This window comes from Rhodococcus sp. P4_F3_2 (assembly GCF_056401335.1).
The window spans coordinates 1-56,320 of the sequence record NZ_JBFUJN010000024.1 but is presented as its reverse complement, the minus strand read 5'-3'; the positions used below and the strand labels follow the sequence as shown (position 1 = coordinate 56,320).

Below are 56,320 nucleotides of genomic sequence, written 5' to 3'. Positions count from 1 at the left end.
TTCCAGTCGGGAAACTTGGTGCTGCCGAACTTGATCCACTCGCCCTCGAATCGATCTGCGCCGTTTGCTCCGCGGTCGTCGACGAGGTACTCGCCTCGATTGAGGTGCTTGTGGTGCGAGAGGATCAGACGTTTGTACGCGACGCTGCCCTCCTCCATGCCGAGGTGCTCTTGGACCCACAGAACCTTGTCGTGCCAGGCTGTGGCGTTCTTCCACGGCGCTGTCGAGAGGATGTAGGTGTCGAACTGCTGCGCCAGTTGGTGGTAGGCGTCGATAGCACCGTCGAGAGGATCCATGCGAGAGAAGATGTGCGGCGCTTCGTCGAGGTCGTTCTTGTACTTATCCCGGACGCCGTCGGTCAGGCGATCGATGCCCGACTGGAAGTTGACCAAGGTGTTGTCGAGATCGATGTAGAGAATCTTTTTGGAAGCCGGCATGGGAACCCTCTCTGGAGACTTTCTGAGTGCGAAAAGAGTCCAGTTTTACGCAACTGGACTGAGATCAGTGAATTCTTCCCCCGGATCACAATCGCACGGGGGTCTGACAGAGTTGATCTCGCGGTCTGAAGTCTTGTCGTGGAAGATGCCGCCGAGGGGTGCTGCCAGGCGAAACTGCTCCAAACGAATGTAAGTACCTTCACCTTCGGCGGGCGCGAAGAAGTAGACGAGCGCCACGAAGAGTCCGATGCCGATCAGGGTTGCGAAGGTAGTCATGGACATATGATCAACTCGACTGGTATTGAGTTACATAGCCAAGTTGTCGATACTGGACTGCATGATGACTCGAGTTCTCGGTGCCCGTTCGCTTGCGCGCGATCTGGGGTCCTGGCAGGAAGAGTCCGGACGCAGGCCTGCGTACCGTGCGCTCGCCGACGGTATCCGCCTGCTCGTGCACGACGGTCGCGTTCCGCTGGGGGTCGCACTGCCGAGTGAGCGTGAACTTGCGGCGGTGCTCGAACTCAGTCGAACCACGATCACGTCGTCGTACTCGGTGCTGCGAGACGAGGGGTATCTGATCAGCCGGCAGGGTTCGCGAAGCACCGTGGCTTTGCCCGCCGGCGCGCGGCCGAACGGGTTGATGTTCCGCTCCCACCAACCGGGGCCGAGTGGGCCCGTCGTCGACCTCAGTTACGCGGCGATGGCAGCTCCCGCCGCTCAGGTCGAACTGGCGTATGCGTCTGCGCTGCAGGAACTTCCGAACTTCCTGCCCACGCACGGGATGGAACCGGTCGGGATCGCCGACTTGCGTGACGTGATCGCGCAGCGCTACACGGCGCGGGGTCTTCCCACCACCGCCGAACAGATCATGGTGACCTCGGGTGCGCAGCACGCGCTTCGGTTGTTGCTGTCGGTGCTCACCTCACCCGGCGAGCGAGTGCTGGTCGATCATCCGACGTACCCCAATGCGCTGGAAGCGATTCGGCGAAACGGCGCTCGGCCCGTACCGGTTCCGGTCCGACCGGAGTTCGCGGCGGCCGGAGCCTGGGATCTCGACGGGATTCGAAGTGCAGCAAGGCAAACCGCTGCCAGAATGGCATACCTGATTCCCGACTTTCACAACCCGACCGGCCTCTGCATGGACTCTTCCGGCCGCGCCGAGCTTGCGAAGATTGCGCACGAAACGCGAATGACTCTGGTCGTCGACGAGACGATGGTGGACCTGTGGCTCGACGCACCGCCGCCGGCACCGGTCGCCTCACATGGGCGAGGCGCGGCGAAAACCGAAGTGGTGACGCTCGGTTCGACCGCGAAGTCGCTGTGGGGCGGGCTACGTGTCGGTTGGATTCGCGCCGATGCCGCGCTCATCACCCAGTTGGTGGGGGCGCGTGCCGCGGTCGACCTCGGTACTCCCGTCATGGATCAGTTGGCAGCCGCTTACTTGCTCGCGGACGACCGCTCGTTGCTCGAACAGCGTCGCGAAGTGCTGCGAGAACAGCGTGCGGTACTCCTCGGCGCAGTGGCAGAGCATCTGCCGGACTGGCGTCCCACCATCGGCTCCGGCGGAATGTCGGTCTGGATGCGAATGTCTGCGCCAGTCTCGACGGCGTTGGCGGCAGTGGCACCCAACTTCGGTGTACTCCTTGCCGCCGGCCCCCGTTTCGGCGTCGAAGGTGCGTTCGAACGATTCATCCGCGTGCCGTACGCACGTTCTCCCGAGGACCTCATTCGCGGCGTCGCGTCCATCGCCGCTGCGTACGACACCCTCGCGACGGATCGCGACACGGCAGACCAACGAATGGTCGTCGTCTGAGAACTGGGTACACACCCTGAAAGTGGTGTGAAACCAGGAGGTAGGGCATGACGGCGGTAGACGGTACAGGCGCAGCGGGAACAAGTGCGGCGGACGCGCTCGCAGAGCGATTGTTCGCGGCCACGCTCGGGGCGTCGGAGCTGCAGGCTGTGTATCTGGGCGACCGGCTGGGCTGGTACCGCGCGCTGAGCGATCACGGCCCGCTCACGTCGACGGAGCTGGCGGACCGGACCGGGACCGTCGAAAGGTATGCGCGGGAGTGGCTCGAGCAGCAGGCCGTCGCCGGTTATGTGGAGGTCAATTCGGATGCCGATCGCCGGTACGGCCTGCCGCAGGCCCACGCCGATGTTCTGGTCGACGACGAGAACCTGCTTTTCCTGGCGCCGTTGGCGAGGCTGTTCGTCGCGACGACGTCGTCGATGCCGCGTCTACTCGACGCTTATCGTCACGGCGGGGGAGTCACGTGGGAATCGATGGGCCCCGATGCTCGCGAGGGCCAGGCGCTGCTGAACCGGCCGATGTATCTCCAGCAGCTCTGTCAGCAGTTCCTGCCGGTAGTCACCGACCTGCACGCCATACTTGTCGGCGGCGGGCAGGTCGCTGATCTCGGGATGGGGGAGGGCTGGTCGTCGATCGCGCTCGCCCTCGGATACCCGAAGATCGAAGTGCACGGCTTCGACGTCGACGCGGCATCGGTGAACGCTGCCCGTCGTAACGCCCACGATCGTGGGGTGGACGACCGAGTACATTTCTCGTTGGTCGACGTCGCCGGACAGGCTCCTGAGGCCGGGCGAGTCGATGCCGGGACCTACGATGCCGTCTTCGCTTTCGAATGCCTTCACGACGTTCCGGATCCGGTGGGATTTCTGTCCACGGCTCGGGCGATTGCCCAGCCGGGCGCTCCGGTGATCGTCATGGACGAACGAACGGCAGATGCGTTCGATCCCGAGGCGGGTCCGATCGAACAATTGCTGTACGGATTTTCGCTGACGTGCTGCCTGCCCGACAGCCTGTCGCATCCGGGGAGCGTTGCCACCGGGACGGTGATGAGGCACTCGACACTCGAAAGCTATGCCAAGGCGGCCGGTTTCGAGCGGGTTGACGTGCTGCCGATCGAGCACGAGATGTTCAGGTTCTACAGGTTGGGCTGACGCCCCGTGCGTGGTTAGAGAGTCCTGAGGCTCCTTAACCGCGCACGGGGCCGAAGGCCCTAGGTCCAGACCGTGTCGATATCCGTCGCCTCACGCGCCGGCGCTGCGGGCGTCTTGGTGGGCGTGCGCGAGAAGCGCGGTGCGGGAGCATGCTGAGTGACGCCGTCGAGTTCGATGAGCGAACCGCGGGCCGCGATGTGTTCGTTGGACGGAGCCTCGGCGAAAGTCAGGACAGGGGAGACGCAGGCGTCGGTGCCGAGGAAGATCTTGGCCCACTCGTCGCGAGTCTTGGACAAGAACTTTTCGGTGAAGAGCGTCTTCATGTCGTCCCACTTGGACGTGTCCATCTGGTGAGGGAGCGTCGCGGGATCGAGTTCGAGGCCCTCGAGCAACAATGCGTAGAACTGCGGTTCGATGGATCCGACGGCCATGTACTTGCCGTCGGAGGTCTCGTAGGTGTCGTAGAACGGAGYGCCGGTGTCGAGGAGGTTGACGCCGCGCTCGTCGGACCAGACGCCGCGACCGCGGAATGCCCACATCATGTGCGAGAGCGCGAGGGTTCCGTCGACCATCGCCGCGTCGACGACCTGGCCCTTACCAGACGTCGAGCGCTCGACGAGAGCCGACAGAATGCCGAAGATCAGGAACATGGAACCGCCGCCGAAATCGCCGACCATGTTGAGCGGCGGGACGGGGCGTTCACCCTTGCGTCCGATGGCGTTGAGGACACCGGTCAGTGAGATGTAGTTGATGTCGTGACCGGCGGCGTTGGCGAGCGGTCCTTCCTGTCCCCAGCCCGTCATACGGGCGTAAACGAGGCGCGGATTGCGCTCCGACACCACGTCGGGTCCGAGTCCCATGCGTTCCATGACGCCGGGGCGGAAGCCCTCGATGAGGACGTCGGCGCGGCCCAGGAGATCGAGAACCTTGGCTACGTCGGCCGGATCCTTCAGGTTGGCCTCGACGATGCGGCGGCCGCGCTTGATCTGGTCGGTTGCGTTCGAGTCCTGCGGAATCTGCCCTGCGCGCTGGACGATGACGATGTCGGCGCCCATGTCCGCCAACAGCGTCGCGGCGTGCGGGCCCGGTCCCAATCCAGCGAATTCCACGATCCGAATGCCCGCGAGCGGGCCCTTCTTCTCCACAGCTTCTGCAGACACACGCACTCCCAATTCAGACGGTGACAACACTCCTGACTCGACGGTAACGTGTCGAATCGATCAGGTGTGCTCCGGGGCACTGTGTCCGCCGAGGGAGGCGCCGATCACTAGACGGCGGCACCCTCGAACTGAGCGTTGTAGAGACGGAAGTACGCGCCCGCCGCTGCGATGAGTTCGTCGTGTGTGCCCTGCTCGACGATCTTGCCCGCCTCCATCACGACGATCAGATCGGCGTTACGGATGGTGGAGAGCCGGTGCGCGATGATGAAGCTGGTGCGCCCGACGCGCAACGCGGACATTGCTTGCTGCACAAGCTGTTCCGTACGTGTGTCGACCGAGCTGGTCGCCTCGTCGAGAATCAGCAGCGACGGCTCCGACAGGAATGCTCGGGCAATCGTGATGAGCTGCTTCTCGCCGGAGCTGATGTTCGATGCCTCCTCGTCCAGCACGGTGTCGTACCCGTCCGGGAGCGTGTGGATGAAGCGGTCGACGAAGGCAGCGCGTGCGGCTTCGTGGATCTCGTATTCACTGGCGTCGAGCCGGCCGTACGCGATGTTGTCGCGGATCGTTCCGCCGAAGAGCCAGGTGTCCTGCAGGACCATGCCGACGTGCTTGCGCAAGTCGGAGCGGCGCATCTGCGAGATGTCGACGTCGTCGAGAGTGATTCGGCCCGAGTCGACTTCGTAGAAGCGCATGAGCAGGTTGACCAAGGTGGTCTTGCCGGCACCGGTGGGTCCGACGATGGCGACCATCTGCCCGGGCCGAGCCGTCAGGTACACGTTCTCGATCAACGGCTTGTCCGGCTCGTAGCGGAACGAGACGTTCTCGAACTCGATGTGTCCGACGTTGCGATGGCGTCCGGCAGGCTCGGGCATTAGTGGCACGTCGATGTCGGGCGACTGCTCGGGTTCGTCGAGAAGCTCGAAGACCCGCTCGGCCGACGCTGCTCCGGACTGCAGGCTCGTCGACATGGACGCGATCTGCGTGAGTGGTTGGCTGAACTGGCGCGAATAGACGATGAACGCCTGAACGTCACCGAGTGACATGTTGCCGCTGGCGACCTTGAGTGCGCCGACCACAGCGAGCAGCACGTAGGTGATGTTTCCGACGAAGTTCATGACCGGCATGATCAGGCTGGAGAGGAACTGTGCGCCGAAGGACGCGTCGAGGAGTTTCTTGTTCTGCTCGGCGAATTCACGCTCGGCTTCGGCCTGATGCCCGTACACGCGTACCAGGTCGCGACCGCTGTAGTTTTCCTCGATCTGTGCGTTGATCTTGCCCGTCTCGGTCCACTGTGCCTTGTACAACACTTGTGCACGCTTGGCGACCCTGGCAACGAGGAGCACCGATACCGGCACCGCGATCAGTGCGATCAGGGCGAGCATCGGAGAGATGACGAACATCATCGTCAGGACGCCGAGGACGGTGAGCACCGACGTCAGGAGCGAGGTCAACGTCGACGACAACGTCGACGAGATGTTGTCGATGTCGTTGGTGACGCGGCTGAGGATCTCGCCGCGCGGCGTCTTGTCGAAGTATGGTAGGGGGAGACGGTGAAGCTTCGCCTCGACCGAGGCACGCAGGTTGTAGATGGTCTTCTGGACGATGATGTTGAGGAGGAATGCTTCCAACCAGGCAAGTAGCGACGAGAGCAAGTACACGACGATCGCGAGCATGACGACTTTGCCGATGGCGTCGAAGTTCAGACCTACACCGGGAACGACGTCGGTCGAGTTGGCGACGAGGTCGGCGAACGTCGAATTTCCTGATGCGCGGATCGCCTCTGCTGCCTGATCGCGGGTCAGTCCGGCGGGCAGGCTCTTGCCGATGAACCCGGCGAAGATGAGGTCTGTCGCGTGACCGAGGATCTTCGGCACCGCGACGGAGAGCGCGATGCTGGCGATCGTCGCAACGACGACACAGACGACCGCAAACTTGTGTGGCTGCAGAAGCGAGAGAAGCCGCTTCATCGTCGCCTTGAAGTGGCGAGGTTTGGTGTCCGTCGCGGTCAGCGCGGGCTTCGGCTCTTTGTCGGGGTTCTCGGGGTTACTCGACTTCGCATCCCCGTCCGCGGATTCAGGTTCGCTCGGGATCTTGGCGAACACCACCGTCGGGGCATCGTCGAAGTACTGGCTGTTGGGGCTGCCCCACGTCGGGTCCTGCGGGCTGGTCATGCGCTCATCTCCGCGGGAATCTGGGAAGCCACGATCTCTTGGTACGTCGGACAGTTGGCCAGGAGGAACTGATGGTCGCCGAGACCGACCGGAGCGCCGTCTTCGAGGACCATGATCTGGTCGGCATCGATGATGGACGCGACGCGCTGCGCGACGATGATGACCGTCGAATGAGTCGAGACCGTGCGGAGTTCGCGTCGGACTGCGGCGTCGGTGTGCATGTCGAGTGCGGAGAACGAATCGTCGAAGACGAAGATCCGGGGTCTGCGGACCACAGCTCTGGCGATGGCGAGACGTTGTTTCTGTCCGCCCGAGAGATTGCCGCCGCCCTGGGCGATCGGAGACTCGAGACCGTCGGAGAGTTCACGGACGAAGTCGTCTGCCTGGGCGATGGTGAGGGCTGCCCAGATGTCGTCGTCGGTGGCGGTCGGGTTTCCGTAGCGGATATTGCTCGCGATCGTGCCGGCGAACAGGTAGGCCTTCTGGGGCACGTATCCGAAGTTGGCGAAGAGTTCGTCCTGATCCCAGCCACGGACGTCCAAGCCGTCGACCAGGACGGCGCCGGCCGTGACGTCGAAGAGTCGGGGGATGAGTGAGACGAGGGTCGATTTGCCACTACCGGTACTGCCCACGATCGCGGTGACCGTTCCTGGCATGCATCGCATCGAGACATTCGACAGGACCGGCGTTTCTGCTCCCGGATACGTGAATCCGGCTCCACCGAACTCGACAACGCCGTAGGGGCTGGTCGGGCGAAGGGGCTGGGCCGGTGCGGGCACGGTCGGCTCGGTGTCGAGTACCTCGGTGATGCGGTCGGCACACACGGCCGCGCGGGGGATCACGACGGCCAACATGGTCGCCATGACCACGGACATCAGGATCTGCATGACGTAGGCGAGGAAGGCGCTGATCTGGCCGATCTGCATGTCTCCGGTATCGACCAGATGCGCGCCGAACCACAGCACCGCGACGCTCGACAGGTTGGCGATCAACATGACGGTGGGCAGCAGAACCGCCTGGTAGCGACCGATGAGGAGCGAGGTGTCGGTCAGTTCCTTGTTGGCTTTGTCGAAGCGGATCGTCTCGTCGGGTTCTCGAACGAAGGCGCGGATGACACGCATACCGGTGAGCTGTTCGCGCAGTGATCGATTGATGTTGTCGATCCGCGTCTGCATCGTCCGGAAATGCGGGATCAGCTTGGCCACCACGACCGAGACGGTGATGCCGAGCAGTGGTACCGAAATCGTCAGGAGCCAGGACATCTGCAGGTTCTCGCGCAGCGCCATGATGATGCCGCCGATACACATCAGTGGGGCGCTGACGAGCATCGAGGACGTCAGCATGACCAGGGCCTGGATCTGCAGGACGTCGTTGGTGTTCCGTGTGATCAGCGTCGGCGCACCGAAACTGTTGAATTCGCGATCAGAGAAGCTGCCGACGGCCTTGTAAAAGGCGCCTCGAACGTCGTGGCCGAAGCCCATCGACGATTTTGCCGCCAGATAGGTCGATGCGACCGACGCGATGATCGACGCAAGCGAGACCAGCAGCATGATCCCGCCGGTGGACATGATGAATCCGGTGTCGCCTCGGGCTACACCGTCGTCGATGATCCGAGCGTTGAGCGTGGGGAGGACTAACGACGCGATGGCCCCGAAGAGTTGAAGTGCGAGGACCCCGGCAAGCAACCAGCGGTACGGCGGCAGGTACGCCTTGAGGAGTTTTGCTAGCACGACGGTTCCCGGTGAGTTGCTTCGGTTGCCGCTCGTTCGCGATTGATCACAAGCACACGGTATGACAGATCGTGGTCGAGGTTGGCACCGACTCTGACGATTGCAACCATTTGTCCAAATCGAATGTGATGTCCAACACACTTGAATTCGATATTGGTTTCAGGTCACAGGGCCTGAACTGCCGGTTTACACATTGCTCCAATATGTCACGGTTTTATTTGGATCGAAACAAACTGGACGTACGTATTTAGCTTGGCTACAAAGGGGCGGAGCGAACAAAACGTGCGCCGCGTCATAGATATTCATGCAAGGAGTCACACATGGGATCCCTCGGAAACCTTCTCAAGGCCAACGGCATGGGCTGGGGCATTCTCCAGCTCCTTCCCCTGGTCAACATGCTCAAGACCCTTCAGGGGCTGGACACCGCGAGCTCGAACTCCTGACGTTCGACCACAACAATTCTTCCGAAACAACACAGGAGTAGTCGCATGACCTCGATTCAGAATCTCGACGCCTTCCTCAAGAGCGTTCTCGCGTTCGTGACCAAGTTGAACGCGGGATCGGCAGACGGCTCGGGTTCGGCCGGTTCCACTGCCGAGTAGTTCTCGGTCCCCACTTCATTTCAACTGCATCCCGACATAAGGAGACCCGACATGGGTTCGTTCGAAGACTTCAGCGGCGTCGTCAAGACGTTCATTCCGGTACTCAAGGACCTGTTCACGGCACTCGGTGGTGGCTCGCTCACCCCGGGTACCGGATCGGCGGCTGACAAGTAAGTCCCGTTTGTCCGAAAGTGTGGCTCGCGGTTGTCTGCGAGCCACACTTTCTGCATTTCAATTGTGAGCTAAATCACATTATTGGATATTTCGAACTGTCTATTTGGGCTCTGAACTGCAATTATGCCAGAAGGTGTTACCGACAGTTCACGTTGGTAGCTATTCGGTAGCTAGACAAGTGTGAGCAGTCGGTCTATAAATGCAGGCAGCGCCAAGGTAGTGCGCTACATCACAGCTCGGGATGTTGTTCGGGGGGCGGTTCAGCCATCCGCGCGGCAGAAGTTCCCGAACCATCTCGGCCACCGCCTGCGGCCGGAATGGCGCTGGAACATCACACCACCTCACAAACAGGAGAACCTCCTATGTTCGGATCACTCAGCACCCTCGGACCCCTGCTCACCGCGCTCGGAGCTTTCCTCAAGTCCGTTCCCACCGAATCGCTGTCCGGCGAGGGCGAGGGCTCGTCCACCGGTTCACTCTCGGGTCTGTCCAGCGGATCCGCCGAGTAGTCATCCCTTCCGGCAGGTCCATTCGGCTCTGCCAATCGGATTGCATGCAGGTGCCCTCTGTCCACTGTCGTGGCCGGAGGGCACCCGCGTTTGCGGAGATTTTCGTAATTGCCGTTTTGGCATGTGAACACAGAACTGTGAGTGGCAGCACCTGCGTACGATGGTTCGACGACATCGGCATACGGTCACCGCGACGTCCGGTGCTCCCGAATTCAGAGGTAGCCGACCGCGAGGTGACGCATGGTAGGGACGAGTCGCTTTCTGCGCCTTCTCCTAGTGCTGGCCGTTGTACTTGCGGCTTCGTTGATCGGCATCCTCACGCGCCCACCAGGGTTGCTCGCGACATTCTGGTGCGCCAACGCCATTCTGCTGGGAATGATGGTCAGATGGCCGGTCCTGATCGAGTGGCCGACGTGGATCGCTGCGACTGTCGGATACGTCTGCGCTGACCTGATCACCGGCAACTCGCTCTCGCTTGCGGTGCAGTTGAACGGGGCGAACCTCGCCGGAGTCACAGTCGGTGTTCTTGTTCTGTACTACTTGAAGCGCACACCGTTCCGATTGGTCGATTCGCAGTCGCTGGTGTGGATGGTCTTCGTCTCGTTCGTCGCGGCGACTGGTACCGCGGCCACTGCCGGCGCCTTGGACCGGCTCTTACGCGGTCAGTCATTTACCGACACGTTTTTCCACTGGGGCGCCACCGAGGTCATGGCGTACCTGCTGGTCCTTCCTCTCATTCTCACTCTCACCATCCCGTCGAGCCTTGCCGAGTTCCGCAGCAAACTGACTGCCAAAACTGTCGCCGCTATGAGCGTTCCGCTACTCGCCACTGCAGCCTGCGTGCCGATCGCCCTGAGTATCGAAGGGCCGATCGCGCTGGTCCTTCCGATTCCGGCTCTCCTGTGGTGCGCCACTCGCATCTCGGTTCCGAGCACTGCCTTCGTTTCCGTGGTCTGGTCGGTGTGGTCGCTCATGATGGCGGGTAGCGGTCGACTCGATATCGGAGATCAAGCCGCCTCGACGTGGAACGAGGACGTCATCACGTCCATTGCCGTCACGCTGATCGCGTTGGGGCCGATCGCGGTTGCCTGTGCGACCGAGGAACGTCGCGCTGCCGAGCGTGAGCTCTTCCTTGCTGTCGAATTCGACCATCTGACCGGGGTCCTCTCGCGTGGTGCGTTTCTCGGGCATGCGGAATCGGAGCTTGCCGCCGCGGCCCGCACACAATCCCCGGTCGGCCTGCTGATGCTCGACCTGGACCACTTCAAGAGCATCAACGACACGCATGGACATATGACCGGTGACAGCGTTCTCGCGAACTTCGCCGAACGGGCCGCTGACCGATTGTCGGACGGCGATCTGATCGGAAGGCTCGGCGGCGAGGAGTTCGCCATTCTGCTTCCGGACTGCAGCTACGCGCGAGCAGTCGATGTGGCCGAGGCGGTCCGCGGCGCGCAAGTCGAGTACTCGGCCGAATCAGAAGTGACGAGCACCGTCAGTGTCGGCGTCGCGTGGGTCGATCATGCGACGCCGACGTTGACCACCCTTATGACCGTCGCGGACGAGGCTCTGTACGAAGCCAAGCGCGCCGGGCGCAACCTCGTGAAAGTGCGCCGGCTCGGCAACGATGCATTGCCGCAACGGAATTCCGAGCCGGATATGGCCACCCGCACCTATCGCAAACCTGACATACCACGAACGATCAGGCGAGGATTTGGCCGCGAAGGTGTGGTGGACGGCCGATAACCGCGCTGACCTGCATCGGGATTGGCATATAGTCGCACCCATGCAGCTTGATTCGACGCCTTCGCCCCTGCCGACACTTCCGCTCCGATTCGGAACTCCCCTGACCGAGAACTCCATCCGCGTGATGATGTTGGGATCAGGCGAGTTGGGTAAGGAAGTTGTCATCGCGTTGCAGCGTCTTGGCGTCGAAGTGATTGCGGTGGATCGGTATCCCGATGCCCCTGGGCACCAGGTGGCGCATCGTGCGCATACCGTCGACATGACCGATCCGGAAGCGCTGCTTGCCGTCATCGAGTTGGAAAAGCCTCACTTCGTGGTTCCCGAGATCGAGGCCATTGCGACGGATGCGCTTGCACTCGTTGAAGAACGCGGGGCCGCGGTGGTCATTCCCACCGCCCGCGCCACCCAGCTCACGATGAACCGTGAGGGGATCCGTCGGCTCGCGGCCGAGGAGTTGGGCCTGCCCACTTCGCCGTACGCTTTCGCGGACTCGCTTGCCGAAGTGCAGGCAGCGACAGACCGAATCGGTTTCCCGTGCGTCATCAAGCCCGTCATGTCCTCGTCGGGGAAGGGACAGTCGACGGTTCGATCCGCCGAAGATCTCGACGCCGCATGGGATTACGCGATGGCCGGAGGTCGTGTGAATCACGGCCGGGTGATCGTCGAGGGTTTTGTCGATTTCGATTACGAGATAACACAATTGACGGTTCGCGCCGTCGGTGAGAGCGGTCAGGTCGAGACGTCGTTCTGCGAGCCGATCGGGCACCTGCAGGAAGCCGGTGACTACATCGAATCGTGGCAGCCGCAGCAGATGTCCGCAGTTGCCCTCGCCTCGGCCCGAGACGTCGCCGAGAAGGTGACCACGGCTCTGGGCGGGCGAGGCATCTTCGGTGTCGAGCTATTCGTGAAGGGTGACGACGTCTTCTTCTCCGAAGTGAGCCCACGGCCGCACGACACCGGATTGGTGACTCTGCGGACGCAGCGACTTTCGGAGTTCGAGCTGCATGCCCGCGCGATCCTGGGATTGCCGGTCGACACGACGCTCACGGTGCCGGGAGCATCGGCGGTGATCTACGGCGGAATGGAGGCCAAGGGGATCGGATTCGACGGCGTCGCCGAGGCACTCTCGGTTCCCGAGACGGACCTGCGGCTCTTCGGCAAGCCCGAGAGCTTCACGCGTCGTCGCATGGGTGTTGCAGTGTCGACGGCCGCCGATGTGCCGACTGCACGCGCCCGTGCTCGCGAGGCCGCGTCGAAGGTGCGTCCCGTCGGATGAGTCCTGTGGCCGAGGTCCTCGTCGGGCTGGTCATCCTGGTCGGTCTGATCGGTGTCGTCGTTCCGATTCTTCCGGGGACACTTCTCGTTTTCGGTGCAATTCTGGTGTGGGCGATCATGACCGGCGGCGCGACGGCGTGGACGGTGTTCGCGCTGTCCACGCTGGCACTGGTGGTCACCGGGATCGTGAAGTACACCTGGCCAGGCAAGCGGATGAAGTCCGGGGGAGTGCCCAACCTGTCGGTGGTGGTCGGCGGCGTCGTCGGCATCATCGGGTTCTTCGTGATTCCGGTCGTGGGCTTGTTCCTCGGATTCATCGTCGGAACGTATTTCGCCGAACTAGCGCGACTGCGCCGTTACGACATCGCCTGGTCGTCGACGCTTCACGCGGTGAAGGCAGTCGGATTGTCCATGCTGGTGGAACTGTTCGGAGCGCTGATCGCGGCGGGGCTGTGGCTGGGAGCCGTCGCGTTCACTTGAGCGCAGCGGTACCAGGAGCGGGCGTTGTCGCACATGACCGCGGACAGGTCGATGCCGACAGCTTCGGCGATCACGTCCAGGTCGTGGACCTCGAACGCTCGACGTGCCCGTGTGCCGGGTAGATCGGTGCCGAACATCAGCGCAGCGGGGTTGACCGCGTGGATCTGGCGAAGCACGTCGCCGACGTCGGAGATGGTGGTGCGGCCGAACCCGGTGGCTTTGACGCGTACCCCGCGGTCGACGAGGTTCAGGAGATACGGCAGTCCGCGGGTGGACATTCCCAAGTGGTCGATGCTCACCGCCGGCAATTTGGCGAATACGGGTTCCAGCGACAGCAACAGCGTGGCATCGACGTAGAACTCGGCGTGCCAGCCGACCAGATCGAATGCGCGGTTGGCGAGATCGGCGAGTAGACGCAGGTCGGTGGCGCCTCGGCGCAGATTGAATCGGACGGCGCGCACTCCCAGCGCGTCCAGCGCAACGATGTCTTCATCCGTCGCATCGAGCGGCAAAGCAGTGACGCCCACCCAGCCTTCGCCGAGCTCGGACAAGGCGGCTTTCAGGTATTCCTGGTCATTGCCCTGGTACGACGCGGTCACCACCGCGCCGCCGTCAACACTCAGGCCCTTCAGTGAGGCAAGCCGGGCCCGGTAATCGGCCACGGTGAAGGGCTCAGGCAGGTACCCGTGATTCTCGACCAGCGGGAAGCGCGGGTCGATGATATGCACGTGGGCGTCAAACACGGGGTCTATTTTGCCCTGTTGCCTTGGGTCCCCGCACACACCACCGGCCCGATGTGACCTGGGTCGCGTCGGGCCGGTGGAGGGCTTCCGTTCAGTTACTTCTGCGCACTCAGTTCGCGCGGTCGGGCTCGGACGCCTTCAGCATGTCGTGACGCTCGACGACCTTGATGCGCTCACGGCCTTCGGGCTCGCCCAGGCTGCGCTCGTGCGCGTCGAGGCGGTACCAGCCCTGCCAGGTCGTGTACGGCACCTGCTTGCCTTCGAGGAACTCGATGACGGCGTTCTCGTCGGGGTTCGCGGCGCCGGCGAAGCCGACGGAATCCTCGAGAAGATTCGCGACGGTTTCGTTGGCGTCACCCTTCGTGTGGCCGATGAGGCCGACGGGGCCGCGCTTGATCCAGCCGGTGACGTAGGTGGCCGGCATGAACCGGGCTGCGCCCTCGGCGTTGTCGTCGGCGACGACGCGTCCGGCGTCGTTGGGGACGGTGCCCGCCTGGTCGTCGAACGGCAGCTGCGTGACGTTCTGCGAGAGGTAACCGACGGCGCGGTACACGGCCTGGACATCCCAGTCCTTGTACGTGCCGGTGCCCTTGACGTTGCCGGTGCCGTCGAGCTGAGTGCGCTCGGTGCGCAGGCCGACGACCTTGCCGTCTTCACCGAGGATCTCCGTGGGAGATTCGAAGAAGTGCAGGAACAGCTTGTGGGGGCGGGCTCCGACGTCGCGAATTGCCCAGTCCTGCAGCGTATTCGCGACCATGTCGACCTGCTTGGAGTTGCGGCGAGCCTGCTCCGAGCCCTCGTCGTAGTCGATGTCCTCGGGGTCGACGATGACCTCGATGGTCGGGGAATGGTCGAGCTCACGCAGTTCGAGAGGCGTGAACTTGGCCTGGGCCGGGCCACGGCGTCCGAAGACGTGAACCTCGACGGCCTTGTTGTTCTTGAGGCCCTCGTAGACGTTGGCGGGGATCTCGGTCGGCAGCAGTTCGTCGCCGGTCTTGGCGAGGACGCGGGCGATGTCGAGCGCAACGTTGCCCACGCCGAGGACGGCGACCTTCTCGGCTTCGAGCGGCCACGTACGCGGCACGTCGGGGTGGCCGTCGTACCAGGAGACGAAGTCGGCCGCGCCATAGCTGCCGTCGAGTTCGATACCCGGGATGCCGAGCGCGCGGTCGGCGTTGGCGCCGGTCGAGAAGATGACCGCGTCGTAGAACGACTGCAGGTCGTCGAGGGTGATGTCGGTGCCGTAGTCGATGTTGCCCAGCAGGCGGACCTGAGGCTTGTCGAGCACCTTGTGCAGAGCGGTGATGATGCCCTTGATGCGCGGATGATCAGGCGCGACGCCGTAACGAATCAGGCCGAAGGGCGCGGGCATGCGCTCGAAGAGGTCGATGCTGACGCCGCGGCCGGAGACTGCGGTGTCGGATTTCATGAGGGCGTCGGCGGCGTAGATGCCGGCGGGGCCGGCGCCGACGATCGCGACCCGGAGTGGGCGGTTGGAGTCAGTCATCGTGAGGACAGCTACCTTCTTCGAAGTTCGGACAACATATCGACAAGTATCCAATTTAGCCGAACCTAAGCACAGTGCCTCGGTTGCGGCCGAACGGATCCACACTCTCACTCGATCGGTTGTGGGTAAACCTATTCTTTCTTCCCATTCTCCCGTTGTCTCGGGTATTCGGGGTAGGGGCCTGGTCCTTGACGGGCCACAATTTCAAGTTGTGGGGGAGTATTGGCGTTATGAGTGACGAGCTTCGCGAATCCGACAACATCGATGGCAAGAAGGCGTCTGCGGGGCCGTTCCTCTTGGCTGTTGCCATCGTCGCCTTGATTCTGGGTGGAATCTTCGTCGCGTCGTGGATCTCGCCGGCCGAGGAGAACGTCACCGAGTCGGACCGCGTGAGCCGCTCCGTCACCGACTACGTCGATGCCGAGAATCGAAATGACGCGGAGACGGTCAAGACCCTGACCTGCGCGAGCTTCAATTCGAGCACTGGTCCGATGGCCGGAGTCGACGGGACGGTCGAACTGAAGGGTGTGGACGGGGTCGTGGTCAACGGGGATCGCGCCAGGGCCGACGTGACGATCACCGGCGGCGGAGCGGGCGAGCGGGTCTCGACCTGGGCCCTGACCCGTGATGGCAACCGTTGGGTCGTCTGTAACTGACGGCCCGCTCAGGCGCTCACGGCAGTCTTGTGAAAACATGGACTACGTGAGTTACGCAGGCGATCTGACGCCGGAGCAAGCCTGGGAGCTGCTCCGCGAAAACCCCGACGCCGTGCTGGTCGACGTGCGGACCGATGCGGAGTGGAAGTACGTCGGTGTCCCCGATGTTTCCTCCCTCGGCAAGCAGGCCGCACTGATCGAATGGGTGAGCCACCCGACCGGCGCGCGCAATGACAACTTCGTCGACCAGTTGAAGGAAGCCGGCATCACCGCCGATTCCTCCGGGTCGGAGCGTCCGGTGATCTTCCTGTGTCGATCCGGACAACGTTCCATCGGTGCGGCGGAAGCTGCGACTGCGGCGGGCATCGGCCCGTCGTACAACGTGCTCGACGGGTTCGAAGGCGCATTGGGTGCCGACGGACATCGCGGACTTGTAGGTTGGCGGGCCACCGGCTTGCCATGGAGGCAGCAGTGAGCGGAATTCCCCAGGGTGGCGCATTTCAACGAGCGCTGCCGGACGACGTCGGTCTCGGCACTCTCGGTGTTCGCGGTGGACTGATGCGTACCGGGTTCGAGGAGACTTCCGAAGCGTTGTTCCTCAACTCCGGATTCGTCTACGAGAGTGCAGAAGCCGCCGAACAAGCCTTCACCGGCGAGGTGGATCATTTTGTCTACTCCCGCTACGGCAATCCGACGGTCAAGATGTTCGAAGAGCGTTTGCGTCTCATCGAAGGCGCAGAAGCGTGCTTTGCGACGGCCAGCGGAATGTCGGCAGTCTTCACGGCGTTGGGCGCACTGTTGGCCAACGGCGACCGATTGGTTGCCGCGCGCAGCCTCTTCGGATCCTGCTTCGTGGTGTGCAACGAGATCCTTCCGCGCTGGGGCGTCGAGGTTGTTTTCGTCGACGGTGAGGACAACGCGCAGTGGGAAGAGGCGCTGTCCGTGCCGACCACTGCCGTGTTCTTCGAGACGCCGTCCAACCCGATGCAGTCCCTCGTCGACGTTCGGCGGGTGTCGGAGCTTGCTCATGCTGCCGGTGCAAAGGTAGTGCTGGACAACGTCTTCGCGACGCCGCTTCTGCAGCGCAGCCTCGATCTGGGCGCCGACGTCGTGGTGTACTCCGGTACCAAGCACATCGACGGTCAAGGCCGCGTGCTCGGCGGCGCGATCCTCGGCACCGAGGAATACATCAGCGGTCCCGTCCGAGAACTGATGCGGCACACAGGTCCTGCGCTCAGCCCGTTCAATGCGTGGACTCTGCTCAAGGGTCTCGAAACCATGCCGGTCCGTATTCGGCATTCCGTGGCTTCGGCACTCGAGATCGCCGAATTCCTCGAAGGACACTCCGGCGTCAAGTGGGTCAAGTATCCGTACCTGACTTCGCACCCGCAGCACGAGCTCGCGAAGTCTCAGATGAGCGGCGGCGGAACTGTTGTCACGTTCGAGCTCAATGCGCCTGACGGGGAGGGCAAGAAGCGGGCGTTCGAGGTTCTCAACGGCCTGCGCGTCATTGACATCTCCAACAACTTGGGAGATTCCAAGTCGTTGATCACCCACCCCGCAACCACAACGCACCGGGCCATGGGTCCGGAAGGCCGTGCAGCAGTGGGTCTTACAGATGGCGTTGTGCGTTTGTCGGTGGGTCTGGAAGATACCGCCGATCTCTTGGCTGATCTGAAGCGAGCTCTCGGCTGAAACGCTAGAGCGCCTTGCCTCGAACTTCCGACGGCAAGGCGTTCTACGGTGCGGGCGTGAGACCCAGTTGTTTGACGTCGATCGTCAACGCGGTCGTATTCAGTGTGAGACCTGAGCTTGTCGTGTCGGCGGGGTAGATCGTGAACAGCACCTGCGCCGTCAGATTGGTGTTGTTCAACGCCGATGTGACCGGGATGAGGTTCGGCGTCGGTGACGTGCTGTCGTACAGAAGATTGTTGCTCTGATCCGTGACGTAAGTGCGGAGATCGACACTGGCGGTCGCGAGCCCGCCACTCAACTTGGTCTTGTCGACCGTCACATTGGCTCTCAACCGGGGACCGGTGGCCAAGACCTTCGAATCGCAGAAATACGTGTAGTTGAATCCGGGCTTGAGTCGGTAGGTAGTGATGTCCGGGATATATACGAGTGGATTCGGATTGGTGGGCGCGTTGACGTAGACCTGCGAATACCACCCCCCGCCGCTCGTGGTCACGCATGTTCCCAGATCCAGGGTCCCGGACTGGACAGCGGCGCTCGTCAGGGTCGTACTGTCCGTCCATTTCGCCAATGTGCCCGAGCCGCCGAGCAATACAGCTCCGGCCGCGGCGACTGCCATGGCGGCTTTCGTCGTCTTTTTCATCACGGSACCAGGGCCTTGATCTCGTCCGGAAGTTCGCTCGGGGCAGGAGATTCGGCCCAGACTCCCGCTGACGTGTCGATGACGGTGACGCCGCCAGTGGTGATCACATACAACTGATCGGTTCCGGTGAGCCAATGCAGTACAGCGTCGCTGTCAACGGGACCTCGATACACCTCAGTTCCTGATGAATTCGACACGGACACAACGGGTCCACTGGCAGTCGAGAGCTTCTGGGCGCTGAGACCGGTCGTGGTCACCGGGGCGTCGATGGGAACCTCGCTCGGGGTGGTCGCAGTTGTTGTGGGCGCCGTTGTCATGGTCGTTGTTGTTGTCGTTGTGGACGGAGTAGTTGTAGCCGGTGACGAGGTGGTTGTCGAAGGTGTAGTTGTGCTGGTGGACGTCGGGGCCTGCGAGGTTGTTGATGCGCTCGGAGTAGTCGTGGGTGAAGGTGTGGTCGAACTGACCGCTGCGGTGGAGGTGGTGGTCGTCGCACTCGGAGCTTGTGCAACCAGCGCCGAACGAGCGGCCGGAGCTGAGGCTGCCATGGTTCCGCTCGTGGGTCCGGATACACACGCCATGTCATTGAGGATGATGAGCAGTGTCGAACTGCTGATGCGGTACCCGGTGTATTCCGGTGTCACGTAAGTTCCAACGAGTCCGTGTAATTCGACGTCGTAGTTCGTGTTCGACAGGAGAATCCCGCCGCTCGGCAGATCGGACAACGTCAGGGTCGTCGAGAGGCCGGTCACGTCTCTGATCAGCGGAGGTTGGGTGGTGTTGGTTGCGTTTCGGACGATGATTCGAAATGTATCCGTGGCAACGCCAGGCCAAGCGAGCACGACGGAAGTTCCCTTGTCCGAGCAGGTCATTGACGCGGGAGGTTTCGGAAAGCTTGCAGCAGTGGTGAACGAAATGCTTCCCGCTGTCGCCATGCCCGTGAAGGCGGCCTGTGTTCCGCCGACGTTCGCAATGCCCGCCACGCTGAGACCGACCGTTGCCAATGCGACGATTGCCTTGAAGGCGTGGGAATCGCCGTGCGCGTCCTGACGATCCAGCCTGGGTTCCCCTTCATCCGGTCTTTTCCGTGGGCGAAATGCGATGTACAGCAGTCCTCCGACGGCAATCGCACCAAGCACAAGCCCACTCGGTCCGGACAGCCAGACGGCCACGTAGCCGAGGCGGTTGATGCTGAAGAAAACTCGATCCGCTTCGGTGATGACGTAAGGATCTGGGTCTGTGACGGGATTCGCGTCGCCGCGCAGCTGTGCAATTGCAAGATTGTTGCCTTGCTGCTCGATCGTCTCGACACGATGGGTGATTCGAACGCCTTGGTTGTCGTAGACACTGACGATGTCACCGACCTGAACTTCCGAAGCAGGCACGGTGCGCGCGAATGCCAGAGCACCGGTCTCGATCGTGGGAGACATCGATCCGCTCTTGAAGATCAGCGGAGTGATACCGAAAGCGAAGCCGGCAATGAACAATCCGATGGATGCCAGACCGGCGAGGGCACCGAGGGTGAGCAGAAGTTCGTGAATCCGACGTGGCGTCGAGGCTTTCGGTGAAATCTTCGTGTGTCGTGACACGGCGCTCACACCTTTGCCGAGAAGTTCAGGACGATGCTCGACGAGCTGCTCGTCGGTGGGGTCGGACTCGTCGGAAGCGTCACCGAGACACAAAGATTATCGGTTGCCCCGATAGCCAGAGAACGGTCGGGCGCACCGACCGCCTGATTTACGGTGAGGGTCAGGGGTAAGGACAACACCACATTGCTGCCATCTGTGCATTTGTTGGCCACAGTTCCGTTCAACGACACAGTCATCCGCAAGTAGGTCGTCAGCGCGCCGCCGCTGGTGGAAGTAATCGTGTATTTCAGAGGAAGATTCACGCCTGCCCCCACGTTGTTGACTTTGAGGATCGCGGAGTTCGAGTCGCCGGGAATCATCCCGGTTTTGCCGAGTTGGCTGAAGTTCAGTGTCGTGGTCAGCGTGGGTTGGGTTGTGGTGTTCAACTGCAGATTGATCGACCCGGTCGTGATGTTTCCCGAAGTCGCAGTCGCGGAAGACGTCCAGGCCGCGAGCGTGGTCACACCGCCGACGCCAAGCACCATCCCCAGTGCGAGCAGCGCGCGAAAACGCGTGCTGGTCAACAGGTGACGAATCCGGTGGGCCGGACGGTCAGGGCGCGAGGGCATCGTGCTGGCCTTTCTCGTTCTGGTCGGAGTTGGGGAGGTTGGAAGCTGAAGGGTCAGGAGCCAATCGTGCTCGAGCTCGCTCCTTCCGGCCGTCACGGATGCCGCTGATCATCATGTAGGCCGCGTACAGCAGTAGTGCCGTCACGACTATCACCACGATCACGGTGCGCTGCTCTCCGGTGAGCCAAGTGTTGACGTAGCCGAGATACGGAAGGCTGTACCAGACCTTTCCCCGGATCTGTACTGGCCGTACTTCTTTCTCGTCGCGTTCACCGTTCGCGTCGCCCTGGGTGATGAAAGTTCTTTCACCCTTCTGGTTTTCGCTCGTGGCAATGATCCGGTGTGTGACGACCGTCGGCTGACCGGATTCCAGCTGGTAGGTAATAGGCGTACCGATCCCCAGTTCGGACGGATCGACAGGCTTGACCACCACCAGTGATCCAGGGTCGTACGTCGGGCGCATCGAACCGGTCAGAATCGTGAAGCGCTGCGCTCCCGCGAAGAAGGGGACGACAATGGTTGCGACGATGACTGCCGAAATTGCCAGCAGCAGTGTCCAGCTGACAATCGAGGTGACCCACCACAGAGGACCGGTACGTTCACCGCGTTTGGTCGAGTATTTCGTCATGCCGCCCCTGCCTGGAACGTGAAGGTGGCGTTGGTCGTCTGACCGGAAACCGCACCAACAACCACCGTGAGCCGCATACACAGGATGTAGGTGCCACCGGCTGCGAGCGGAGTCGGCATGTACGCGGGGGAAACCGGGTACTGCAGCGATGCATTCATCGATCCGGACGTCACTGGGGTCACTGCCGGAGCCGCGGTGTTGACGCCGGCCGGGCAGGCGCCTTCGTTGGCGACTCCGTACGTGGTCAACGTGAATCCCGGAAGTGCGCTCGTCGACTGCATTCGCCACTGCAGAGGATCAGACCCCGAATTCTTGACGGTGAGCGGAGCTTGCACCGTGTTTCCCGGGACCACAGGCGTCGTGGCCGTCGTCAAATTCGCCAGGGTGTACGCCGCACTGGTTCCGGCCGATGTACCAACGGTGAGGTTGACGCTGGCAGCGGTTGCGGTCCCACCACTCGCGCTCGCCGAATCGGACCACAGCGCGAGCGACTGCTGTGACGATGCGAACACCGCTACAGCAGCCACCGCGACTGCGATCGCTCCCCAGACCTTTTTCCTCATGAAATTACGGAGCCGGAGTCAGCGCTGTCTGAGTGACGACCAGCTTCATCGCCGCCAAGTTCAGCGACTGATTCTGCGCGACCTGGTTGGCCACCTCGGTGAAGTTCAGACGGACTCCGACGTGCACGATCGTGCCGTTCTGTACCTTGGTGATCTGTGAAATCGGGTTGCCACCAGCGTCCTTGATGGTCGTAACCGGCTGTACAGCGGCGGCAAGTTCGGCGCTGTTGGCACCTGGAACGATGCCGGCCGTATCAGCGGTCAGAACAGCCGCGAGACGATCGCCCACTGCGGTCACTGTGACGTCGCAGGTGTATTCGATGCTCTCGGTGGTGACGATGCGGTAAGCCGAGATGTTGGTGATCGCGGTCTTCGTCGGATTGAGGGAGTTCCAACCGCCGCCGACCGGTGCGCAGGCGCTCAGGTCGAGTGCACCGGAAGTGACGGGTCCGCCGCCACTGACGTCGGCCGAGTCGCTCCACACAGCGAGCGAGCCCGCACCGCCGAGGAGGAGGGCGCCGGCCGCCGCAGCAGCGATCGCGCCCTTGGTCTGCTTCTTCATGAAAATCTCATTTCATGTCTGGGACCCGAAATGGGTCGTTCAGACATGAGTATCAGCCACGGCAAACGATTCGTTACTACTTTTTCTCAAATTTCTTTTTGGACTGCGATCCACCTATTGTCGGGGTGTATTCGCCTCTGACCTGCGAATAACTATCAGTACGCAATCTTCCTTCGAAAGAAACCGCTTGTTTGTCCAGCTGGACAAAGTGGACGAGTCGGATCCTGGCAAATCTAGTGTTTTTTACCAGTTAATTACCGACTCGCGGTTTTGTTTTGCAATTGAATCAATTGTTTGCGGTGCTACGGAATGGATCGGTTGTCATTCCTACAAGATCGGCGACCGACTCGAGAACGACTGTGGGTCGGTACGGGAAGAGCTCCACCGACGCGCGGGTCGAGATCCCGGTCATCACCAGAATCGTCTGCAGTCCGGCTTCGAGGCCACAGACGATGTCGGTGTCCATCCGGTCGCCGATCATCAATGTGTTGGCCGAATGAGCGCCGATGGACCGCAGGGCAGAGCGCATCATCAAGGCGTTGGGCTTGCCGACGTAGTAGGGATCGCGTCCGGTTGCCTTGGTGATGAGAGCGGCGACCGAGCCGGTGGCCGGCAGCGAGCCGTCACGCGACGGCCCAGTGGCGTCGGGGTTGGTGGCGATGAACCGCGAACCACGCTCGACCAGGCGAATGGCGGTCGTGATCGCCTCGAACGAGTACGTGCGCGTCTCGCCGAGTACGACGTAGTCGGGGTCACTGTCCGTCAGGACGTAACCGATGTCGTGCAGGGCAGTGGTCAGGCCCGATTCGCCGACCACGTAGGCGCTGCCGCCTGGCCGCTGGTTGGCCAGGAACGTCGCGGTAGCGAGCGCTGACGTCCAGATCGACTTCTCCGGGATGTCGAGTCCCGAATTAAGCAGGCGTGCTCGCAGGTCACGCGGGGTTCGGATGGAGTTGTTGGTGAGCACCATGTACGGGATGTCGTTCGACGCCAGCTCTGCCAGGAACGTGTCCGCTCCAGGTATCAAGTGCTCCTCGTGGACGAGAACCCCGTCCATGTCCATGAGGTAGGTCCAACCGGTCTGATCTTCTGTACTGGTCATGACTCCAGTATGTGCGGGTGCCGCCCGATGTGGGCGATCAAGCGAGAAGGCGCCACAGCCCGATCAGGCCGACGACGACAATCGTGTAGCGCAATGCAGTGGGGGACAGGCGCCGTCCGTAGCGGGCGCCCAGGACGCCACCGCCGAGCGAGCCGACAGCGATCAAACCGGCTGCTGCCCAATTGATCTGATCGAACGCCAGAGTGATGTACATCCCCGCTGCAACGATGTTGACGAGCAGTGAGAGCAGGTTCTTCGCGCCGTTCATGCGTTGGAGGGTTTCAGGGAGGATGGCACCCATCACACCGATGAGAAGGATGCCCTGCGCGGCAGTGAAGTATCCGCCGTAGATGCCGACCGCAAAGGTGCCGGCGGTCAGGAGCATCAGCCTCTTGGTGGACAGCGTCGTTTCTTCGGTTGAACGCTTCTTGGCCCACGCCTGGATGCGTGGTTGGAGGAGGACGAGCGCGAGGGCGAGGACCAACAGCACCGGAACGATGGTTTCGAACAGTTTCTCGGGTAGATGCATGAGCAACCAGGAACCGAGTAGTGCCCCGGCGAGTGACGCCGGAATCTGCCACTTCAGTCGATCCCACTGTCCGGACAGCTCGCGTCGGTAGCCCCAGGTGCCGGAAACTCCGCCGGCGACGAGCCCGACCGCGTTGGACATGGTCGCGGTCACGGGCGGCATGCCGAAGGCGACCAGCGTCGGGAACGTGATCAGCGTTCCACTGCCGACCACGGCGTTGATCGCGCCCGCACCGATGCCGGCCAGCAATATGAAGAAAGCGTCGAGTCCACTCACTCCGCAGACGGTACGGCAGAGGAAAAGTCGGTCCAGACGGCGGTCCCGGTCTTCGTTCGAACACTCCATTGAACACGTCAAACGCGGCTTCGGACACCGTTGGAATCAGTGCGATTTCAACCTGGTTGATCTTTCATTTCCCTTGCAGTGCAGGGAAATACAACATTTGACGACTAGACATTTCGGGTCTAGTCTTTGCTCACCATCCAGAGCGACCGAGAGACCTGGCTCGTCGACGTCGCAGCAACCCCCCGAGTGATCGGGAGCGGGTGCTACCGCCAGGACCGATGGAAGGCATCACATGGGTTCCACTTCGCACGCTCCGCACAGGCGCCGCCATATCGATCTGTGCCGCACCGCTTCGTGTCACTGTCGCTGACCGAACCGTCGTCTTCGCAACTCGAGCTCACCAACTCGAGACCACAGCTGCGTTCCCATTCCCCGAAAGGTCTATTCGTCATGTCCACTCCGTCAGGTAGCGCGCCGTGAGCGCGCCCACCGATGTCCGCCCCGAAAAGTCGGTGTCCGAGCCGCAACTTCCGGACTCGGAGCTTGTCGTTGCTCGCACCTGGCACCCGCTGCGCTGGGTGATCAGTGCGGTCGTGCTGGTACTGCTTGCTCAGTTCATCCACGGACTCGTCGTCAACCCCGGCTGGGACTGGCCGACCTTCGCGCAGTACTTCACCGCGAAATCAGTGCTCGCCGCGCTGTGGATGACGATCAAACTGACGCTGTGGGGGACGATCCTCGGATTCGGTCTCGGTGTTTTCCTGGCACTCGGTCGGTTGTCGAAAAACCCGGTCCTGCAGGTGATCGCTTGGACCTACATCTGGGCCTTCCGCTCGATTCCACTCATCGTGCAGCTGCTCTTCTGGTTCAACATCACATACCTGTACCAGACGCTTTCTCTCGGAATACCTTTCGGGCCCGAGTTCTTCACCTTCCAGGTCAGCGGTGTGATCGGCGGATTCACCGCGGCGGTCATCGGTTTGGCGCTGCACCAGGCTGCATACTCGGCCGAGATCATCCGCTCCGGAATCATTTCGGTGGATCACGGCCAGATCGAAGCTGCTCACTCGCTCGGTATTCCGCGCAGTCGCCAGTTCTTCAAGATCGTTCTCCCGCAGGCAATGCGAGCGATTCTCCCCAACGCCGCCAACGAGGTCATCGGACTCTTCAAGGGAACGTCGATCGTCTCCACCATGGCAATCGCCGAACTGTTCTACCAGGTGCAGGTCATCTTCGGCCGCAACGGACGAGTCGTGCCCCTGCTGATGGTCGCCACGATCTGGTACATCATCCTCACGACGTTGCTCTCGATCGGTCAGTACTACGTGGAGCGCCACTATGCACGAGGATCCGCCCGTGCGCTTCCGTTGACTCCGGTACAGAAGGCGCGCAAGAAGTTCGAAGAGATTCGCGATGCGCGTCTCGATATTCCGAGAGGTGCGACCCGATGACCGCAGAACTGGCCGAAGAGACGGTGTATGCCGTCGAAGCGCGCGGAATTCACAAGTCGTTCGGCACGCTGGAAGTACTTGCCGGCGTTGATCTCCTGGTCCGCAAGGGCGAAGTGACCGTCATTCTCGGTCCGTCTGGTTCCGGTAAGTCCACCTTGCTGCGCACCCTCAATCACCTCGAGAAGGTCGACCGCGGGACCGTGCGGATCGACGGAGAACTGATCGGGTACCGGCGCAAGGGAAACCGGCTCCACGAACTGCGTGACCGCGAGATCCTGAAACAGCGTTCGCACATCGGATTCGTGTTCCAGAACTTCAACCTGTTTCCGCACCTGACCGCGCTGGAAAACGTGGTGGAAGCGCCGCTCTCGGCCCAGAAGCGTGATCGTGACGAGGTGTACCGCGAGGCCCGCGCACTGCTCGAGCGAGTGGGAGTGGGGGACAAGGCGGACGAGTATCCCCGCCAACTCTCCGGTGGCCAGCAACAGCGCGTCGCGATAGCGCGAGCGCTGGCACTGCGGCCGGCGGTCATTCTCTTCGACGAGCCGACGTCGGCGCTCGACCCGGAACTGGTCGGCGAGGTTCTCGAAGTCCTCGCTCAGTTGGCCCGTGACGGCGCCACCTTGGTGATCGTCACACACGAGGTCGGATTTGCTCGGGAAGTGGCGGACACTGCGGTCTTCATGGACGGCGGCGTCATCGTCGAACAGGGCCCACCTTCGCAGGTGATCGACAATCCGGTCCACGAACGGACCAAAGCTTTTCTCTCCCGCGTCCTCTGACGCGACCCAGACTCATTCCCGGAAGGAAAAATTGATGTTCTCCCCATCCCGTCGCGCAACTTTTCTGATCTCGGCTCTTGCCACAGTCGGACTGCTCAGCGCTGCGTGCAGCAGCGCGGACGCGGAGTCCGACGGCGCCCAGGTCACCGCTGCTGCGGGTTACAACCTCACTGCCGATCAGAACCGCATCACCACCGACAAAGTCGATTCCATTGCCGCCGAGCTACCTCAGGACATTCGCGACCGTGGCACGCTGCGCGTCACCGGTAGTGCCGGTGCCGCTCCGCCGCTCCGCTTCTACGCCGACGACGACACCACTCTCATCGGTTCCGAGACCGACTTCGCCTACCTGATCGGTGATGTTCTCGGTTTGAAGGTCGACCTGCAGACCGCAGACTGGGCACAGAACTTCGTCCGCATCGATTCCGGCGAGGCTGATGCATTCCTGTCCAATGTGACTGTGACGGAAGAGCGTAAAGAGAAGTACGACTTCGCCACCTACCGACTCGACACCCTGGCCTTCGAAGCCAAGAAGGGCTCCGGGATCTCCATCAAGGAACCCAAGGATGTCGCAGGCAAGAAGATCGCGGTAGGTTCCGGTACCAATCAGGAAGCGCTGCTGGTCAAATGGAGTGAGCAGAACGTCGCGGCCGGCCTGGCCCCCACCGACATCTCCTACTACCAGAACACCACCGACTACTACCTGCCGCTGCAGTCCGGCCGGATCGACGCCTACTTCGGACCGAACCCGTCGTCGCAGTTCCATGCCAAGCAGTCGGGTGAAACCGAAGTTGTCGGTGAGTTCTCCGGTGCAGGCGACACGCTGCAAGGCCAGATCGCGGTTCTGGTGAAGAAGGACAACGGGTTGATCAAGGCAATCAACGACGCGATCAACCACACGATCGAGAACGGCACGTACCAGCAGATCCTCGAGCGCTGGAACATCACGAATGAAGCCGTCGACACGTCCCTGATCAACCCGCCCGGCCTTCCGAAGACCAAGTGAGCTCTCGTCCATGAGTGAGATTCTCGATGCGATCGTCATCGGTGGAGGACTCGTCGGGTCCTCCACCGCCTGGCGGCTCGCGGCGCGCGGACGTAGCGTCGTTCAGCTGGAACAGTTCGGGCCGGGGCACAAGCACGGTGCGTCGCACGGTACTTCGCGCATCTACCGTCAGGCGTACGACAATCACCTGTACACCGGGTTGGCGGCCGACGCGCTGCCGCTGTGGCGGGAGTTGGAGACCACGACGGACATCGGGTTCCTGGAACTCACCGGTGCCGTTGATCACGGCCTGCCGCAGGCAGTGCAGTCCAAGGCGAAGATACTTCTCGAGGCGGGCATCAAGGGCGAGATCCTCACCCCTGCCGAGGCGTCCGCCCGTTGGCCGGGGCTGCGATTCGACACCACGGTGCTCCATCATCCCGATGCAGGCCGGTTGCACGCGGACCGCGCCGTGACCGCTCTGAAGGCGGGAGCGGTGTTTGCCGGCGCCGAGGTCCGTCACGACGTTCGGGTGTTGGCACTCGCGCGGGCGTCCTACGGCGTGGACGTGGTGACGGACAGTGGAACGCTCGCAGCTCGTCAGGTAGTGATCGCGGCCGGTGCGTGGACTGCGGATCTGATCGAAGACAGCGGTCTCGGATCCGAGATCGTACTGCCGACACTGCGCACGACACAGGAACAACCGGCACACTTCGCACCGCTCGATCCCGGAGTCGAGTGGCCGAGTTTCGTTCACCACACCGGCGCAGAATTGGAGACCGCGGGGATCTACGGGCTTGGTTCCGAGGACGGGATCAAGATCGGCGAACACGCGACCGGGCCGGTGGTGACTCCGCAGACCCGTGACTACACCCCTGGTGTCGACGGAGAGCAGCGATTGGTGGAGTACGCCGAGTCGTGGTTGCCCGGTGTCGATTCCACCCGTGTCGAGTCGCTCACCTGCCTGTACACGAGCACGCCGGACAGTAACTTCGTCATCGACCGAGTCGGAGCCGTCACGGTGGCGGCGGGGTTCTCGGGGCATGGGTTCAAGTTCGGTCCGGCCTTGGGTGAACTTGTGGCGGACCTCGTCGACGGAACCACCCTCGCTCCGGAAGTTTTCAGGCTGGGGGAGCGTTGACCAGATTCATGGAGGAAAGTGTTGTGGCACTGGAGCTCGGAACTCGACAGCTCGAGGGTGTCGGAGCGGTAGAGGTCTATTCGGTATCGCAGGACGATCCCTTGGCAGCTCCACTGATCGCGGAGTTGGCACTCGAATACAGTTCGCGTTACGGCGGGACTCGCGAAGCGATGCTCGAGGATCTCACGACGTATCCGGCAGAAGAATTTGCCTATCCGCAGGGTGCGCTTCTGGTGCTCACCCACGACGGTCTGCCGATCGCCGGTGGTGCGTTTCGTCAATTCGATTCCACCACTGCCGAACTGAAGAGAATCTGGACATCGGTCGACTATCGGAAGCGCGGCCTCGGCAAGGCCGTCGTTCGCGAGTTGGAACGAGAGATCGAACTTCGTGGATACAACCGGGTGTTTCTCACGACGGGTCCTCGGCAACCCGAGGCCGTCGCGCTGTATCTGTCCAGTGGATACACACCGCTTTACGACGCGTCACTCTCGCCCGAAGAGGTGGGCATCCACCCGTTCGAGAAACAACTTCGGGTCCTCGAAAATGTGACTCGAGCAGCAATTCCTACCGACCGGGTTGACAACACCCGAGTTTAACCTCGTACACTTGCGAACGACCATCCAGAGCGACCGAGAGACCTGGCTCATTGAAGTCGCAGCAACCCCCCGAGTGATCGGGTGCGGGTGCTACCGCCAGGACCGATGGAGGAACACGAAATGAAGGCAGTCGAAGGCGGTTTCGATACCGCCTGGTCGCGTCGTCACGTAGACCTGTGCCGCACCGCGGGATCTTTCTGTACCAACTGACCTCGGTCAGTCATTCACACTCAGGCGAGTCGTCGACAAGTCTGTTTTCTCTTCTCTCACAAGTGATTCGTGCTCGATCGCCTTTCTCGTCTCAGGCGACGGGTGCGCTCTTCGGCATGCCTCTTTAGGAGTTCTTGGTGTCTTCGCCCTCATTCGGTGCCCGCAAACGCGCGACCGTAATCGCCGGTATCGGTGCTGTCTCGGTTCTCGGCACCGTCCTCGCCGGCTGCAGCAGCGGGAGTGACAGTGCTGCCGACGCAGGCCCCGCCCAGTCCGGCGGAACCCTTCGCTACGGTCTGTCGCAGGCGCCGACGTGTGCCGATCCGGCCCAGGCCGGCAGTAACCAGACCGTGTATGTCACTCGGACCGTGGTGGATTCGCTGACCGATCAAAATCCCGACTCCGGAGAGATCACCCCGTGGCTCGCCAAGAGCTGGGAGATCAGCCCCGACGCCGCTAGCTTCACGTTCGTCCTTCGCGACGACGCCACCTTCAGTGACGGCACCCCGGTGACGGCGGATTCGGTGAAGAAGACCTTCGACTCGGTCAAGAATCTCGGACCGAACGCGTCGTTGGCGAAGAGTTACCTGTCCTCGTACACCGGTACCGACGTCGTAGATGCTCACACGGCGAAGATCAATTTCTCCGGACCCAATGTTCAGTTCCTGCAGGCAACTTCGACGCCACAGCTCGGAATCCTCGCCGATTCCACCACCGCGCTGGCATCCGAGCAGCGCTGCCCCGGTGCAGCGGTGATCGCCTCCGGACCGTTCGTGTACACCGACTGGCAGCAGGACAAGAGCGTCAAGATCGCCAAGCGTGCGGGATACAACTGGGCGTCGGACGCGGTCGCGCATCAGGGTGAGGCCTACCTCGACGGCGTCGACTTCACGGTGGTCCCCGAATCTGGTGTGCGGGCAGGCAGCGTGGCCTCCGGCCAGCTCGATGCGGTCAGCGATGCGCTTCCGCAGGATGCGCCGCAGATCGAGGGCGCAGGCGGACGAATCCTCACAAGGCCGAACCCGGGTGTGAGCTTCTTCTTCCAGCCAAACGTCAGTCGCGGCGTTCTCGCCGATCAGGCTGTTCGCCAGGCCATCATTCCCGCGATCAACCGCCAAGAACTCGTCGACACCGTTCTGGATCCGTCGTTCTTCCCGGCCACGAGCCCGTTGGCTCACACCACTCCGCTCTACAGCGACGAATCGAGTGTCGTGACGTACGACGCCGACAAGTCGGCGAAGCTTCTCGACGCGGCTGGTTGGAAGGCCGGCAGCGACGGTATCCGCGAGAAGGACGGGCAGAAGCTCACTTTCAGCGTCACCTTCAGTCCGGTGTTCTCGGGTAACCAGGCCATCCTCGAGCTCGTACAGCAGCAGCTCAAGAAGGTCGGCGTCGACTTGCAGCTCAACCTGGTCTCGAACGGTGAATGGACCGAGAAGGGAGTATCGGGTGATTACGATTCGCTGTATTACAACAGCACTCGCGCGGACGCCGACATCCTGCGGGCATCGTTCAGCACCGAGGGCCGCAACCTGAACCGTCGCGGCGCAGATCCGGAGCTCGACAAGGTACTCACAGACCAGCTTGCAGCCACGGACAACGGCCAACGCGGCGAACTGGTATCCACTGCACAGGAATTGATCCTCGACCGTGGACTCTCCATCCCCACCATCGAGCTCTCACAGGCCATCGGCGCCGGATCGAGTGTGCAGGACCTGAACTTCGAAGCCTCCTCACGCCTGCAGTTCTACGACGCATGGTTGTCGGGTAAGTAATCATGACTCGATACGTACTCACCCGACTGGGTCAGGCCGCAGTGGTCCTGTGGGCCGCCTTCACCATCTCGTTCGTGATTCTGTTCCTCCTGCCGAGTGATCCCGTCAGCATGGCTGCCGACTCGTCCGGTCAGGGTGTCGCAGTGGATCAGGCTGCGCTCGATCAGCTTCGGGCGCGGTACGGCTTGGACCAGTCGGTGTGGGTGCAGTACTGGACGTCGCTGACGAATGCTCTTCGCGGCGATTTCGGTACATCGATCTCCACCGGTCAGCCGGTGACGGATGCCATCTTCTCGGCGCTGCCCAGCACTCTGGTGCTGGCAACCACCGCTTTGGTTCTGGCCGTGTTGTTCGGAGTGGCGATCGCGTTCTTCGCTACCTACACCCGCAAGCGGTGGCTCGCGAACCTGTTGTTCTCTTTGCCGCCGCTGGGTGTGGCAGTGCCTACTTTCTGGGTGGGCCTGATTCTTCTGCAACTCTTCTCGTTCCGCCTGCACATCTTCCCGGCATTCGGAGACAAGGGATTCGCAACGGTGATTCTTCCGGCGATCACCTTGGCGATCCCGACCGGCGCGGTGATCGCGCAGGTGCTCACGACCAGCCTGCAGTCGACGCTACGTTCGCCGCATGTGGAGACTGCGTACGCCAAGGGCGCAAGCCGTTGGCGCGTGCAGACCCGTCACGCGTTGCGACTGGCGAGCATTCCGGCATTCACCATTGCCGGTGTGCTGGTCGGCACGCTGCTCGCCGGCTCGGTGGTTGTGGAAACGGTGTTCTCTCGCGCGGGCGTCGGCCGTCTGACACAGACGTCGGTGATGGCGCAGGACATCCCGGTGGTGCAGGGAGTCGTTGTGTTCGCCTCTCTCGTGTTCGTGCTCGTCAACCTCGCGGTCGACCTCTTCTACCCCTTGATAGATCCACGGATCATCCAGACGAAGAAGAGTCACACCGAAAAGTCGAATACCGAAAGCTCGACCGATCTGGAGCCGGCTCATGTCTGACACATTGATCGAACCCCTACTCCTCGATCCGAGCGTCGAGGCGAAGACACCTGTTGTTTCGCGCCGAAAGTCCACGGCCATCGGCTGGATCCGAAAGCCCGGCTTGGTGATTCCGGTGTTGATCGTGTTGCTTGCCATCGGCTTTGCCGTCGCACCCGGATTTTTCGCCAGCGGCGATCCGTTGTCCGGTGTCCCGGCGGACAAACTGCAGGGCCCGAGCCTGGCTCACTGGTTCGGAACCGACAATCTCGGACGTGACCTGTACACACGGTTCGTGCACGGCGCCGCGCTGTCCCTGACCGCAACCTTGGTGGCGGTCGGAATCGCATTGGTGGCGGGATCGATAATCGGTTTGCTCGCGGGCTTTGTCGGTGGCGTCGTCGACGCCGTGCTGATGCGCATCGTCGACGTGCTGCTGTCCATTCCGGCACTGCTGCTCTCGTTGGCCCTTGTCACCGCACTCGGCTTCGGCACCATCAACGTCGCCATCGCGGTCGGCGTCAGTATGGTCGCCAATTTCGCGCGAGTGATGCGTGCCGAAGTGATGCGGGTGCGCGGAGCTCAGTACGTCGAGGCTGCGTTCAGTTCAGGTGTGCAGTGGCTCGGTGTCCTGCGTCGGCACGTGCTTCCCAACTCCTACGCGCCGGTGGTCGCGCTGTCCGCTGTCGAGTTCGGGCAGGCAGTACTAGCCGTGTCGGCTCTGAGCTTCTTGGGATTCGGCGCCGTTCCGCCTACCCCGGAATGGGGATCGCTGGTATCCGAGGGACGCAATTTCCTCGCCAATGCCTGGTGGATGACAACACTTCCCGGTCTCGCGATTGTCGCCGTGGTCATCTCGGCACACCGTATCGGCCACGAGATCGAAAGGAACAACCGGCGATGAGCACGACTGAGGACCAGTTGCTTTCCGTCACCGACTTACAGATCGCCTACGGCGCCGAACCCGCGGTATCCGGCGTGAGCTTCTCCGTCGGTCGGGGCGAAGTAGTTGCGGTGGTCGGGGAATCGGGTTCCGGTAAGTCGACCACGGCACACGCGATATTGGGTCTGCTCGCCGGCAGTGGCCACGTCACCGGCGGGACCGTCGAGTTCGAGGGTGAACAGATCGACTCGTATTCCGACCGTGCGTGGCAGCGAATCCGCGGCGCGCGTATCGGTTTGGTGCCGCAGGATCCGACGACCTCGCTCAACCCGGTGACGAGGATCGGCGACCAGGTTGCAGAAGTCCTCCGGATCCACGGCCTCGCAGACCGTCGCAAAGCCCGGTTGGACGCCGTCGAGGTGCTCGAGCGCGCGGGTATCGACCGGCCGGAAATCCGAGCGCGCCAATACCCGCACGAGCTCTCCGGCGGTATGCGGCAACGCGTTCTGATCGGTATCGCGCTCGTCGCGAACCCCGCCCTCATCATCGCCGACGAGCCGACCAGCGCTCTGGACGTCACGGTTCAACGACGCATCCTCGACCACTTGGACGAGCGAATCGCCGAATCCGGTGCCGCCGTGCTCCTGATCACGCACGACCTGGGTGTGGCCGCAGACCGCGCGGACCGGATCCTGGTGATGCAGGGCGGCAGGATCGTCGAATCCGGCCGCACCGCAGATATTCTGGACAACCCGCGACACGAGTACACGAAGAAGCTGCTCGACTCGGCTCCGAGCCTGTCCTCGGGACCGGTCGATCGGCCGGTCCGTCAGGATACGAGCCCGCTGCTGACGTTGACCGGAATCACCAAGCGTTTCAACGTCGGACGCGGGAGTTCGATCACCGCGGTGAACGAGGTATCGCTGACTGTTCCGCGTGGTCAGACGGTGTCGTTGGTGGGGGAGTCCGGCTCCGGCAAGTCGACCACGGCGCGCATCGCCGTGCGGTTGGAGCAGGCAGATGCCGGCACCATCTCCTTCGACGGACACGACATCACGAAGGTCAAGGGCAGCGATCTGCGCGAGCTGCGCCGAAAGATCCAGCTCGTGTACCAGAACCCCTATGCATCACTCGACCCGAAATTGTCCGTCCAGGACATCGTTGCGGAGCCGCTGCGGGCCTTCAAGGTTGGTGGACGCAGCCAGCAACAGAGTCGTGCAGCAGAGTTGCTCGATCAGGTTGCACTTCCCGAGCAGTTCCTGAGCCGCAAACCGGCCGAACTCTCGGGCGGCCAGCGTCAACGGGTGGCGATCGCTCGTGCGCTTGCGTTGAAGCCGGACCTGCTCGTTCTCGACGAACCTGTGTCCGCTCTCGACGTCTCGGTGCAAGCGCAGATTCTGGCGCTACTCGACGAGTTGCAGCGCGAACTGGGCCTGACCTATCTCTTCATCTCCCACGATCTTGCGGTTGTTCGCCAGATCAGCGACGTCGTCGGCGTCATGCAGGCCGGGCGATTGCTCGAAATCGGCACTACCACCGAGATTTTCGACAATCCCCGAAACGAGTACACACGCACACTTCTCGACGCGATCCCCGGGCGGGATCATTCGACACGAAAGGCCGAACATGTCCGAGCGTAGTTCCGGAGCATTCCTGGTCGGCCTCGAATTCGAGGGAACCGGAGCTCATCCGTACTCCTGGCGACGCGAGGATTCGCGCGCCGAAGATCTGTTCACGCCCTCGTACTGGGTGGACCTGGTGACCGCCGCGGATCGGGGTGGGGTGGATCTGGCGTTCCTCCCTGACTCGTTCGGACTGCAATCCGAGGGCCAGCACGCAGTGCGGGGCAGATTGGAGGCGGTTGCAACTGCGGCGCGGCTGAGTGCTGTGACCTCGCGTATCGGCCTGATCCCCACTGCGACAGTCACGCACACCGAGCCGTTCCACATCTCCAAGGCCGTCGCGAGTATCGACTACTCCTCAGCGGGGCGGGCCGGCTGGCAGGTCGCGGTGTCCGACACCGCTGAGCAGGCGTCGTTGTTCGGCCGAAAGGCAGTGCAGGGCCCCGAGCCCGCGTGGGAGGAAGCGTCCGAGGCTGTCGAGGTGGTCAGTCGGCTGTGGGACAGCTGGGAGGACGACGCCGAGATACGGGACGCTGCGAGCGGACGATTCATCGATCGAGACAAGCTGCACTACATCGACTTCGAGGGAAAGAACTTTTCCGTCAAGGGGCCGTCCATCACGCCGCGCTCCCCGCAGGGGCAGCCGCTGATCGCCGTCGACGCGAGCAGGCCGGAGGCACGCGAGCTCGCTGTTGCGCGCGGAGATCTGATTCGGATCTCGGCAACCGACCTCGGCGAGGCCAACGCCACGGCCAAGTTGGTCCACGCGAATGCCGCTGCCCTCGGGCGCAGCGTCAGGGTTCTCCTCGACGTCGACGTGCTTCTCGGCGCTGATCGCGGAGCCGCCGACGACGCTCTGGCCGAACTCGAGGAATGGGCGGGAGCGCCGTACGCCCCGCACTCGCTGTTCTATCGCGGTGACAGCGCCGGCCTGACTGTCCTCCTTCGCGAGATCGGTGGGCTGGCCGGGGTCGACGGTGTTGTCCTGCGTCCCTTGGCTTTGGCTGCCGCAGTGGAGAAGATCGCGGCGGACGTGGTGCCGACTCTCAATCCGCGACCGACTACCGGCCCGACGCTGCGCGAGCGGTTGGGTTTCGAGTTGCCCGTCAATCAGTTCGCGTAACGCGAGCAAAGAACAGGAACACCGATGACACAGAACAGGATTCGCAAGCAAGTTCACCTGGGTGCTCACTTCCCCGGCGTGAACAACACCACGGTGTGGACCGATCCGGCGTCCAAGAGCCAGATCGAGTTCAGCTCGTTCGAGCATCTCGCCCGCAGTGCCGAACGCGGATTGTTCGACTTCTTCTTCCTCGCAGAGGGTTTGCGCCTGCGCGAGCATCAGGGCAAGATTCACGACCTCGACGTGGTCGGTCGCCCGGATACGTTCAGTATTCTCAACGCGGTTGCCGGTGTGACAACGCATCTCGGTCTGGCCGGGACGATCAACACCACGTTCAACGAGCCGTACGAGTTGGCCAAGCAGTTCTCGACGCTTGATCATCTCTCCGACGGCCGCGCCGCGTGGAATCTGGTCACCTCTTCGGATGCCTTTACCGGTGAGAACTTTCGCCGCGGTGGGTATCTGGAGCATTCCGAGCGGTACGCACGCGCAAACGAGTTGGTCGACGCAGTACGGACGCTGTGGGACAGTTGGAGCATCGATCGTCCGATCGTCGACCGTGAGCGCGGCGTTTTTGCCACCGACCAGCAGGTCGGTCAGTTCCAACACTCCGGTAAGCAGTTCGACATCACCGGACGCTTCGAAGTACCTCGGAGTCCCCAAGGACACCCAGTCCTGCTGCAGGCAGGTGACTCTGACGAAGGACGCGAGTTCGGCGCCGCCAAGGCAGACGCCATCTTCACCGGGCACGGAACGCTCGAAGCAGGCAAGACGTTCTACGCCGACGTAAAGGGACGCTTGGCCAAGTACGGACGCACGCACGCAGACCTCAAGATTCTCCCCGCCGCCACCTTCGTGCTCGGTGACAACGCCGCGGACGCACAGGAGAAGGCGTATCACATCCGGCGGCAGCAGGTCGGACCCCAGACTGCCATCGCTTTTCTCGAACAAGTCTGGGGCAGAGACCTTTCCCAGTACGACGCCGACGGCCCGTTGCCGAAGGAAGATCCGTCGGACGACGTCAACATCACCCGCGGACGCGTCCGCCACGTCAAGGATCCGCGAGCGGTCGCAGATCAGTGGCGCGCCAAGGCCGAGGCCGAAAACCTCAGCATCCGTGAACTCATCATCGAAGTAACTGCCCGCCAACAGTTCGTGGGTAGTGCAGCGGAGGTGGCTGCCGAGATCGACACCTACGTCCAGGGCGACGCGAGCGACGGATTCATCCTCGTTCCCCACATCACCCCCGCGGGCCTCGACGAGTTCATCGACACCGTCGTACCAGAACTACAGGACCGCGGCAGTTTCCGGACCGAATACTCAGGAACCACCCTGCGCAGCCATCTCGGGCTGCGCCACCCGTACGAGCAGGCTGAAGGAGTCCGCGCATCATGACCGTTACCGACACTTCCACCAGCACCTTCACCGGCGAGTGGAATGCTTGGCATGCCTCGCGCGACGCCACCTTCAGCGAACCGCTCGGCTGGCTGAGCCTGACTGCGTTGCATTGGCTGGTTGACACCGATTCCACCTTCACGGACCTGCCCGGTGCGTGGCGCGCCGACGCGAATGCCGTTGTCGTCACCGCGACGCCGGCCGACGACCTCTCGATCGACGGCGTCGCAGTGGACGGTTCAGTCACTCTGAATCCGATCGAGGGTGCGCCGGGACTGATCGTCAAGCAGGGCGCGCGGTTGGTCGAGGTCATCCGCCGCACCGGCGAGGTGGCTCTGCGGATCCACGATTCGTCGGCCCCGACATTGGCGCAGTTCAGTGGTATCCCGACCTTCGAGCCGAACCCGCAGTGGCGCATCGAGGGTGTCTTCACAGCTTTCGAGGAGGCTCGCACGGTGACGACAGGTGCGGTCGTCGAGCGCCTCGAGCATCATCACGACGCCCGCGGAACCATCAGCTTCGAACACGACGGAGAAACCCGGACTCTGATTGCGTTCGCGGGCAAGGACAACGGCTTTCAAATCCTGTTCACCGACGCGACCAGTGGTGTGTCCACCTACCCGGCCGCACGCTCGCTGCACGTGAGTGCACCGGAGCCCGGTGGCGCGGTAGTCCTCGATTTCAATCGGGCGTCGAACCTGCCCTGCGCCTTCACCGATTACGCGACGTGCCCCGTCGCCCCCGCCGAGAATCGTTTGCCGTTCGCGGTGGAAGCCGGCGAGAAGACACCGAATACCCGCGACGGAAGCGCACCGAGGTGAGCGCGCCGCTGTCCGTACTCGACCTCTCGCCGATCAGTGAGGGTGAAACGGCCCGCCAGGCCTTGCGGAACTCGCTGGACCTCGCTCGTTCTGCCGAAGCGTGGGGATACAAGAGGTACTGGGTCGCCGAACACCACTTCGTCGGCGTAGCCAGCTCGTCACCGGCCGTTCTGGTCGGACTGATTGCGGCCGCGACCAACACCATTCGCGTCGGCTCGGCCGCAGTGCTGCTGGGCAACAACACGGCAGCTCAGGTGGTCGAGGCCTTCGGTACCGTCGAAGCGTTGTATCCGGGTCGTATCGATCTCGGTATCGGGCGCAGCGGGCAGCGTCGGGTGGAGGCACTTCGTGCCGTCGCTGCCGGAACGCCTGCCCCGGCAGAATCGAAGCGGGAGACCGTCGTACGCGACGGCGTCGTGATCCCGGCGCCCTTCGATCCAACCGGTCTTCTCACGTCACCGAGATTGCAGGCGTCGTTCGAGGCATTGGCGTTTCCGGGCGCGCAGGCGCCGGATTTCGAGCAGCAGGTCGACGACATACTCTCGCTCCTGAACGGCACCCACCGCACCCGCGACGGCATCGACTTGCACGCCAGTCCCGGCGAGGACGCCGACGTCGAATTGTGGGTGTTCGGAAGCAGCGCAGGCCCCAGTGCCGAACTCGCCGGACGACTCGGATTGCCGTTCGGCGCGAATTACCATGTGGCGCCCTCGAGTACGCTCGATGCCGTCGAGGCATACCGAGCAGCATTCCGACCGTCGGCAGTTCTGTCGGAGCCGTACGTGGTCGTGTCCGCGGATGTTGTTGCTGCGGAAGACGATGCGACGGCGAGGGAGTTGGCGTCGACCTTCGCGCACTGGACGCACAGCATTCGCAGCGGACACGGCGCCATCCCGTACCCCGATCCGGCCACAGCGCTCCCACTTTCCGATGCCGACAAAGCAGTAGTGGAGGATCGGCTGATCACGCAGTTCGTCGGTTCACCCACCACCGTCGCCGACAGGCTCGACAGTTTGCAGAAGCTCACTGGAGCGGACGAATTGGTGATAACCGGGGTGACCCATCGGCACGAGGATCGCCTGCGCTCGTACGAGCTGCTTGCCAAGGAATGGGGACTACCCGCACTACTGGCAGCATGAGCTTGCCTTTGTCCATTAGTGTCGAGTGATGTTTTCGCCCCGAGATGCGCTTTCGCTTGCTCTTGACGTAGCGCGTGAGGGCATGGAACTCGGGGAGATGCCGATCGGCGCAGTCGTGTTCGACGACGACCGTGTGCTCGGGCGGGCGTATACGCAAGAACGGGCACTCGGCCGACGGGTAGTCCATGCGGACCTTCAAGCGCTCTTGCAGGCCGACGAGGCTCTCGGGTTCACTCGAGCGTCAGGAGAATTGACATTGGCGGTCAATCTCGAACCATGCCTGATGTGCATGGGTGCCGCGATCACACTCGGTGTGACCCGGGTGTGGTTCGCTCTCGAATCCCCGAACGACGGTGCAAGGGAACTCGTGGAGCTTTGGGCGCCGCCTGAGGAGCTTCCGTTTTTCCGTAAACCGCGTGAAGTGCTCGGCGGAATTCGCCGTGACGAATCGCGAAGGTTGTTCGCTGAATACGCCACTGGCACCGGCCCCGCCGGGATGCGGGACTGGGCGCGCAGTCTCACCTGACGCCATGGCTTGAAAGGCGGGCCGTGAGGCTCACGCCCCGATCGCGCCCGCGATCATCGGCCACGACGCACGCATGTCGGCTTCGAAGAGTCCCCAGGTGTGGGTGCCTTCAGGTCGGAAGCTGAACGTCGCGGGGATGCCGAGCTGACCGAATCGACCCTGTAGGGCAGCGGTGCACATGTTGGTGATGCCTTCGAGCACAGCGCCGGGAACGACTCCGGCAGCCATCGCCAGTGAGTTGATTCCGTCCACCGGACCGGGAAGGCCGTTGCCGGTGGAGATGAACAGCGCTGTGCCGCGCAGTTTCTCGGCATTGATCAGCGGGTCGTGCGCTGCCCACTGCGGGCTACCCCACGGCCCCCACATGTTGGCCGCGTTTCCTCCGCCGAGTATCTCGACCATCGAGCGCACCGCTGCCTGGCCGAGCGGGTCGCCGGCGCGCGGGCAGCCGCTGTACGAGCCGACGGCGCGGTAGGTGCCAGGCGACTGGATCGCGAGGTCCAGAACCGGTCCACCGGCCATCGACACGCCGCCGAGTGCGTTGACGCCGGTCGTGTTGTATCGAGCGTTGACCGCTGCCGGTAGTTCCTTGGTGAGGTAGGTCTGCCATTTGTTGCGGCCGAGCACCGGATCGTCGGCGTTCCAGTCGGTGTACATGCTGAACTTGCCGCCGACCGGCATGACCACGTTGACGTGCTTGTCGTCGAAGAAGTCACGAACTCCGGTGTTGTTGAACCAAGAGATCCCGTCCTCACCGCCGCCGACGCCGGTCAACAGGTAGAAGGTCGGGGCGGGGCCACCGCCGGCCGGGGAAATCACGTCGTTGGCGATCCAGCGGTCCATGGAGGGGGAGTAGACATCGATGCGGCTGACCACTGAATCCGCGCTCGCGGTCGGCGTGCTGAGGCCGAGAAAGCCGGCAGCCATGGCCACCGCCATCGTCAAGCGGGCCGTGAATCGACGTGCCTTCATTATTTCCCCCTGGCGCAAGCCGGACAGCGTATTTGTGCCTACCAACAGTGGCACAATGCGAAGGAGAGTGACGAATGTCCGGATAACAGTCCGGTAAGAAGATGGAGACAATTGCGTGGGATCGCAGTCGCATCACCCCGAATCCGACGTGATTCGGCTGGCCTTCGGGCTGGCCGCGATCACGGCTGGTGCGGCGCGCAGAACCGCTGGTCTCRCCATTGATTCGGTGCAGCGGATCCCCGTTGTCGGTGACGCACTCGACGACGCGATCACCCAGGTCGCCACCCGCGGCACGRAAGCGATTCGCTCGACAGCGGAATTTGCCGATTCCACGTTGAGAACGGTGATCAAAGCTGTCGTCGACGCTGCTCTTGCCGAAGTCGACATCACGAAGATCGTCGTGGACCACGTGGACATCGACAAGATCGCCGAGAACATCGACGTGGACAAGATTGCCGAACGGGTCTCGCTCGAACCGATCATCGATCGCGTCGACGTCGATGCGATCGCAAGCCGACTCGACGTCAAAGCAGTGATCGATCGCCTCGACCTCGACGGCATCGTCGACAGCGTCGACCTCGAGCGCCAGATCGACCGCGTCGACCTCCTCAAGATCGCCGACCAGGTCATCGAGGGTGTCGACCTCCCACAGATGATTCGTGAATCGACCGGTTCACTCTCCACCGAAGCCGTGCACGGGGCGCGCGTGCAGGGGATGCAGGCGGACGACGCTGTCGCCGGGTTCGTCGGACGATTGTTCGGCCGCGACAACGCACCACCCTCACACGAGCCGCATCCGGACACGAACGCAGGTGAACGCTAGTGGCCCAGGAGAATTCCGGCCCGGCCGGAATCGTCACCCGTGGCCTCGCCGGACTGATCGACCTGGGCGTCGTGCTGATCCTGATGGGTTCCGTGTACGTGGCCTTGGCCTTTGTTCGATTGCTCTTCTCGCCGCAGAGTTTCACGTTCTCGGAACCGGGAATCTTCCTGTCCACGACGGCATTTCTCGGCGTCTCGGTGGCCTACCTGACTGCCTGCTGGGCGACCACCGGCCGAACTGTCGGTTCCCTCGTGATGGGGTTGCGGGTGATCACGTCGGGTCACCGGTTGGTCCGTTGGCCGCTCGCCTTCATCCGTGCGGTGCTCTGTGTGCTCTTCGCCTTCGGATTGCTGTGGTCGGCGGTCGATCGACGGCGACGATCGTTGCAGGACATCGTTCTGCGCACCGAGGTCGTCTACGACTGGCGTCAGGACCCGGATCTGGTGGCACCCCACGGAGGCGAGCACGCATGAGTGAACCGAACCGCCCGGACGAGCGATTCACCCTTGCCAGCGAGCGCACCTTCCTCGCGTGGATGCGTAGCTCGCTTGCCCTGCTGGCGGGCGGCATCGCCGTCGTCCAGTTGGTCCCCGAGTGGAGTACAGGGTGGGTTCGCACGGCGCTCGGTCTGACGTTGATCGCACTCTCGGCAGCAGCCGCCCTCGTCGGTATGCGACGCTGGCTACAGGTGAAGAAGGCGCTCGAGGACGGAGCGGCGATGCCGGAACCGCATGCGCTGTGGCTGTTCGCACTGGCATTGGCCGGGGTTGCCGTCGCGGCCGGCGTGGCAACGGTGGTTACCAGCCTCGCTCGTTGAGATACCTCGCTGAGATACGCAGAGAAGTCCGAGCGGTGTCTGGATAGTCTGCAAAGTACGAGAAGCAAGTCAGAGAAGTAAACGAAACAGACGACAAGGGAGTGCACGGTGGCGCAGGAACTCAAGCTCGGATACAAGGCATCGGCTGAGCAATTCGGCCCTCGCGAACTGGTAGAGCTGGCAGTTCTGGCAGAGCAGCACGGCATGGATTCCGTTGCGGTGAGCGATCATTTCCAGCCGTGGCGCCACAACGGTGGACACGCGCCGTTCTCGCTCGCCTGGATGACGGCCGTCGGTGAGCGCACCGAGCGCGTGCAGATCGGCACGTCCGTGATGACGCCGACGTTCCGCTACAACCCGGCGGTCATCGCTCAGGCGTTCGCGACGATGGGATGTCTCTACCCGGGGCGCATCATGCTCGGTGTCGGCAGCGGTGAGGCACTCAACGAGATCGCCACCGGCTTCCAGGGCGAGTGGCCCGAGTTCAAGGAACGCTTCGCGCGCCTGCGTGAGTCGGTGCGGCTGATGCGTGAGCTGTGGCTGGGCGATCGTGTCGACTTCGAAGGCGAGTACTTCACCACTCGTGGCGCGTCGATCTACGACGTCCCCGAGGGTGGAATTCCCGTGTACATCGCGGCCGGTGGACCCGTTGTCGCCYGGTACGCGGGACGTGCCGGTGACGGCTTCATCTGCACTTCCGGCAAGGGCATGGAGCTCTACACCGAGAAGCTGCTTCCCGCCGTAGCCGAGGGCGCAACCAAGGCCGAGCGCGACGTCGCCGACATCGACAAGATGATCGAGATCAAGATCAGCTACGACACCGACCCCGAGGCTGCACTCGAGAACACGCGCTTCTGGGCGCCGCTGTCCCTGACGCCGGAGCAGAAGCACAGCATCGAGGATCCGATCGAAATGGAAGCAGCTGCCGACGCTCTGCCCATCGAGCAGGTGGCCAAGCGCTGGATCGTCGCTTCCGATCCCGACGACGCCGTCGAGCAGGTCAAGGCCTACGTCGACGCCGGTCTCAATCACCTGGTGTTCCACGCACCGGGCCACGATCAGCGCCGCTTCCTCGAACTGTTCGAGCGTGACCTCGCGCCCCGCCTGCGTGCTCTTGGCTGATCCTCGAGATCAACTGAACGGTGTCTGCCACTCGACGTGTGGCAGGCACCGTTCGTCTTTCTCGTAGCGGCCGGTTGTCGGCTGCACCGTGAGCGTGACCACGATCAGTGGCAAGGTGGGCGGCGGCCCACACTAGGCTGTTGGGCATGCCAGAAGCGCCCGCTGCCGTGTCGAGTGTCTACGTCGCCTCCCCTGAAGGTGACACCGGAAAATCCACCATCGCGCTTGGCGTACTGCAGATGCTGTGCGCGACCGTCGCCCGGGTCGGTGTCTTCCGCCCGATCGCCCGCTCGACCGAGGAAACCGACTACGTCCTCGAACTGCTGCTAGAGCACACCACTGCCGATCTCTCCTACGCCGACGCGCTCGGCGTCACCTACGAGCAAGTTCACGCCGATCCGGAAGCCGCACTGGCCGACATCGTCGCGAAGTACCACACCGTGGCCGAGCAGTGCGACGCCGTCGTGATCATCGGAAGTGACTACACCGACGTCGCAAGCCCCAGCGAACTGAGCTTCAACGCCCGCATCGCCGTGAACCTGGGAGCGCCGGTCCTGTTGGCGGTTCGAGGCGCTCGGCGCAGCGTCGAGGAGGTTGCTCAGCTCGCGCACCTGTGCGCCGCCGAGTTGGCTGCCAACCACGCTCACCTGCTCGCGGTCGTCGCCAATCGCTGCGATCCCGACAAGCTCGACGAGGTCACCGCAGCCCTGTCCGACATCGGTGTTCCGACGTGGAGCCTGCCGGAGATTCCGTTGCTCGTCTCACCCACGATGGCCGAGTTGATGGAAGCCACCGGCGGCGAGTTGTACTCGGGTGACCCGGAACTGCTGCACCGTGAGGCACTGAAGGTGATGGTGGGCGGCATGACCGCCGAGCACATCCTCGAGCGTCTGGTCGAGGGCATGGTCGTCATCGCACCGGGTGACCGCTCGGACGTGCTGCTCGCGTTGCTCAATGCGCATGAGGCGGAGGGATTTCCGTCGCTCGCGGGCATCATCATGAATGGCGGGATCACCCCGCACCCGGCCATCGCGGCGTTGATGGCCGGCCTCAAACAGCGTCTTCCGATCCTCACGACAACCCTCGGCACTTTCGACACCGCAAGCGCTGCAGCCCAAACCCGCGGACGCGTGGCAGTCGGTTCGCAGCGAAAGGTCGACACTGCGCTGAGCTTGATGGAACAGCGCGTCGACGCCGACGTCCTGATGGACCGACTGGCACTGCCGATTCCGTCGGTCGTGACCCCACAGATGTTCGAGTACAAGCTCATCGACCGCGCTCGACGCGATCGCAAGCACATCGTCCTCCCGGAGGGTGACGACGACCGGATCCTGCGCGCGGCCGGCCGGCTGCTGCAGCGCCAGGTTGCCGACCTGACGATCCTCGGCGACGAACCCAGTGTGCGTCGACGCGCAGCGGAACTCGGCGTGGACATCAGCGGCGCGCAGGTACTCGCGCCCGCGCAGTCCGAGTACACCGAGCGCTTCGCACAGGAATACACCGCGCTGCGGGCGCACAAGGGCATGACCATCGAGCGGGCACGCGAGGTGATCGCCGACATCTCGTACTTCGGAACGATGATGGTGCACTTGGGTATTGCCGACGGCATGGTCTCCGGTGCCGCCCACACCACCGCTCACACGATCCGGCCCTCGTTCGAGATCATCAAGACGGCCCCCGGAGTTTCGACGGTTTCGAGCATCTTCCTGATGTGCCTGGCCGACCGCGTTCTCTCCTACGGTGACTGCGCCGTGGTTCCGGACCCGACGTCGGAGCAGTTGGCGGACATCGCGATCTCGTCCGCACAGACGGCGTCGCAGTTCGGTATCGATCCGCGCATTGCGATGCTCTCGTACTCCACCGGCGATTCGGGCAGTGGAGCCGACGTCGACAAGGTTCGCACCGCGACCGCCTTGGTGCGCGAGCGCCGACCGGACCTGTTGGTGGAAGGGCCCATTCAGTACGACGCGGCCGTCGAGCAGAGTGTCGCTGACAAGAAGATGCCGGATTCTCTGGTGGCGGGCAAGGCCACGGTGTTCGTGTTCCCGGACTTGAACACCGGCAACAACACCTACAAGGCAGTGCAGCGTAGCGCCGGCGCTATCGCCGTCGGCCCGGTTCTGCAGGGACTGAACAAGCCGGTCAACGATCTCTCGCGTGGAGCGTTGGTTCAGGACATCGTCAACACCGTGGCTATCACGGCAATACAGGCACAGGGAGCGTAAGCGTGAGCGACGGCACCGTACTGGTCATCAATTCCGGCTCGTCATCGATCAAATTTCAACTCGTGCATCCGGATACAGCGGAATCGGTAGCGCACGGCCTCATCGAGCGCATCGGTGAACCCGACGGCCACATCGTCTACAACCACCGCACCGGAGTCGAAGACCGCAGCCTCCCCATCGCCGATCRCCGTGCGGGACTGAAGATGGTGCTCGACATCGTCGCCGAGGTCGGACGGCCGCTGAGMGAGGCAGGAATCATCGCCGTCGGTCACCGAGTCGTGCACGGTGGTGACATCTTCTATTCGCCGACGCTCATCGACGACGGCGTCGTGAAAGCCATCGAGGATTTGTCGAACCTTGCGCCGCTGCACAATCCCGCCAACGTGATCGGTATCGAGGTGGCGCGCGAAGAACTGCCAGACGTTCCGCACGTAGCAGTGTTCGACACTGCCTTCTTTCACACGCTGCCCGCCGCAGCGTCGACCTACGCGATCGATCGGGATGTGGCCAAGGCCAACCAGATTCGTCGATACGGCTTCCACGGGACCTCGCACGAATACGTGTCGGGACGAGTCGCGGACTTCCTCGGCAAGGATCCGGCCGAGCTGGATCAGATCGTTCTGCACCTCGGAAACGGCGCTTCGGCCTCGGCAATCAAGGGCGGCAAGGCTATCGACACCACGATGGGCCTCACCCCGCTCGAGGGTCTTGTCATGGGCACCCGCAGCGGCGACATCGACCCAGGCATCATCTTGCACCTCAATCGCAACTCGGGAATGAAGGTCGACGAGATCGACGACCTCCTCAACCGTCGTTCCGGTTTGAAGGGACTGTCGGGAGTCAACGATTTCCGTGCCCTGCTCGCACTGATCGAGGGCGGCGACGAAGACGCACAACTTGCATACGACGTCTACGTACACATGCTCCGTAAGTACATCGGCGCCTTCATCGTTCAACTCGGTGGCGTCGACGTCATCACCTTCACCGGCGGTGTTGGCGAGAACAACATCGACGTACGACGCGACAGCCTGGCCGGCCTCTCCCGTCTTGGAATCGAGGTCGACCCGACTCTCAACGAGGCGAAGAGCCGCGACGAGCGTCGTATCTCCGCATCCACGTCGGCCGTCGAGGTGCTGGTGGTCCCCACCAACGAGGAGTTGGCGATCGCCCGCGCGGCGAAGGCTTTGGTGGCCGCGCTGTAAATCTCGGGGAGCGCGTCAGAAATTGCTGCGCGGACGCACCGCGTTCGCCCGGTCCACGAGGGCGTAGCGGTGCGTGCGGGAGGTCGTGGCGCGGGCGAGGGCGCGAAGGCAGGCTTCGGCTCCGGTGCGCAGACCCTGCTCGGTGAATGGCAGGTCGAGGATGGGTTCGAGTTCGGTGTGCGAGCGGTTTCCGTAGCGAATCCAATCGAGTGCCGTGCCCAACACCAGGGTTCGCATCTGCAGACTTCGGCTCTCCTCGGCCGGTAGCGCGCGAACGCGACGGGCGGCTTCCCTCAGAGTCGATTCGTCGAGTTCGGCGATCGGAACGCCGGACAGCATCGTCAGAGCGCTCGACATCCGTGCGACGTTGTAGTGCCGGGAAGACGTGGGAACTTCGTCGAGGGCGGCGATGGCTGCCTTCTTGTTGCCGTGATCGGCGAGTTGCCTGGCGAGCCCGAATGCTGCGCTGACGTAGTTCCGTTCGGTCCGCCAGACGGTGCGGTAGTACTTCTCCGAGAAGCGGCACCATTGGTCCGGGTCGTCGCTCTCCCAATGCTGGAGGATCAGTTCTGCTGTCGCCGCCAACGCGAGTTTGGGTGCAGCCTCGCCCGGCAGAGCCGTCAGGACGGTCTCGAAATGACTGAAGGCGGGCTCGAATCGGTCCAGTTGCAACGCTGCAAGCCCTCGATACCACTCGATCTTCCAGTGATCACCGATGCTCTGCTGGAGTTCGTCCAGAACACTCAGCGCGGTCTCCGGATCGCCGAGATCGAGATGAGCCTTGGCCTCGGCCAGTCGGACCTCGCCGGAGATGGCGGCCGCCGGTGTGCCTGACGTTCGGTCGATTCCGTTCTCGCGGGCGTGTTTCAACGCATCGAGAGTCTGAGACGGTTCGCTGTGCACCGCTGCCGCCAGCAACGGCGCGCTGGGATCGGTGGGGTCGACCAACGGGATGGGAAGTGCGTGCGCAACTTCGCGCGGATCGAGAGCAGCGTCGTGGCTGACACCGTCGACGTACACATCGGTTTGCCCGACCAATTCATCGGTGCCGAAAGACGTTCGCTGCCTGCTGAACACGAGCGAGAGCCCGGGATTCTCCTGCCCGGTCTGCTCCGCGAGGATTTCTCGCAGAACGCCGGTGAGTTGGCCCGCGATCTCCTCGGCCGACTGGAAACGCTTCTTCGGATCCGGGTCGGTGGCGCGCAGAAGCAGGCGGTGGAAGAACTCGTTGTCGCGCAGTAGTGGCTCGTCCTCGGGTTCGGGAAGGCCGTCGAGGTACCGTCCGTGCTTCGAGGGCATGTCGAGGGTGAGAACCGCGAGTGTTCTTCCAACGGTGAAGATGTCGGAGGCGATGGTCGGGCCGGTCTCGATGATCTCCGGCGCTTGATAGCCGGCAGTGCCGTACAGGTATCCGTAGTCTTCGATTCCGGATACGGCGCCGAGGTCGATCAGCTTCAGCTGGTCCTCGGTGACCATCACGTTCTCGGGTTTGAGGTCGTTGTACGCCAGGCCGGTGGAATGCAGATAGCTCAGCGCCGGAAGGATTTCCAGTACGTAGCCGATTGCCTGCTCGATCGGCATGTGCTTGCCGTCCGGGAATTCGGCCAGCACCTCGCGCAATGATCGTCCGCCCACGTACTCCATGACGATGTACCCCATGGGTGTCCCGTCCGGGCGCGGATGCTCGACGAAGTTGAAGATCTTGACGATGCTGGGGTTGGCGACCTCGGCGAGGAACTGACGCTCGGCTACCGCAACGGCTTGCGCTTCGGAATCACCGAAATGCAGGAGTCCCTTGAGAACTACCCACCTGTCGCTGACATTACGATCGATCGCGAGGTAGATCCATCCGAGGCCGCCGTGCGCGATGGGCCCTTGAACCTCGTACTGACCTGATACCAATTCGCCCTCTTCGAGGAGTGGGCGGAAGTCGAAAGTGGAACCGCACTTGGGGCAGGTGCCGTGCTGAGTTGCCTTGGTGCTTGCGCTCTTACGGCCGACCGGTTCGTTGCATTTCCAACAGAACCGTTTGCGCTCGGGGACCGTCGGGTCACTCATCACCGCAGATGCGGGGTCGATCTGCGGGACGGGGGGAACTTCGACCAGGCCGCCGCCGAGGCGCAGCTTTCGTCCCGACCGGCTGCGGCGGGATCGAGTGGAGCGGCCGGTAGGGGAGGAGGATGCGGACGGCGTGGTTCCTCGTATTTGGGCCGAGGTCGGTTCGAGGCGCTCGTAGGCACCGGTGGCTTCGGGTTCGGAGCGTAGGGATGCCTGCGTGGAGTCAGGCTCGCGGTGAACTGCCTGCGTGGAGTCAGGCTCGCGGTGAACTGCCTGCGTGGAGTCAGGCTCGGGGGGTACGGAGGCTTGCGTGGCGTCGGGCTCGGGGCCGGATTCTTCGGTCATGTCAGCCTCAATCCCGGTAGACGGCCGGCGGGGGACCGGGTGACGGACCGAGGACGCTGAGCCAACGGTCGTAGATACGGTTCCAGGTCCCGTCACCCCGGATTCGCTCGAGGGTTCCGTTGACGAATCGGACCAAGTCGGGGTTGTCCTTGTTCACTCCGATTCCGTAGGGCTCGACGCCCAACGAACCACCGACCATCATGAGATACGGGTCTTGCGAGGCGAGTCCGGCGAGAATCGTGTCATCGGTGCTGATCGCGTCCACCTGCCCCTGCTGGAGGACGACGAGGCAGTCGGACCACATCGGGACGGTCACGACGGTGGCTTCGGGTTGGAGCTCCTGGATTCGCGTAGCCGACGTCGTTCCCCGGGCAGCGCAGACTCGCTTGCCTGCGAGATCGGCGATGCCGCGTACCGGTGAACCCTGCAGGACCTGAATTCGTTGCTCGGCGGAGAAGTACTGCGTCGAGAAGTCGACCTTCTCGCGCCGCTCGCACGTGATGGTCATGGTTTTGACGACCACGTCAACCATGGATTCCTGGAGTGCGGCGATCCGATCGTCCGAGGTCAGGATTCGGTACTCGATCTTCTCCGGGTCGCCGAGCAGATCGCGGGCGATCTCGCGGGCGATGTCCACGTCGAAGCCTTCGAGGCGTCCGGTCGCCGGATCGCGAAAGCTCATGAGGTTGGAACCGGTGTCCAGGCCCACGATCAGCCGCCCGCGGGCGCGGATGGCGTCGAGGCTCGGCGTGGGTGGCTGCGGAGATGCGTCTGCGGGTGTGGGGCGCAGGCTTGCAGTGAGGTTGGTGCACGACGCGGTAGTCGTCGGTGTCGGGCTGGGCGCGATGGTGGCCTCGGCCGGCAGCGGCGGTTCCGTGTACGACGTGGCGGCCGCGTTGTTCAGGTCTTCGGCTCGATCTGCACCGCAACCGGCGAGCGCCAGCACGGACGCTGCCAGAACCGCGACGCACACGGCCGGGAGCTTCCTCCGCATCTCCGGTACTCCCGTCACTGATACTCCCGCAGTCGGGGCCAGAACCCGATGAAGATTCCGGCAACTCCGAGAACTGCCAATACAGTCATGCCCGGTGCAGAGGCAGCCAACACACGTGAGGCGTACGAGACGTCGGACCGAAGATTTGTGCGCGAATCCACGATTCCTTGCCAGAGTTCGTGATCGAGCTTTCCGTATTCCGCGGCCGAATCCTGTTCTCCGGAGCCGATGGTGATGGCGGCAGCGGAAGTGAAGTCGCCGGTCCCGAGACGGTCGTACATGCGCGTGTGCGCAGCCACCCATTGCTCGCGCGAATCCAGTGCGGCGGTCAGCACCTCGTTGTTCACTCGGGCGCGTTCGTCGCTGCGTAGGCCCTCGAGGATGTCGCGCAGGGCGTCGACCTTGCGAGTGAACGTCACGTTGTCCTCGGCAGTTGAATCCCGTCTCGCCAACGTGAGGGTTTCGACGGTACGTGCCTGCTGTGCCATGATCCGGGCCTCGGTCAGTTCGTGCAGTGGCTCGGCGCCCGCGTCGAGTGCACGTCCGGTGGCAAGTGCGGACACCAGTCCGACGGTGAGCAGCCACAGCAGCGCAGCCGCGACGGCGAGCGAGGCAAGGATCAACCCGAGATTGAAGCGTCGGCGACTCTTGCGGGAGAAGTACACCTGTGTTGCCACCAGCGCGCACAGCACGAGGACGAATGCCACGATCGGCCACCACGGTGGAGTCTCGAAATCGCGCTGTACCTGCGAGACCAGGGTCTCCTGCGAGGCGTGCAGTTGCTGAGCCATCGGCAGCAGCGAGGTCTGCATCAACTGCGAGGCCTCGCTCAAATATGCTGCCCCGACCGGGTTTCCGACGCGATTGTTCGCCCGTGCAGTTTCGACCAGCCCGGTGTAGACGGAGAGGTCGGTCGAGATGGTGGTCAACGCGCTGTGCCCGGCAAGATCAGTCGAGTCGAGACCGGCCGACGCCTGGACGATCTCCGCCGACGCCTCACCGATCGACTGCGTGTATCGGTCGCGTACTTCGGCGGGTTCGAGGCCGCCGGAGATGAAGGCGGTGGCCGCGGCGGCGTCTGCCAAAGACAACGCGCTGTAGAGGTTCTGGGCCGAGTTGGCGAGAGGTTCGGTTTCGACGAGGAGGAGGTCGAGGTTCGCCTGTCGGTTCTCGATCGCTGCGGTGGCGAGGAGTCCGGCGATCAAGGTGATCGCAATCAAGATCACTCCGACGACGGTCAACCGGCCAGGCGTCGAGGACATGAATGCCTGGAGTTCGCGCCGCAGAAGTGCTCGCTCGTCCTCCGCCGATACCGAAGTGCCCTCGGCGGGCGGCAGCGACCGGGGTTCGATGGACGGGACGACACGGTCGACCATCGAGCACCTCACTTCGCTGTAGGCGGGCTACCGAGAAATGATGCCGCCGAGAAATGATTCAGGGCATCTTCGCGAGCATATAAGCATCACCTACACCTGGAGCAGTTTGAAACGGTTAGTGTGGGACAACGGCGAGAGCAGGCGGAGCGAGGTAGTCGATGCGTGGTGACGGTGACGGTTGGTCGATCGGACCGGACGGTACTCGGCATTGGGGTAAACACGGAGCCGCTGGACTGCTTCTGCGCGCCCCCGATTCGGACGGATCGCCCCTGGTCTTGCTGCAGCATCGTGCGGCGTGGAGCCATCAAGGTGGTACCTGGGCATTGCCCGGTGGAGCACGGGACTCACACGAAAGCACGACGCACGCCGCTGTCCGGGAGGCACACGAAGAAGCCGGAATCGCCGAAGACGCCGTTCGCGTCCGCGGTGAGGTAGTGACGATGCACGCGGACAGCGGGTGGACCTACACCACCGTCGTGGCTGATGCGGCGCATCCGCTGTCGACGGTTGCCAACGGTGAGAGCACCGAGTTGCGGTGGGTGCGTGAAGCCGACGTCGATTCGCTGCCATTGCATCCGGGATTCGGTTCCTCGTGGCCCGAGCTCCGAACTGCGCCTGTACCAGCCGAGACCGAAGACCTACAGGCCGGCGACCCACACACCCCTCAGGAGTCCGGCCCTTCTGTGTTTCGGTCGTCGACCGAAACGAGGCTCAGCTGAGCGAGTTCAGCGCCGTGATGAAGCTGACCGCGGTGATACCGAGCTTGAGCAGCTCGCTGATCTTGCCGAGGTTCAGGTCTTCGAGCGATTCGGTGCTGAGCGAGCCGGTGTCGAGGGATCCCATTTAGTGCTCCTAGGTTTCAGTTAGTAACTGGGAGTAAACTACAACAAACCGAATGGGATGCGACACGCAATCGAAATAACTGTGATCAAGATCACTTAATCCGACTTTTCGGACATCCAATCGCACCTAGGAACTGGGGGTTTGTTGTCTGATCGGACAACTTCCGTTCATGTTTCGAGTCAGGCGTGCTGACCCGTAACTGTGCAGAAATCGCCCGGCAAACAGTTGACGGTCGCCAGTTACCGGTTTTCAGCGTCCAGCGACGGCGGCGGCGAGGCGCTGCGCAGCCGCCTGGGGATCCGACGCCTGCGTGATTGCCCGCACGACGACGATGCGCGTGGCACCGGCATCGAGCAGCTCCGGCAGGCGTTCCTCGTCGATGCCGCCGATTGCGAACCAGGGGCGCGGCGGTGCGGCGTCGGCGGTCGATCGAACCAGTTCCAGACCGGACGCACTTCGATTCGGTTTGGTCGGTGTCGCCCAGACCGGCCCGGTGCAGAAGTAGTCGACGCCCTCTTCGATTGCGGCCAGACTCGCCTGCGCGCGACTACTCGTCGAACGCCCGATGACGACGTCTTCACCGACAACGGTTCGTGCGTAGGGGACGGGAATGTCGTTCTGCCCGAGGTGGAGGATGTCGGCACCGGAAGCCATCGCGAGATCCGCGCGATCGTTCACTGCCAACAATGCGCCGTGGCGTCGCGCTGCGGCCGCGAGAATGCCCAGTGCTACCAGTTCGTCCTTGGCCTCGAGCGGGCCGAACTCGCGCTCACCGGCAGAGCCCTTGTCACGCAATTGGATGATGTCGACTCCGCCGGACAAGGCTGCCTCGGCGAACTGCGCGAGGTCGCCTTTCTCGCGGCGCGCGTCGGTGCACAGGTACAGCCGTGCTGCTGCCAGGCGCTCGCGCCGGTCGATGACGTTACTGGGATGTGTGGGGTGCACGGAGCAAACGGTAGCCTCTAGGGAGCAAGGTTCGACACGGGAGTCCTGAAACGTCGCTGTCACTTTTTGTCGTGACTGCGAGGTTCGTGGGGCTGAGAGGGGATCGCGACCAGATCCCGACCGTCAGACCTGACCCGGATCATGCCGGCGCAGGAAGTGGAGGTGGAGTTTCGTGAGTACACACGCTCGTACGGTGTCGGTTGTCGGCGGCGGTGTCATCGGTCTCGCCATTGCGTGGCGAGCAGCCCGCGACGGGTGGTCCGTTCGGTTGCACGACCCGTCCATTGGATCAGGTGCTTCGTGGGTGGCGGGCGGAATGCTCGCCCCGCTTTCCGAAGGCTGGCCGGGTGAAGAGACAGCGTTGACGGTTGGTGCAGCGTCCCTGGAACGGTGGCCGACGTTCGGTGAGGAGCTCGGAAAGTTCGGGCCATCGGTCTTCACCGCGGACAGTTCGCTGACGGTTGCACTCGATGCGGCCGACGCGCAGGACCTGCAGACCATCGCCGAGTGGGTGACCGCGCAGGGCCATGAACTCGAAGTTCTCGGTCGCGCCCGCATCCGCGAACTCGAACCGATGCTCGGCCGGGGCATCCGGTCGGGACTGATGGCTGTCGGTGAGTCCGCCGTCGACAACAGACTTCTGCTGGAGGCATTGCAGAAGGCCTGTGCGGAATCCGGCGTCGAATTGATCGCGCGTGCCGTCAACGACCTCGCCGAACTCGACACCGATCAGATCGTGCTCACCGCCGGTATCGCGTCACCCAAGCTGTGGCCCGGGTTACCGGTACGCCCGGTCAAGGGCGAAATCCTTCGCCTGCGGAGTAGGCCTGGAGTCACCCCGGCGCCCAGCCGCACCATCCGCGGAAGCGTCCACGGGCGGCCCGCCTACCTCGTCCCGCGCGGTGACGGAATCGTCGTCGGCGCAACACAATACGAGTCCGGTGAGGACACGCAGGTCACGATGGCCGGAGTACGGGACCTGATCAACGACGCCGAGGCGCTGATGCCGGCGATCGGCGAATACGAACTGTACGAATGCGCGGCAGGCCTGCGTCCCATGACGCCGGACAACCTGCCGTTGATCGGGCGCGTGTCCGATCGTGTTGTCGTCTCCACCGGACACGGACGCAACGGTGTCCTGCTGACGCCTGTCACCGCCGATGCGACGGTCGCGTTGCTGAACGGCACATCTTTGGTCGAGGTAAAAGGAACCGAACCCGAGCGGTTCGCAGTAGTTAAGGAAAATTCATGAGTGAGCAGGTCCCGATCGGGATCACCGTCAACGGCGAAGATCTCGAGTTCGATCGAGCAGTCACGGTGACCGAGCTACTGACGCACCTCGAGTTGCCGAGCAAGGGTATCGCCGTCGCCGTCGACGGTGCGCTCTTTCCTCGCGGGCGTTGGGACGAATCCGTCGGACGTGGTTGGGAAATCGAGATCCTCACGGCGGTGCAGGGTGGCTGAGCAGGACCTTCTCACTATCGCTGGCCGCAGCTTCGGTTCCCGGCTCATCACCGGAACAGGCGGCGCCGCCAACCTTGCGGTGCTCGAGGAAGCGCTCGTCGCCTCCGGCACCGAACTGACCACCGTCGCGATGCGGCGAGTCGACGCGGCCGGCGGCACCGGCGTTCTGGACCTGCTTCGTCGCCTCGGAATCGAACCGTTGCCGAACACCGCCGGGTGTCGGGGCGCCGCCGAAGCGGTCCTGACGGCGCAGTTGGCACGCGAAGCGCTCGAGACGAACTGGGTCAAACTCGAAGTCATAGCCGACGAGCGGACACTGCTGCCCGACGCAATCGAACTCGTCTCCGCCGCAGAACAATTGGTGGACGACGGATTCACCGTTCTGCCGTACACGACGGACGATCCGGTGCTGGCGCTTCGCCTCGAAGAGGTCGGCTGCGCCGCGGTCATGCCGCTCGGTTCACCCATCGGCACCGGGCTTGGTATCGCGAATCCGCACAACATCGAGATGATCGTCGAGCGCGCCGGGGTGCCCGTCATCCTCGACGCCGGGATCGGAACGGCCAGCGACGCCACCCTTGCCATGGAGTTGGGCTGCGACGCGGTCCTACTTGCGACAGCGGTGACGCGGGCCAAGAATCCCGCGCTGATGGCGTCGGCGATGCGTCACGCTGTCGTGGCAGGTTTCGAGGCGCGGCACGCCGGCCGGATCCCCAAGCGATTCTGGGCTCAAGCGTCGTCCTGAGGGACGAGATCCGGGTGATTTCTCGGGGTTCTGCCCGAATTGCCCGGACTCATGTCCTACCTGAGTACCACTCGGAACTAGACCTGTGGCCGATGTGCTGGTCATTGTCGGTAGGGCAGAGTTCTCCTCATGATTGAACTGAGGGGATTGACCAAGGTTTACGGACCGACGAAAGCGGTGGACGATTTGTCGTTCACGGTCAAACCGGGCATCGTAACGGGCTTCCTGGGCCCGAACGGTGCGGGTAAGTCGACGACGATGCGGATGATCCTGGGTTTGGATCAGCCGACGTCGGGTGCGGCGTTGATCGACGGCAAGCCGTACCGCGAGCTCAAGACGCCGCTGCGGACTGTCGGCGCGTTGTTGGATGCGAAGTGGGTGCACCCCAATCGCAGTGCGCGGGCGCATCTGCAGTGGATGGCTGCTTCGAACGGGATCCCGAAGTCCCGCGTGGACGAGGTGCTCGGGTTGGTCGGATTGTCCGAGGTGGCGGGCAAGAAGGCCGGCGGGTTCTCGCTCGGTATGTCGCAGCGTCTCGGGTTGGCGGGTGCGTTGTTGGGCGATCCGAAGGTGCTGTTGTTCGACGAGCCGGTCAACGGTCT

At 62.9% G+C, this 56,320-nt stretch carries 58 protein-coding genes and 3 riboswitches (1 of these 61 cut by a window edge); of the genes, 37 read left to right on the top strand and 21 right to left on the bottom strand.

The genetic code is table 11. The features are described from left to right. Both AC1DWA_RS23545 and AC1DWA_RS23540 read right to left on the bottom strand, forming a co-directional pair. Window positions 1–437: the 5' portion of a 5' nucleotidase, NT5C type gene (locus AC1DWA_RS23545; RefSeq protein ID WP_092765806.1), read on the bottom strand. The gene continues 34 nt to the left of window position 1, outside the view; the window shows 437 of its 471 coding nt (coding positions 1–437); its start codon is at window positions 435–437; the stop codon falls past the left edge of the window. 45 nt (window positions 438–482) lie between these two features. Next, on the bottom strand, window positions 483–713 hold the full coding sequence (locus tag AC1DWA_RS23540) for a hypothetical protein (RefSeq protein WP_477845777.1): 231 nt from the start codon (window positions 711–713) through the stop codon (window positions 483–485). Between the two features lie 61 nt (window positions 714–774). Here AC1DWA_RS23540 and yczR point away from each other — a divergent pair, with 61 nt between their 5' ends. Next, entirely contained in the window at window positions 775–2,250 is a 1,476-nt protein-coding gene (gene yczR, locus AC1DWA_RS23535) for a MocR-like transcription factor YczR (RefSeq protein WP_019749471.1), read from the top strand. Window positions 2,251–2,297: 47 nt separating this feature from the next. Then, window positions 2,298–3,401: a class I SAM-dependent methyltransferase gene (locus AC1DWA_RS23530; RefSeq protein ID WP_477845778.1), complete on the top strand. Its 1,104-nt coding sequence runs from the start codon at window positions 2,298–2,300 to the stop codon at window positions 3,399–3,401. Window positions 3,402–3,460: 59 nt separating this feature from the next. Here AC1DWA_RS23530 and AC1DWA_RS23525 read toward each other — a convergent pair whose 3' ends face one another. From AC1DWA_RS23525 to AC1DWA_RS23515, 3 genes are all read right to left on the bottom strand, one after another. Further along, window positions 3,461–4,561 (bottom strand): CaiB/BaiF CoA transferase family protein, encoded by a 1,101-nt coding sequence (locus tag AC1DWA_RS23525; protein WP_477917109.1) that lies wholly within the window; start codon window positions 4,559–4,561, stop codon window positions 3,461–3,463. A gap of 107 nt (window positions 4,562–4,668) precedes the next feature. Further along, window positions 4,669–6,735 (bottom strand): ABC transporter ATP-binding protein, encoded by a 2,067-nt coding sequence (locus AC1DWA_RS23520; RefSeq protein WP_019749474.1) that lies wholly within the window; start codon window positions 6,733–6,735, stop codon window positions 4,669–4,671. Continuing rightward, a complete protein-coding gene (locus tag AC1DWA_RS23515; protein WP_019749475.1) occupies window positions 6,732–8,465 on the bottom strand; it encodes an ABC transporter ATP-binding protein in 1,734 nt (577 codons plus the stop codon). The genes AC1DWA_RS23520 and AC1DWA_RS23515 overlap by 4 nt, the downstream gene beginning before the upstream one ends. A 320-nt stretch (window positions 8,466–8,785) precedes the next feature. Here AC1DWA_RS23515 and AC1DWA_RS23510 point away from each other — a divergent pair, with 320 nt between their 5' ends. The 6 genes from AC1DWA_RS23510 (at window position 8,786) to AC1DWA_RS23485 (ending at window position 13,251) form a co-directional block, all read left to right on the top strand. After that, window positions 8,786–8,908, top strand: a complete 123-nt coding sequence (locus AC1DWA_RS23510; protein ID WP_003944443.1) for a hypothetical protein — start codon at window positions 8,786–8,788, stop codon at window positions 8,906–8,908. 210 nt (window positions 8,909–9,118) lie between these two features. Continuing rightward, window positions 9,119–9,241: a hypothetical protein gene (locus AC1DWA_RS23505; protein WP_019749478.1), complete on the top strand. Its 123-nt coding sequence runs from the start codon at window positions 9,119–9,121 to the stop codon at window positions 9,239–9,241. A gap of 362 nt (window positions 9,242–9,603) precedes the next feature. Continuing rightward, window positions 9,604–9,750, top strand: coding sequence for a hypothetical protein (locus AC1DWA_RS23500; RefSeq protein ID WP_003944356.1), 147 nt, complete (start codon window positions 9,604–9,606; stop codon window positions 9,748–9,750). A 240-nt stretch (window positions 9,751–9,990) separates the two neighbouring features. Beyond that, entirely contained in the window at window positions 9,991–11,496 is a 1,506-nt protein-coding gene (locus AC1DWA_RS23495; protein ID WP_477845780.1) for a GGDEF domain-containing protein, read from the top strand. Window positions 11,497–11,536: 40 nt separating this feature from the next. Next, window positions 11,537–12,772 carry a formate-dependent phosphoribosylglycinamide formyltransferase gene (purT, locus tag AC1DWA_RS23490; RefSeq protein WP_020906658.1) on the top strand — a complete coding sequence of 412 codons (1,236 nt, stop codon included), beginning with the start codon at window positions 11,537–11,539 and terminating at the stop codon, window positions 12,770–12,772. Beyond that, window positions 12,769–13,251, top strand: coding sequence for a DUF456 domain-containing protein (locus tag AC1DWA_RS23485; protein WP_019749482.1), 483 nt, complete (start codon window positions 12,769–12,771; stop codon window positions 13,249–13,251). Before purT ends, AC1DWA_RS23485 begins: the two co-directional genes overlap by 4 nt. Here AC1DWA_RS23485 and AC1DWA_RS23480 read toward each other — a convergent pair. Together AC1DWA_RS23480 and AC1DWA_RS23475 are read right to left on the bottom strand one after the other, a co-directional pair. Beyond that, a complete protein-coding gene (locus AC1DWA_RS23480) occupies window positions 13,155–13,994 on the bottom strand; it encodes an amidohydrolase family protein (RefSeq protein ID WP_477845781.1) in 840 nt (279 codons plus the stop codon). The two genes, AC1DWA_RS23485 and AC1DWA_RS23480, sit on opposite strands and share 97 nt — an antisense overlap. Window positions 13,995–14,103: 109 nt before the next feature. Continuing rightward, on the bottom strand, window positions 14,104–15,501 hold the full coding sequence (locus tag AC1DWA_RS23475; RefSeq protein WP_019749484.1) for an FAD-dependent oxidoreductase: 1,398 nt from the start codon (window positions 15,499–15,501) through the stop codon (window positions 14,104–14,106). A gap of 230 nt (window positions 15,502–15,731) precedes the next feature. On the opposite strand from AC1DWA_RS23475, the gene AC1DWA_RS23470 reads away from it, so the two are divergent. Genes AC1DWA_RS23470 through AC1DWA_RS23460 form a run of 3 tightly spaced genes read left to right on the top strand, consistent with a single transcriptional unit; the run spans window position 15,732 to window position 17,852 of the window. Next, window positions 15,732–16,157 carry an Rv0361 family membrane protein gene (locus AC1DWA_RS23470; RefSeq protein WP_019749485.1) on the top strand — a complete coding sequence of 142 codons (426 nt, stop codon included), beginning with the start codon at window positions 15,732–15,734 and terminating at the stop codon, window positions 16,155–16,157. Between the two features lie 46 nt (window positions 16,158–16,203). Next, entirely contained in the window at window positions 16,204–16,632 is a 429-nt protein-coding gene (locus AC1DWA_RS23465) for a rhodanese-like domain-containing protein (RefSeq protein ID WP_446696455.1), read from the top strand. Then, complete coding sequence (locus AC1DWA_RS23460; protein WP_020968824.1) at window positions 16,629–17,852, top strand: O-succinylhomoserine sulfhydrylase; 1,224 nt, start codon at window positions 16,629–16,631, stop codon at window positions 17,850–17,852. The genes AC1DWA_RS23465 and AC1DWA_RS23460 overlap by 4 nt, the downstream gene beginning before the upstream one ends. A gap of 43 nt (window positions 17,853–17,895) precedes the next feature. Here AC1DWA_RS23460 and AC1DWA_RS23455 read toward each other — a convergent pair whose 3' ends face one another. The 8 genes from AC1DWA_RS23455 to AC1DWA_RS23420 form a co-directional block, all read right to left on the bottom strand. After that, complete coding sequence (locus AC1DWA_RS23455; RefSeq protein WP_477845782.1) at window positions 17,896–18,492, bottom strand: alternate-type signal peptide domain-containing protein; 597 nt, start codon at window positions 18,490–18,492, stop codon at window positions 17,896–17,898. Continuing rightward, window positions 18,492–20,078 carry a signal peptidase I gene (locus AC1DWA_RS23450; protein WP_477845783.1) on the bottom strand — a complete coding sequence of 529 codons (1,587 nt, stop codon included), beginning with the start codon at window positions 20,076–20,078 and terminating at the stop codon, window positions 18,492–18,494. Before AC1DWA_RS23450 ends, AC1DWA_RS23455 begins: the two co-directional genes overlap by 1 nt. Window positions 20,079–20,083: 5 nt before the next feature. Further along, the gene (locus AC1DWA_RS23445) at window positions 20,084–20,686 is read right to left on the bottom strand and encodes a SipW-dependent-type signal peptide-containing protein (protein WP_020906664.1); all 603 of its coding nucleotides are present in this window, start codon (window positions 20,684–20,686) and stop codon (window positions 20,084–20,086) included. Next, entirely contained in the window at window positions 20,670–21,314 is a 645-nt protein-coding gene (locus AC1DWA_RS23440) for a signal peptidase I (RefSeq protein WP_283567079.1), read from the bottom strand. Before AC1DWA_RS23440 ends, AC1DWA_RS23445 begins: the two co-directional genes overlap by 17 nt. Next, complete coding sequence (locus AC1DWA_RS23435) at window positions 21,311–21,877, bottom strand: hypothetical protein (protein ID WP_283567078.1); 567 nt, start codon at window positions 21,875–21,877, stop codon at window positions 21,311–21,313. The genes AC1DWA_RS23440 and AC1DWA_RS23435 overlap by 4 nt, the downstream gene beginning before the upstream one ends. A gap of 4 nt (window positions 21,878–21,881) precedes the next feature. After that, complete coding sequence (locus tag AC1DWA_RS23430; RefSeq protein ID WP_020906667.1) at window positions 21,882–22,439, bottom strand: alternate-type signal peptide domain-containing protein; 558 nt, start codon at window positions 22,437–22,439, stop codon at window positions 21,882–21,884. Window positions 22,440–22,725: 286 nt separating this feature from the next. After that, the gene (locus AC1DWA_RS23425; protein WP_029254768.1) at window positions 22,726–23,541 is read right to left on the bottom strand and encodes an HAD-IIA family hydrolase; all 816 of its coding nucleotides are present in this window, start codon (window positions 23,539–23,541) and stop codon (window positions 22,726–22,728) included. Between the two features lie 37 nt (window positions 23,542–23,578). Then, entirely contained in the window at window positions 23,579–24,346 is a 768-nt protein-coding gene (locus tag AC1DWA_RS23420; protein ID WP_003944404.1) for a sulfite exporter TauE/SafE family protein, read from the bottom strand. A 199-nt stretch (window positions 24,347–24,545) separates the two neighbouring features. Further along, window positions 24,546–24,640, top strand: a riboswitch (SAM riboswitch). Window positions 24,641–24,831: 191 nt separating this feature from the next. On the opposite strand from AC1DWA_RS23420, the gene AC1DWA_RS23415 reads away from it, so the two are divergent. From AC1DWA_RS23415 to AC1DWA_RS23345, 15 genes are all read left to right on the top strand, one after another. After that, a complete protein-coding gene (locus AC1DWA_RS23415; protein ID WP_020906669.1) occupies window positions 24,832–25,806 on the top strand; it encodes an amino acid ABC transporter permease in 975 nt (324 codons plus the stop codon). Beyond that, the gene (locus AC1DWA_RS23410) at window positions 25,803–26,588 is read left to right on the top strand and encodes an amino acid ABC transporter ATP-binding protein (protein WP_020968833.1); all 786 of its coding nucleotides are present in this window, start codon (window positions 25,803–25,805) and stop codon (window positions 26,586–26,588) included. Before AC1DWA_RS23415 ends, AC1DWA_RS23410 begins: the two co-directional genes overlap by 4 nt. Window positions 26,589–26,622: 34 nt before the next feature. After that, the gene (locus tag AC1DWA_RS23405) at window positions 26,623–27,594 is read left to right on the top strand and encodes an ABC transporter substrate-binding protein (protein ID WP_047888726.1); all 972 of its coding nucleotides are present in this window, start codon (window positions 26,623–26,625) and stop codon (window positions 27,592–27,594) included. Between the two features lie 10 nt (window positions 27,595–27,604). Next, window positions 27,605–28,714 (top strand): FAD-dependent oxidoreductase, encoded by a 1,110-nt coding sequence (locus tag AC1DWA_RS23400; protein WP_477845784.1) that lies wholly within the window; start codon window positions 27,605–27,607, stop codon window positions 28,712–28,714. An 8-nt stretch (window positions 28,715–28,722) separates the two neighbouring features. Continuing rightward, a complete protein-coding gene (locus tag AC1DWA_RS23395) occupies window positions 28,723–29,313 on the top strand; it encodes a GNAT family N-acetyltransferase (RefSeq protein ID WP_019749497.1) in 591 nt (196 codons plus the stop codon). A 17-nt stretch (window positions 29,314–29,330) separates the two neighbouring features. Further along, window positions 29,331–29,425: riboswitch (SAM riboswitch) on the top strand. Further along, entirely contained in the window at window positions 29,419–29,523 is a 105-nt protein-coding gene (locus AC1DWA_RS23390) for a putative leader peptide (RefSeq protein WP_019749498.1), read from the top strand. (Overlaps the previous riboswitch by 7 nt.) A gap of 137 nt (window positions 29,524–29,660) precedes the next feature. Then, the gene (locus AC1DWA_RS23385; RefSeq protein WP_477845785.1) at window positions 29,661–31,298 is read left to right on the top strand and encodes an ABC transporter substrate-binding protein; all 1,638 of its coding nucleotides are present in this window, start codon (window positions 29,661–29,663) and stop codon (window positions 31,296–31,298) included. A 2-nt stretch (window positions 31,299–31,300) separates the two neighbouring features. Continuing rightward, window positions 31,301–32,299: an ABC transporter permease gene (locus tag AC1DWA_RS23380; RefSeq protein ID WP_070386603.1), complete on the top strand. Its 999-nt coding sequence runs from the start codon at window positions 31,301–31,303 to the stop codon at window positions 32,297–32,299. Next, window positions 32,292–33,182 (top strand): ABC transporter permease, encoded by an 891-nt coding sequence (locus AC1DWA_RS23375; protein ID WP_070797248.1) that lies wholly within the window; start codon window positions 32,292–32,294, stop codon window positions 33,180–33,182. Before AC1DWA_RS23380 ends, AC1DWA_RS23375 begins: the two co-directional genes overlap by 8 nt. Further along, window positions 33,179–34,801 carry a dipeptide ABC transporter ATP-binding protein gene (locus tag AC1DWA_RS23370; RefSeq protein ID WP_070797249.1) on the top strand — a complete coding sequence of 541 codons (1,623 nt, stop codon included), beginning with the start codon at window positions 33,179–33,181 and terminating at the stop codon, window positions 34,799–34,801. The genes AC1DWA_RS23375 and AC1DWA_RS23370 overlap by 4 nt, the downstream gene beginning before the upstream one ends. Further along, a complete protein-coding gene (locus tag AC1DWA_RS23365) occupies window positions 34,788–35,906 on the top strand; it encodes an LLM class flavin-dependent oxidoreductase (protein WP_477845786.1) in 1,119 nt (372 codons plus the stop codon). Before AC1DWA_RS23370 ends, AC1DWA_RS23365 begins: the two co-directional genes overlap by 14 nt. 24 nt (window positions 35,907–35,930) lie before the next feature. Further along, a complete protein-coding gene (locus AC1DWA_RS23360; protein ID WP_060939867.1) occupies window positions 35,931–37,301 on the top strand; it encodes an NtaA/DmoA family FMN-dependent monooxygenase in 1,371 nt (456 codons plus the stop codon). Continuing rightward, window positions 37,298–38,122, top strand: a complete 825-nt coding sequence (locus AC1DWA_RS23355) for a DUF1684 domain-containing protein (protein ID WP_099698624.1) — start codon at window positions 37,298–37,300, stop codon at window positions 38,120–38,122. The genes AC1DWA_RS23360 and AC1DWA_RS23355 overlap by 4 nt, the downstream gene beginning before the upstream one ends. Further along, window positions 38,119–39,261, top strand: a complete 1,143-nt coding sequence (locus tag AC1DWA_RS23350; protein ID WP_477845787.1) for an LLM class flavin-dependent oxidoreductase — start codon at window positions 38,119–38,121, stop codon at window positions 39,259–39,261. Before AC1DWA_RS23355 ends, AC1DWA_RS23350 begins: the two co-directional genes overlap by 4 nt. A gap of 28 nt (window positions 39,262–39,289) precedes the next feature. Further along, window positions 39,290–39,787 (top strand): nucleoside deaminase, encoded by a 498-nt coding sequence (locus tag AC1DWA_RS23345; protein WP_257237362.1) that lies wholly within the window; start codon window positions 39,290–39,292, stop codon window positions 39,785–39,787. Between the two features lie 30 nt (window positions 39,788–39,817). Here AC1DWA_RS23345 and AC1DWA_RS23340 read toward each other — a convergent pair whose 3' ends face one another. Next, window positions 39,818–40,759, bottom strand: a complete 942-nt coding sequence (locus AC1DWA_RS23340) for an alpha/beta hydrolase (RefSeq protein ID WP_020968843.1) — start codon at window positions 40,757–40,759, stop codon at window positions 39,818–39,820. A gap of 115 nt (window positions 40,760–40,874) precedes the next feature. Between AC1DWA_RS23340 and AC1DWA_RS23335 the strand changes: the two genes are divergently transcribed. From AC1DWA_RS23335 to AC1DWA_RS23310, 6 genes are all read left to right on the top strand, one after another. Next, a complete protein-coding gene (locus AC1DWA_RS23335) occupies window positions 40,875–41,582 on the top strand; it encodes a hypothetical protein (protein WP_477917105.1) in 708 nt (235 codons plus the stop codon). Next, window positions 41,582–42,055 carry an RDD family protein gene (locus AC1DWA_RS23330; RefSeq protein ID WP_019749509.1) on the top strand — a complete coding sequence of 158 codons (474 nt, stop codon included), beginning with the start codon at window positions 41,582–41,584 and terminating at the stop codon, window positions 42,053–42,055. The genes AC1DWA_RS23335 and AC1DWA_RS23330 overlap by 1 nt, the downstream gene beginning before the upstream one ends. Next, window positions 42,052–42,399: a YidH family protein gene (locus AC1DWA_RS23325; RefSeq protein WP_019749510.1), complete on the top strand. Its 348-nt coding sequence runs from the start codon at window positions 42,052–42,054 to the stop codon at window positions 42,397–42,399. The genes AC1DWA_RS23330 and AC1DWA_RS23325 overlap by 4 nt, the downstream gene beginning before the upstream one ends. Before the next feature lie 108 nt (window positions 42,400–42,507). Then, a complete protein-coding gene (fgd, locus tag AC1DWA_RS23320; protein WP_477917103.1) occupies window positions 42,508–43,521 on the top strand; it encodes a glucose-6-phosphate dehydrogenase (coenzyme-F420) in 1,014 nt (337 codons plus the stop codon). Window positions 43,522–43,667: 146 nt separating this feature from the next. Next, window positions 43,668–45,746, top strand: a complete 2,079-nt coding sequence (gene pta / locus AC1DWA_RS23315) for a phosphate acetyltransferase (RefSeq protein WP_477917101.1) — start codon at window positions 43,668–43,670, stop codon at window positions 45,744–45,746. A 2-nt stretch (window positions 45,747–45,748) separates the two neighbouring features. Next, entirely contained in the window at window positions 45,749–46,948 is a 1,200-nt protein-coding gene (locus tag AC1DWA_RS23310; RefSeq protein ID WP_477917099.1) for an acetate kinase, read from the top strand. A 15-nt stretch (window positions 46,949–46,963) separates the two neighbouring features. On the opposite strand, the gene AC1DWA_RS23305 is transcribed toward AC1DWA_RS23310, so the two are convergent. Genes AC1DWA_RS23305 through AC1DWA_RS23295 form a run of 3 tightly spaced genes read right to left on the bottom strand, consistent with a single transcriptional unit; the run spans window position 46,964 to window position 51,721 of the window. Beyond that, the gene (locus tag AC1DWA_RS23305; RefSeq protein ID WP_084324682.1) at window positions 46,964–49,351 is read right to left on the bottom strand and encodes a serine/threonine-protein kinase; all 2,388 of its coding nucleotides are present in this window, start codon (window positions 49,349–49,351) and stop codon (window positions 46,964–46,966) included. A 7-nt stretch (window positions 49,352–49,358) separates the two neighbouring features. Next, a complete protein-coding gene (locus tag AC1DWA_RS23300; protein ID WP_020968847.1) occupies window positions 49,359–50,345 on the bottom strand; it encodes a glutamate ABC transporter substrate-binding protein in 987 nt (328 codons plus the stop codon). A gap of 14 nt (window positions 50,346–50,359) precedes the next feature. Then, on the bottom strand, window positions 50,360–51,721 hold the full coding sequence (locus AC1DWA_RS23295) for a hypothetical protein (protein ID WP_020968848.1): 1,362 nt from the start codon (window positions 51,719–51,721) through the stop codon (window positions 50,360–50,362). Between the two features lie 158 nt (window positions 51,722–51,879). Between AC1DWA_RS23295 and AC1DWA_RS23290 the strand changes: the two genes are divergently transcribed. Further along, window positions 51,880–52,440 carry an NUDIX hydrolase gene (locus AC1DWA_RS23290; RefSeq protein ID WP_477917097.1) on the top strand — a complete coding sequence of 187 codons (561 nt, stop codon included), beginning with the start codon at window positions 51,880–51,882 and terminating at the stop codon, window positions 52,438–52,440. Here AC1DWA_RS23290 and AC1DWA_RS23285 read toward each other — a convergent pair. After that, window positions 52,433–52,564, bottom strand: coding sequence for a hypothetical protein (locus AC1DWA_RS23285; protein ID WP_003944354.1), 132 nt, complete (start codon window positions 52,562–52,564; stop codon window positions 52,433–52,435). The two genes, AC1DWA_RS23290 and AC1DWA_RS23285, sit on opposite strands and share 8 nt — an antisense overlap. 249 nt (window positions 52,565–52,813) lie before the next feature. Then, entirely contained in the window at window positions 52,814–53,509 is a 696-nt protein-coding gene (thiE, locus tag AC1DWA_RS23280; RefSeq protein ID WP_019749516.1) for a thiamine phosphate synthase, read from the bottom strand. 26 nt (window positions 53,510–53,535) lie between these two features. After that, a riboswitch (TPP riboswitch) is annotated at window positions 53,536–53,682 on the top strand. On the opposite strand from thiE, the gene thiO reads away from it, so the two are divergent. From thiO to AC1DWA_RS23260, 4 genes are all read left to right on the top strand, one after another. Beyond that, on the top strand, window positions 53,682–54,761 hold the full coding sequence (thiO, locus tag AC1DWA_RS23275; RefSeq protein WP_019749517.1) for a glycine oxidase ThiO: 1,080 nt from the start codon (window positions 53,682–53,684) through the stop codon (window positions 54,759–54,761). Its footprint overlaps the riboswitch before it by 1 nt. Further along, on the top strand, window positions 54,758–54,973 hold the full coding sequence (gene thiS / locus AC1DWA_RS23270) for a sulfur carrier protein ThiS (RefSeq protein WP_003944402.1): 216 nt from the start codon (window positions 54,758–54,760) through the stop codon (window positions 54,971–54,973). Before thiO ends, thiS begins: the two co-directional genes overlap by 4 nt. Continuing rightward, window positions 54,966–55,718, top strand: a complete 753-nt coding sequence (thiG, locus tag AC1DWA_RS23265) for a thiazole synthase (RefSeq protein ID WP_007726857.1) — start codon at window positions 54,966–54,968, stop codon at window positions 55,716–55,718. Before thiS ends, thiG begins: the two co-directional genes overlap by 8 nt. A gap of 129 nt (window positions 55,719–55,847) precedes the next feature. Then, on the top strand, window positions 55,848–56,320 hold a 473-nt coding region (locus AC1DWA_RS23260), incomplete at its 3' end, for an ABC transporter ATP-binding protein (protein WP_477917094.1).

Coding starts and splice junctions, on each gene's coding strand:
- AC1DWA_RS23360 (WP_060939867.1), top strand. CDS start 35,931: ATGACACAGAACAGGATTCGCAAGCAAGTTCACCTGGGTGCTCACTTC.
- AC1DWA_RS23430 (WP_020906667.1), bottom strand. CDS start 22,439: ATGAAGAAGCAGACCAAGGGCGCGATCGCTGCTGCGGCGGCCGGCGCC.
- AC1DWA_RS23375 (WP_070797248.1), top strand. CDS start 32,292: ATGTCTGACACATTGATCGAACCCCTACTCCTCGATCCGAGCGTCGAG.
- AC1DWA_RS23435 (WP_283567078.1), bottom strand. CDS start 21,877: ATGAGGAAAAAGGTCTGGGGAGCGATCGCAGTCGCGGTGGCTGCTGTA.
- AC1DWA_RS23505 (WP_019749478.1), top strand. CDS start 9,119: ATGGGTTCGTTCGAAGACTTCAGCGGCGTCGTCAAGACGTTCATTCCG.
- AC1DWA_RS23405 (WP_047888726.1), top strand. CDS start 26,623: ATGTTCTCCCCATCCCGTCGCGCAACTTTTCTGATCTCGGCTCTTGCC.
- AC1DWA_RS23495 (WP_477845780.1), top strand. CDS start 9,991: ATGGTAGGGACGAGTCGCTTTCTGCGCCTTCTCCTAGTGCTGGCCGTT.
- pta (WP_477917101.1), top strand. CDS start 43,668: ATGCCAGAAGCGCCCGCTGCCGTGTCGAGTGTCTACGTCGCCTCCCCT.
- AC1DWA_RS23470 (WP_019749485.1), top strand. CDS start 15,732: ATGAGTGACGAGCTTCGCGAATCCGACAACATCGATGGCAAGAAGGCG.
- purT (WP_020906658.1), top strand. CDS start 11,537: ATGCAGCTTGATTCGACGCCTTCGCCCCTGCCGACACTTCCGCTCCGA.
- AC1DWA_RS23410 (WP_020968833.1), top strand. CDS start 25,803: ATGACCGCAGAACTGGCCGAAGAGACGGTGTATGCCGTCGAAGCGCGC.
- AC1DWA_RS23370 (WP_070797249.1), top strand. CDS start 33,179: ATGAGCACGACTGAGGACCAGTTGCTTTCCGTCACCGACTTACAGATC.
- AC1DWA_RS23395 (WP_019749497.1), top strand. CDS start 28,723: ATGGAGGAAAGTGTTGTGGCACTGGAGCTCGGAACTCGACAGCTCGAG.
- thiS (WP_003944402.1), top strand. CDS start 54,758: ATGAGTGAGCAGGTCCCGATCGGGATCACCGTCAACGGCGAAGATCTC.
- AC1DWA_RS23390 (WP_019749498.1), top strand. CDS start 29,419: ATGGAGGAACACGAAATGAAGGCAGTCGAAGGCGGTTTCGATACCGCC.
- AC1DWA_RS23485 (WP_019749482.1), top strand. CDS start 12,769: ATGAGTCCTGTGGCCGAGGTCCTCGTCGGGCTGGTCATCCTGGTCGGT.
- AC1DWA_RS23400 (WP_477845784.1), top strand. CDS start 27,605: ATGAGTGAGATTCTCGATGCGATCGTCATCGGTGGAGGACTCGTCGGG.
- AC1DWA_RS23520 (WP_019749474.1), bottom strand. CDS start 6,735: ATGACCAGCCCGCAGGACCCGACGTGGGGCAGCCCCAACAGCCAGTAC.
- AC1DWA_RS23305 (WP_084324682.1), bottom strand. CDS start 49,351: ATGACCGAAGAATCCGGCCCCGAGCCCGACGCCACGCAAGCCTCCGTA.
- AC1DWA_RS23285 (WP_003944354.1), bottom strand. CDS start 52,564: ATGGGATCCCTCGACACCGGCTCGCTCAGCACCGAATCGCTCGAAGAC.
- AC1DWA_RS23530 (WP_477845778.1), top strand. CDS start 2,298: ATGACGGCGGTAGACGGTACAGGCGCAGCGGGAACAAGTGCGGCGGAC.
- yczR (WP_019749471.1), top strand. CDS start 775: ATGATGACTCGAGTTCTCGGTGCCCGTTCGCTTGCGCGCGATCTGGGG.
- AC1DWA_RS23340 (WP_020968843.1), bottom strand. CDS start 40,759: ATGAAGGCACGTCGATTCACGGCCCGCTTGACGATGGCGGTGGCCATG.
- AC1DWA_RS23425 (WP_029254768.1), bottom strand. CDS start 23,541: ATGACCAGTACAGAAGATCAGACCGGTTGGACCTACCTCATGGACATG.
- AC1DWA_RS23440 (WP_283567079.1), bottom strand. CDS start 21,314: ATGACGAAATACTCGACCAAACGCGGTGAACGTACCGGTCCTCTGTGG.
- AC1DWA_RS23500 (WP_003944356.1), top strand. CDS start 9,604: ATGTTCGGATCACTCAGCACCCTCGGACCCCTGCTCACCGCGCTCGGA.
- AC1DWA_RS23455 (WP_477845782.1), bottom strand. CDS start 18,492: ATGAAAAAGACGACGAAAGCCGCCATGGCAGTCGCCGCGGCCGGAGCT.
- AC1DWA_RS23510 (WP_003944443.1), top strand. CDS start 8,786: ATGGGATCCCTCGGAAACCTTCTCAAGGCCAACGGCATGGGCTGGGGC.
- AC1DWA_RS23345 (WP_257237362.1), top strand. CDS start 39,290: ATGTTTTCGCCCCGAGATGCGCTTTCGCTTGCTCTTGACGTAGCGCGT.
- AC1DWA_RS23295 (WP_020968848.1), bottom strand. CDS start 51,721: ATGGTCGACCGTGTCGTCCCGTCCATCGAACCCCGGTCGCTGCCGCCC.
- AC1DWA_RS23355 (WP_099698624.1), top strand. CDS start 37,298: ATGACCGTTACCGACACTTCCACCAGCACCTTCACCGGCGAGTGGAAT.
- AC1DWA_RS23300 (WP_020968847.1), bottom strand. CDS start 50,345: ATGCGGAGGAAGCTCCCGGCCGTGTGCGTCGCGGTTCTGGCAGCGTCC.
- AC1DWA_RS23290 (WP_477917097.1), top strand. CDS start 51,880: ATGCGTGGTGACGGTGACGGTTGGTCGATCGGACCGGACGGTACTCGG.
- AC1DWA_RS23325 (WP_019749510.1), top strand. CDS start 42,052: ATGAGTGAACCGAACCGCCCGGACGAGCGATTCACCCTTGCCAGCGAG.
- AC1DWA_RS23380 (WP_070386603.1), top strand. CDS start 31,301: ATGACTCGATACGTACTCACCCGACTGGGTCAGGCCGCAGTGGTCCTG.
- AC1DWA_RS23445 (WP_020906664.1), bottom strand. CDS start 20,686: ATGCCCTCGCGCCCTGACCGTCCGGCCCACCGGATTCGTCACCTGTTG.
- AC1DWA_RS23365 (WP_477845786.1), top strand. CDS start 34,788: ATGTCCGAGCGTAGTTCCGGAGCATTCCTGGTCGGCCTCGAATTCGAG.
- AC1DWA_RS23540 (WP_477845777.1), bottom strand. CDS start 713: ATGACTACCTTCGCAACCCTGATCGGCATCGGACTCTTCGTGGCGCTC.
- AC1DWA_RS23475 (WP_019749484.1), bottom strand. CDS start 15,501: ATGACTGACTCCAACCGCCCACTCCGGGTCGCGATCGTCGGCGCCGGC.